Source organism: Clostridioides sp. ZZV15-6597 (assembly GCF_020657815.1).
Lineage (GTDB): Bacteria > Bacillota > Clostridia > Peptostreptococcales > Peptostreptococcaceae > Clostridioides.
Map to the genome: position 1 here is coordinate 1 of NZ_JAGWCT010000024.1, position 47,443 is coordinate 47,443.

A 47,443-nucleotide genomic window follows, 5' to 3' on the forward strand; every position below is an offset into this window, starting at 1 on the left:
TATTAATATAACTATAATAACAATACTGTAATTTATTGTATAATGTGTTTTTTTATAGCAATGATAACTTATGTATTTCTAAATGAATAAAGCAGTTTAATTTTTCATAACATAAATATTTATTTACTATTTATGTAAATATTTATATTATATATTGTATGAAGATATGAGCATAAAATATGATTTTTATAATATAAAACTTGACATAGTTTCAAGAATTTAAAAAATTGGATAAAAGGAGTTATACATAAATGAGTGTGAGAAATTTAGTAGATGAATTAGATGAAATTATATATGTTTCCTCCTTGGATACATATGAACTTTTATATACTAATAAAAATGGGAAAAGGGTGCTAGGACTTGATGATATTTCTCATAGAAAATGTTATGAAGCATTACAAGGGAGAGATTCTCCTTGTGAATTTTGTACTAACTCTTTTTTGAAAGATGATGAATATTACATATGGGAAAATACAAACACTGAAATAGATAGACATTTTATATTAAAAGATAAATTAATTAAGTGGGAAGGTAAAGCTGCACGACTGGAAATAGCTCTTGATATTACTGATAAGGAAAATATAAGTAAGTCGATAGAGGAAAAATTGGAAATAAAAGAATTACTAGTTGGGTGTATTAAACATCTTATAACAGAAACTAATTTTTCAAATGCTATAAATCTTGTATTAAGCAGTATTGGGAAATTTCATAAGGCTGATAGAGCATATATTTTTGAAGTGTCATCAGATGGTAAAAAGATAAATAATACATATGAATGGTGCAATCAAGGTGTTGAGGGACAAAAACAATTCCTTGAAGATATTGATATTGAAGCATTAAAAAATTGGTTTTCATTATTTTATGAAAAAGGTTTTATAATATTAGATAATATAGAAAGTATAAAAGAAACACAACCAATTGAGTATGAAATTTTAAAACCTCAAAATATTGAAAGTTTAATAGCATCTTCATTAAAGCAAGATGACAAAATTATTGGATTTATTGGAGTCGACAATCCACATAGAGCTGTTAAAGATACATCTCTTTTGACTTCTCTATCTTATTTTTTATTGACTGAAATGAAAAAGAGAGAGGTAGAAAATAAATTGAATCATATGAGTTATTATGACTTTTTGACTGGAGTTTACAATAGAAATAAATATATTAAATACATAGATAATTTTTACAGCAATAAAGCTAAATCTATAGGTGTTGTGTTTATAGATATAAATGGATTAAAAGATATTAATGATAACTTCGGACATGCTAGTGGCGACTCAGCTATTGTGTCAACCTGTGTAATTATAAAAAAATACTTTCATTCCTATAATATTTATCGTATTGGTGGAGATGAGTTTGTTGTATTATGTGAGGAAATTTCAAAACAACTATTTGAAGAAAAGGTTACTTGGTTAAGTGAAGAGTTTAAAGATACTAGGGTATATAGTGTAGCAATAGGAAGCATTTGGAGTGAAGATAGTATAAATATACATAGCTTGGCTAAAATTGCTGATGAGAGAATGTATCAAGATAAGCAAAGATATTATGAAAAAAATAAACTAAAGACCAATAAAGTAGAGGGGATAAACAATTTAACTGGTTCAGAAAAAAGAATTTTATCTACATATGAAAATTTAGAGACGGAAGAACCTTTTGACAGTATAACAAGTGATGGATATTCTAAAACTTATGAAAAACTAGTTTATAATACATATGATATTATCTTAGATATTTGCTTAGAGAAAAATTTAATTACTCCAATCCATCAATCAGAAAACAATATTTTTAAAATTTCTGTAAAAGAGAATATACAAAAAACATTTTTATATATTAGAAATTATATAGTTCATCCTGATGATAGAGCTATATTTTACTCTAATCTTTATTCAAAGTTTCTTGATGATTCAAAAAATAACAAGCAAGAGGACTTAAAGTTGAGTTTTGAATGTAGATGTTTAGGAGAGGATAAAAGGTACTATTGGACATCCATGTGTATCCTAAATGTTATCAGTAAAAATAAATTTGGTGAAAATCAGACACATATTTTGCTTTCTATTAAAAATATAGACCATATTATGCAAATACGTAAAAGACAAAGAGATATATTGACAGGGCTATATAATTACGAAGACTTTTGTCAACAAGCAAACTTATTACTTAAAAAACATCCTGATAAACATTATGTTGCTATAATGATGGATATAGATAAGTTCAAGGTAATTAATGATATTTATGGTATTCAAGAGGGAGATAGAGCATTAATATATATTGCAGAATTGATTAAAAAAAATATTACTTCTAAGGGAATCTGTTGTCGTATGTATGCAGATGTGTTTTGCATTTTTTATGAGTGCTATCAGGATAAAGATGTAGATAAATTAATTTATAAAATTACAAAAAATTTAAGTACAAAGCAATTTGAGTATATGTTAATACCATGCTTTGGAATTTATAGGATTCTGGATAATAATATATCAGTTACAAATGCCTGTGAAATGGCAGGATATGCACATAAAAATGTAAAGAAGCAGAGCATAAATCATCATATGTTTTATGATGAAGCTATGAGAAATGATGCAATTGAAGAAAAACAGATGGAAAGAGAAATGGAATATGCATTGGAAAATGGACAGTTTCATGTATACTTACAACCTAAATATAATCTTGAAATAAATAAAATTGTAGGAGCAGAGGCTTTAGTTAGATGGATACATCCAGAAAAAGGTATAATACCTCCAAATAAATTTATATCACTATTTGAGAAGAATGGATTTATCATTAAACTAGATATGTATATATGGGAGCAAGTATGTGCTTTAATAAGAAAATGGATAAACTTAGGTCAGAAGCCAGTACCTATTTCCGTAAATGTATCAAGATTACACTTGTATAATCCTCAATTTAGATATATTGTTTTAGGTCTAATAAATAGATATAATATACCAAAATCATTTTTGGAATTAGAACTTACAGAAAGCTTATTTATTAAAAATATAAAGTTATTTGCTAAGATAATAGCAGAGCTTAGAACAGATGGTATTATTTTAAATATGGATGATTTTGGTTCAGCATATTCTTCATTAAATATGTTAAAAAATATAAATATTGACACATTAAAGATAGATTGTGGATTTTTTAATGAAAAAGAAATTACAGAAAGAGAAAAAATTGTTTTAAAGCATACTATAGCCATGGCTAAGGACTTAAAAATGGATGTAGTTGCAGAAGGTGTAGAAACAAAAGAGCAAGCAGAGTTTTTGGCTAGTTTAAATTGCGTGGTAATTCAAGGATATTACTATTGTAAGCCTATTCCAAGTAGGGATTTTGAAAGTTTACTTTATAATCATCAAGATAGTAAACTAATAACTACTTAAAATAATATGCTTCATTTAAATATAATATATTCTGTGATAGGTTGTCTAAATTAAATGTAAGATAGTCTGTATATATTCAATCAATTAATAATTCAGGATTGAATATATATAGGATTTATAGTATTTAAAATTTATTTTTCAGACATTTTTATCCTAAACGCTTGTATAGAGATTCTTTACCATAAATATAGAATGTGAGATAATAAATTAAATAAAAAATAAAAAGCAATGACATTATAATTTTTTTAGTAAGTACAATATTGATGGATTAGGAGCGAAGTTTATGATAGTGGGTATTATAGGTCCTTCAGACTCTGGCTTTAAGATAAAGGAAGACTTAAAACAGATAGACAGCAATTTAGAAACTAAAATATATGTAAGAGAAAAAGTAGTAGATACAGTAGAAGTTATTTCGAAATGTGAAGATGAATGTGATGCCATTATATTTACAGGGTGTGGAGTCTATGAGTTTATAAAATCTAGATATGAAATAAGTAAACCACATTCATTTGTTCCAAGAAGTGGGACAAGTATAATGAAAGCATTTTGGGCAATAAAGAGTGCAAATATAAAGCTAGATAAATTTAGTATAGATGTAGTTGATAGATATGTTGTAGAAGATGCACTTAAAGAGTTTGATATTGAAGCTACAAGTATATTTTGTAGGCCATTTTCTGTAGAAGTAGGAGAATCTGAACTTGCAAAGTGGCATATACAATTGTTTGAAGAAAATAAGACTGAGATAATGATAACTGGTTTTGGAGCAGTGTACAATGAGTTAAAGGAAAGAGGTTATCCTGTATTTCGCCTACAAGCAACTATACAATTAATCAAAGAAAGTTATGAAAAAGTGAAGAGTGAATATGCTCTAAGTGAGGCTAGATTTTCTCAAATTGCAGTAGAAATATTGAGTTTAATAGATTATAAAGAGAAGATAGAAAACTATTATTCTGATATGATAAAAAAATCAGATATGGATAAGCTTGTAGTAAACTATGCAAGAAGTATTCAAGGTTCTTTATTTTCGTTTGGAAGAAATGATTATGTAGTATTTGTTCATAAAGGTGTAGCTGATAATGAGTACAATTATGATAAATTATTTAAGCTAAAAAGAGATATAAAAGACATGGGATTTTCTCTTAGTATAGGGATTGGTACTGGGGTAACTGCATATCAAGCTGAAAATAATGCACATAAAGCATTAAGACATTCAATAGATTCAAAAGAGATTGGTATATATTTAGTAGATGAAGATGAAAATATAAGAGGTCCTTTAGCCTCAGAAAATGAATTAAATTACTCCCTAGTATTGGCTGATGAAAAAGTAATAGAAATATCTAAAAAAACTGGGATGAGTTGCGAATCAGTAGCAAAAATCATAGCTATAAGTGAAAATAGAAAAAGCAAGATTTACGATTCAAAAGAATTGGCAGAATATCTAAATGTAAGTGAAAGAAGTGCAAGGCGTATACTGAATAAAATAGTAAGTGCAAATCTAGGTAGAATATGTGCTAAAGAAACTAGTATTGGTGGAGGAAGACCAAAGAATATTACTGAGATATTGTTTTAAAATATTATATAAGATTGTATCAAGTGTCATATAAAACACTAAAACCTATGTAAATCAACTTTTTAAGATAGTACTTATAGAGTCGAAAATACATAGGTTTTTAATTATGAGATTTAAAGAGTAATACTGTATAAAAGTATTTATATGAGTGATAGTACTCTAATTTATCATTAATTTTTTATAATTCATTATTTAACTTAATCATATGATAGACTGATTTAAAAGTAGAATCTAATATCTATAATCTAAACATATGATATGCTAATTTAGAAGAATATATAATAATTATAATTTAATCATATGATAAACTATTTTAGCAGTATCATATAATTCATCTATATTTACATATTCATTAACTGTGTGTACATCATACATCCCTAAACTTAATATAGCACAGTTATATCCAAGATTAGCTAGTATATTTGCATCACTACCACCACCAATTACCATTGGATTTGGAACAACACCAACTTGTCTTATTGCTTCCTCACTTAATTTAAAAACATGACTGTCTCTACTAAGTTCAAAACTTGGATAAGACATATTATGTTCAAAAGTGTAAGTAGTATTAAATTTAGATGCAGCATCTAAACAACATTTTTCCATATGATTAAGTTCATATTCTAAAGTTTCAGGGATATGAGACCTGATTTCAGCAGTTAATGTAACCTTATCAGTTACTATATTTGTAGCTCCACCACCTTCTATTTTACCTATGTTTGAAGTTGTCAGAGAATCTATTCTACCTATATGCATATTGCTTATTGCATGAGAGGCAACCAATATAGCATTTATACCTTTTTCAGGTTCTATGCCAGCATGTGCTTTTTTACCATAAAAAGAGATTTTTATAGATTCCTGTGCAGGAGCCTTATATGCTATAGAACCAATAGCTCCACCAGAATCTAAAATCACCATATCCTTGCAAGGTAAATTATCAGGGTTAAAGTTTTTAACACCATGCATACCAGCTTCTTCACAAATTGTAAAACATAGATATATATCTCTATGTGGTATTTTTTCTGTAATAACATGTTCTAGAGCTTCAAGGATAGCGGCTATACCAGCTTTGTCATCTGCACCAAGTGTGGTAGTCCCATCACTTCTAACTACGTTACCATCTAGTATTGGATTTACACCTAAGCAAGGTTGAACTTGGTCCATATGAGCACATAAACAAAGAGGTCTACTTCCTTCTTCGCCTTTTATATATGCGATGACATTTCCCGTATTACCACCATATTTTTCACCAGCATCATCTATAATAGCGTCTATATTTCTTTCTTTTAGATAGTTTACTATCCATTTTGACATTTCCAATTCTTGATTAGATGGACTGTCAATTTTAACCATATCCATAAAATTATTTATAAGTCTATTTTTACTTAGCATAACGCATTTCTCCTTTTAGAAAAAAATTAAATAAATTACATACTATAAGAAGGGAATATTCCAGGTCCTAATGGAATATTAAACACCATAAATAGTATCAATAGTATAGTCCATACTATCAAGAATGATATAGAGTATGGTAACATATTAGCTATTACAGTACCCATACCCGCATCCTTATCATACTTTCTTGTAAATGCTAGTATAATAGGGAAGTATGGGAATAATGGGCTAAGTGGATTTGTTATACAGTCACCTATACGATAAGCCATTTGTGTAAGTGCTGGATTGTATCCAACCATCATAAACATTGGTACGAATATTGGTGCAAGTATAGCCCACTTTGCAGATGCACTTCCTATAAATAAATTTATAAAGCACGATAATATAATAAATCCTATCAATAATAAAGGACCATTTATTCCTGCTGATTTCAAAAACTCTCCACCTTTTACAGCTAGTATTAAACCTAAATTACTGTTTGTAAATAATTGCAAAAACTGTGAAGCAGCAAATGCTAGTATTATATATCCGCCCATATCACTCATTGCACCAGCCATTATAGAGACAACATCTTTATCCTTTTTTATTTTACCTATAGTTTTTCCATATACAACACCAGGTATAAAAAAGGCTAAAGCTATTATAGGTACCATACCTTTCATAAGAGGAGCATTATTTGATAATAAATCTCCTGTTTCTGGGTCTGCTAAGAATGGTTTTTGACCAATTACACTAAGTGCTATTATAATTGCTGCATATATTAATATACTTATACCAGCTTTTTTAAGTCCTTTTTTTTCTACATCGCTAAGACTACCATCAACATCTAACTCTGCATTTCCCTCGTATTTACCAAATCTAGGAGCTACAATTTTTTCTGTTACCCAAGTTGCCAATAATATTAATACAAAAGTTGATGCTATCATAAAAAATAAGTTCATTGTTGCATTAGCTTCAAATCCAGAATCAATCATCTGAGCTGCTGGTACTGTAAAGCTTGCAGCAAGTATATCGTTAACACTTATCATGATGTTTGCTGCAAATCCTAGACAGACTGCGGCATATCCAGAAAATAAACCTATAAGTGGATGTCTTCCAACACCAAGATATACAAGAGCAGCCAATGGTGGGAATAGTATTGTACCTGCATCTGATGCAATATTTGCAAGCATACCTATAGTCATTACAACAAGAGTTACTTTTGTTTCAGGAATTTTGCTTACTGATGCCTTTATTGTTGCTGTCATAAGTCCAGTTTTATCACAAACACCAGCACCTATCATAGTAACTAAAACTAGCCCTAAAGGTGCAAAGCCTTGAAAATTACTAACAATATTTCCTAATAAAATCTGAAGTTGTTCTACAGTTAATAAATTTACAGCAGTTATAGTCTCACCAGTACCAGGATGAACTACTGATATACCCATAGAACCGATTATGCTAGATAGTATAAGTAAAAGTACACATAATCCTAAAAATATTGTAACTGGGTCTGGTAGTTTGTTACCAACAATTTCTATTCTGTTTAATGTTCTGTCAAAAAAGTTCTTCTTTTTAACTACGTTATCATTCATAATATCCTCCCTATGTTTTTAAAATATAATATTGAAAATGAGTATTGTGGTCAAATTTATGATGTAAATTATGACTGTCAATTTAAGACGTGTCCACAATGTGTCCTAAAAAAAGTATAAAATAAACTTTTTCCTATGTCAATGTAATTTTCTGAATTTTCTGGATGAGTGGTGTTAATTAAATATGCTTTAAGTAGATTGATGCCGAATTATATCTAAGTTATCTACATTATATATACGCTTTAAAATTAATTTTAAAACAAAATTTTATAAAAATCTAGTGGAATATTAAGTTAGTAAAAGAATAAATTAATAAAATACAAAACTTTATAACAGCTAAAGTGGAGTATTTGGGTTAGAATTAAAAAATAATATGTAAGAGGATAAATTGTCATAAGAATATATGAAAAATATAAAAGATTAAAGAATGGTAGAGAAATAGTAAAATACACAAGTTTATATTATGATGAATATAACCTATGTAGGAGCTCTTTTTTAATGACTTTTGTATATGAGAATGCTATAATATATTCGATAATAAGTAAAGAGATATTAAAATAAAATTAAAAATATTAAGCTATTTATATGTTTTTGTAAACTAGATAGTAATATTATTATATTTTTATAAAAAATATATTGGAAATATAATCAATTTATATAATTGGAAATTATTGGATTGATTTTAATATAGAAATGAAAAAATATGAGTAATAGTACTATATTATAGTTAAATCACTTTTTAAATTAATAAATAATGTGAGAGTTTATTTATAAGTGTATTAACAGTAGTTGAACTGTAGAAGCATTAAATAATTTGTGAATGAGAGTGTGTAATGTACAAGGGGGGTATGATGTTAGAAACAATATTAAAGAATTTTAAAGCAAAGAAGATGAATTTGTATAAATCTGAAATTAGATTGAGAAATTACCGAAGTTTCTGTGGTTTATCATTATTAGGACTCACTATTTCAGCTATGGTGTTTGTATTTGGATTGATTTTATCAGAAGTTGTTACTTTTAATATAGAGTTTTTTATTATACTTGGATACTTTTTTATTCTTTATATTATTTCTAAATTTTACTTAAAAAAACATTCTCAGTATATAACACTTATCTTTTATTTGGCATTAACTCCAGCCATGATAATGGGTATTTTGATGGGAACTTTTCTAGATAAAACAGAACCATCAATCACGATTATGGTCTTTATATGTGTACTTCCTTTATTCATATTGGATAAACCGTGGAGAATTATTCTCTACATAACAGGAACTGCTATAATCTATGGTATTTGTTGCTTTATAGCAAAGGATATAAATATGTTTATGGCGGATTTAGTTGATTTAGTTATTTTTTATTTTTTATCTGTAGGTGTCAACTTTTTTATTCTAAATGACCGTATCGAAAGTGTAGAAAACTACATTAAATATAGAGCTAAATCAGAAATTGATTTATTGACAGGTATATATAATCGAGGTGCTGGTGTTGAAATGATTGAACAGCTTATGGAGGAAAAAAAGTATGGAGCCTTTATTCTTATCGATATAGATGATTTTAAATATATCAATGATTCTTATGGTCATATTGTAGGTGACCGTTATTTACAAGCTGTAGCTGATAATATAAAGAATATTTTTTATGATAGTGTAGTTTTAAGATTAGGCGGTGATGAATTTGCCATCTACGCTAAGGATTTAAATAATGAGGAGAAGTGTAGAATGCACTTTGAGAAATTATTTGATGCGTTAAATAATATGGAAGATTTATCACAGAATAATTATGTATTTCATATTAGTTTAGGATGTTCAATCTGTGATAAAAATATTACTAATTTTGAAGATTTATATAGTAAGGCAGATGAAGCTCTTTATGCAGCAAAGGAAGCAGGAAAAGGGTGTTATCGAATAAACTGATTTAATATTTTATCAGAATTTCTATCTATATCGAGTAGAAGTGAAATTGAATCAGAGGTATGTCCTGGTGTATCTATGATTTTTCCACATAGTTCTGCTTCAATTTCTTTACGATTATCATCAGATATAAGAAAACATCTCTTTTCAAATTCCTGTTTTAGTGGGGGAAACAAGTTTCTATTTTATTAAAAAACATACCACACTTACAATTATACTTCAAGATAACTTTATAAATTTTACGATTAGTATCTATTTGCAAAAAAACAAGACAATAATTATATGCTATAAAAAAATGAAATACAAGAAAAGATGGTATAGCCTCTATGACATATACCACCTTTTATATTATATAAATCAATCTTTAACGGACCTATAAAGTTTTGTCGTGTTTTTCTAAGAATGTTAAGTATTCTTCTTTAGTCATAACTGGAGTAAAGGCATCCAGTATACCTTTAGTCTCCTTAGCATTATCAAAAAGAAGGTCTACAACTGTAAGTGCCATAGCCTTAGCAGGAACTATGTAAGCTAAGTCTTCATCAACTATTTCAAAATCTCTCGTATGAAGAGCACCTTTTACACCACCAATCATAGGGTGAAGGGTAGGCATTATATGAGATACATCTCCAAAATCAAATGAACCAGTGAAATCTCCACCATCGATAATCTTTCCTTTTAAACCTAAATCTTCAAGGTTATTTTTAAATAGGTTATCAAGGTTTTTGTATCTTAATATTGGTAGATACCCAGGAATTTCAGTTATCTCAACATCAGCTCCAACCGCCATTCCACCAGCCATTAATGCTTTATTTATTCTTTTATTAGCATCTATCATGCCATTTATAGTTCTAGCCCTTACATATGATTCCATATGAACATCAGCAGGAACAACATTTACTATATCTCCACCCTTTGTGATGATAGGATGAAATCTAACTCTTTCAGATTCTTTAAAAGTCTCTCTAAGTGCATTTACATTATTTATAGCAAGCATTGCTGCATTTAAAGCATTTATTCCATCATGTGGAGCAGAACCAGCATGAGATTCTTTTCCTATAAATTTAACTTTTTTTCCAACAAATCCATTACTTTCAGGGCCAACTAGAGCCTTATCCTCTCCTAAATCTGAAGAGTGAAACATCATAGATATATCTATATCATCAAAATAACCTCTTTTTATTAGTTCTTGTTTTCCACCAAAGTAAGTTATTTTTCCTTCTTTTTTCAATTGTTCTCTGTATTCTAATTCAATAAATTCTTCAGCAGGAGTAGCCATAAAAGATATTTTACCATCTAAATGTTCCAAAACTCCACTTTTTACTAAACCAACAGCGGCACCTAACATTCCAGCTATTTGTATATTATGTCCACAAGTATGAGATGCACCTATTTCATTAGAATCTTTATGTTCTTTGCATGATATACCATCTAATTCTCCAAGTATAGATATATGAGGACCTTCTTTACCAGAATTTGCATCTGCCTTACATCCTGTAACAGCTATATTTTTTTCGACAGATAAGTTTAGTTCTTGTTCAAAAAAGTTTGAAACAGCTTCTGTAGTTTTATACTCTTTATATCCATATTCTGGATTCTTGTAGATTCCATGACCTATTTCTAATATTTTTTCTTTGTTTTCATCTATAGTCTTTATTACTAGAGATTTTAATTGTTCTTTATTCATAATAAGTTCCTCCTATATTTTACCTTGAATACTTAAAACTATATGAGCTATACTTGCACATGCAAAGAATATAGTTGTAAAAACAACAAGTGATATTATAACTATTTTCCATGACATTTCCTTTAAAGCTTCTATTTTGTTTCCAACAGAAATTCCTGCAAAAGCTAGTAGAGGAGTAGTTATAGCCATAAAATTAATATTATTAGTGCTAGTTAAGAATACTTCAGATGTTGGACTATATGGCATACTAAGTAAAAGACCTATTATAGTTGCAAATCCAAAAGCAGGAAATATTGATTTAGGAAATAAATCCTTTATAATCATAGCAGCCATAGCAGCTAATATTAACATTACCATTCCAGGAAAAGCTGTTACTATAGATGTACCAACACTAATTCTTTGCCCTATAAGAATTATAACTCCAATAATAGACATAACCAATAATTGATATGAACTTTTCTTTAAATCTAAATTAGCAAACATTTATTAGCACTCTCCTTTTGTAGTTTTTGTTTCTTCAGCCTTTTTACTTTTTGAAAATTTAGGTTCTAAAATTTTGTACATAAAGTTAGTAAATGGTAAAGATACAAAGACCAAGAATATAATTCCTGTTATACTAGACATCATATTACTTGTTGCTGCATAGGCAAGTATTGTATCTGCCATTTCTGGAGGTACCATGGTAGAAAGTGAACCAGCAGCTGCGGTCATCATACTTCCACTACCAACACCACAAGCCATTCCTAAAGCATATGGATGAAGGCCACTATAAATTGACACTGAGCCTAACACACTAAAATATATAGTACCAAGAACTGTACCCATTAAATATGTACCAAGTACGCCACTACCTTCTGGAGAATTTATTCCATATTTTTCAGATATAACTCCTAAAGAAGGTTCACGGCTTATACTTGCAGTAGCTCCAATAGCTTCTCTTTTCATACCAAATATTAAAGCAAGTGGTAATGCGACTATTGGTGCAAGTATGTGACCAAATTCTTGAGCAAGAAATGCAGGCCCAGCTTGAATTATCTTATCGATGTTTGGACCAACAGTAGTCCCATATTTTATACCAAGCATTACTAGTGCAATTCCAACAACTTCACCAGCAATATTGATTTCTTTTTCTCCAATAACTTTTTTAAGTGCTTTAATTTTTTTTCCCAATAAATCAGGTGTTATTATAAGTCCGATTATAACTGCATAAAGCATTGGAAATAGTATTATAGAAGCTGAACCAATAGCTAAGGTTCTTTGTCCTATAAATTCACATATTACTACTAAGATTAAGCAAGTTAAAAAGACTTGAATAAAGTGTTTTTTATTAATTTCCATGATTGCCTCCCTAAAAAATAAATATTGTACTTATTTGAATTTGAAATAGAAAATACGTTTTCTTGAATATAATACGTTTTCCTAAATTACATAGAATTACATAATAAAACTAAATTAGATAGAATTATATAGTAAAATTGTTTTTCAAATAAGTTTCAGAAATGTCAATAACATGTCCTTAATTAAGAATAAATCAAAAATTTAACATTGTCAACGAAAAAATATCTAAAATATTACATAACTTCAAAATATTAGCATATAAATTTATTTATTAAAAATTTGCTTAAATATTGTAGGAATAAAATATAAAAAGCTTTAAAATAAATAATATAATAGTAAAATTAATAAATTATAAAGTTTAAAGCAATGGGAAAAATCAACTTAATAAATACATGAAAGCTCTATGGTTAATTTATAGAAAATAAAGATAAATATAATAATTTTAGTAGGTGATAATAGATGAAAATAAATAGATTAACAGAAATAATAGTAATACTATTAAATAAAAAATTAGTTACTGCTAAAGCGTTGGCTGAGAGGTTTGAAGTTTCTACAAGAACTATATATAGAGACATAGAAACTCTGTCTATGTCAGGTGTGCCAGTATATATGACTAAAGGCAAAGGAGGAGGAATATCTTTAATAGAAGAATATTCTATAGACAAAACTATATTGTCAAAGGAAGATAAGGAGAGTCTAATAATAGCACTTCAAACATTGCAAGCAACAAAGTATCCAGAAATAAATTCAGTAGTAGATAAAATTGGTTCAATATTTGGAGAAAGTAATTTTGCAAACTGGATTGAAATAGATTTTACTGAATGGGGAAGTAATTTTAATGAGGATGATAAATTTACAAAAATAAAAAATGCTATTTTAAGACGCAACACTATAAATTTTGATTATGTAAATAGTTTTTCAAGTCAGACAAATAGAACTGTTGAACCTATGAAGCTAATGTATAAAAGTAAGACTTGGTATTTGTATGGGTTTTGCAAATTAAAGGACGATTTTAGAATATTTAGAATCAGTAGAATGAAAAACTTAGTAGTAAAAGAAGACTTATTTTCAAGAAAGATGATTGAAGAGGCATGTTTAGATGACTCTAAAATAATTAAAGAACATATTGTAACTCTAAGGCTAAGATTTAAAGAAAAGATGCTCTATAGAGTTTTTGATGATTTTAACAATGATTTAATAACTAAAAATGAAGATAATACATATGATGTAATTGCAGAATTCCCAATTGGAGAGTGGATTTATGGATATATCTTATCTTTTGGAGATAGTGTTGAAGTACTTGAACCTAAATTCATTAGAGATAATGTAATAAATAGGTTGAGAGAGATGTTTAATATGTATTCCTTATAAGTTACTATTACTAAATTTAATTATATTAAAATATATGACATATAGATGTCGTATTTTATAAATTATAATTAAATCAAAGAAACATATAATCAAAAGCAATCAATAAAGCTAAAGTGAGGTATAAAGTATGGATTATGAAATAGTACATATAAGTGAAAAAATAGTAGTAGGTGTATCAAAAGAAACTACAAATAACAATGGGCAAGCAGTAAAAGACATAGGTGAATTATGGAAAAACTTTATGGGGAAAGGTATCTATAATGCTATAAAAGGTAAAAAAAATGATAAAACAATAGGTTTATATACAGACTATCAAGGTGATTTTACAAATCCATATAATTTTGTAGCATGTTGTGAAGTAAATAGTGAAGATGATAAGGATAACAATCTAAGTGAATTTAATGAAAAAGATATTTGTGGAGAATTTGTTATAAGTAAAGTTATACCAGGTGGTAAATATGCAAAATTCACTATAACAGGAGATATACAAAAGTCAGTGGGAGAATTCTGGTTTGAGTTTTGGAAAATGGATTTTGATAGAACTTATATAAGTGATTTTGAGGAATATCAAAATAATACATATGATATGAATAATCAAGAAGTTCATATTTACATTGGAATAAGATAAATTCATTGATAAATTTTAATAGATAAAACTTATTATAGGGATAAATAAGTTGATAATCATGACGGAGTGTATTATACACTCCCAATTTTTATTTTACAATTTATATTTAAAAATGATAAATTTATTACCATCCTTTTTTATATGTTTTAGCTTTATTTTTCTTGATGGGCTTCAATTTATTTACATGATTTCCAGTAAACATTATTAAAAATGCTGAAATTATTAGCATAAATAATATTACAAAAAAACAGTATGAAGTATTATACAAAGCAGATGGAGTATTATATTGAATAATCCCTAATCCAGCAGTTGTTGGATATAAATTTACTAAGAGTTCATGGCTAGAGGCGAAAGTTCCAATATATCCATAAAAAAATGTGAATATAACTCCAGCAAGAAAAATATTTTGTGAATGACTTGTTAGTATAATAACTGGCATAACTGCTATATAAAGGCAAAAATTCATAATAATAATTTGAATCATAGCTTTTATAGCAAGTGAGAATGTCATACCTGGAAAATTAGCAATAGTATTAACAACTATTACAAATAAAAAGCTTGTCAGACTTAAAAGTACTGTAAGTAGAGCAATAGTAAGTAATTTACCTATAAGTACTTCACGAAAAGTAATAGGAATTACCAAAATATTTTTAAGGGTATCATCAGTCTGTTCACGTGTAATAATATAACCAGCAATCAATGTAATAGTTGCAGGAAAAATCATAGTGCAATTAATCATTATTACAGAATTTACAAAGTATTCGAAGTCCCATAATACACTATCATTTGCTGTCGAAGTAAACCATGTTAAGAGAACAGATAGAGATATCATAACAATGCCTGACCATATAATAGAATATCGTTTTAATTTAAGCATTTCAGCCTTGATAATTTTTCCAATCATTTTTATTTCACTCTCCTGTTATAAATGCTAGCAATTAAAAAGGTAGATATTGCTGCAATCAATAAAATAGATGTAAATGTTTGTGTAAATGATGGTAGCAAAGCTTCTATTTCTGGAGACATTGGAGATACAATAAGTTTATCTGTTAACTCTCCTGAAGACCAAAGTAAAAATGAAGTAATAGGCATACATTGTAAAAATGTAGTCATACCAGATGACAAATTTGCTCCCAATATAAACAACATTGATAAATTAAATATGGAGTAGAAAAAGCAAATTAACACTGAAAAAATATATTGTAGACGCAATACAGAAAATAATTCCGAATATAAACAATATAGCCAATTTTGTAAGAACAAGCTTAGTAGCTGATATAGGAATTGTTTTTAAATTTTTAAAAGTATCATTATCTCTTTCTATAAAAAATAGCAAGACTGAGATAATTCCCAAAATACAAGGTAGTAAAAAAGACATTCCATAACCTAAAATCATACTGTAAATATTGTCATAAGCTGACCTCAAATACATTTCACTTGTATTTTCAGACATTTGATTCATAATTATAATAGTAATTGGAATTGGAAATAAAAAAGCACTAATAATTGTAAATACAATAAACTTTTTACGTTTTAATTTCCAAAATTCACACTTTATTAATTTAAGCAATTCCAGCACCTCCAGTTACCTTTTTGAAATAATCTTCTAGTGTATCTTCGCAAGTATGAGCTTCTGATACATAGGCACCACTTTCCATAAAAGCTCTTGTTATTTTAGACACAGGTATGGTAGTTTCATATAAACGAATACTATTATTATCTTCAACTCTAAAATTATTTGTTTTGAAATCTTGTTCCAAAACTCGAGAAGCTTGTGCTGTATCTGTTACAATAAAATGAATATACTTTCTATTTTTTTGTTCTAATTCCTCTAAACTTTCTTCTTCCAAAAGTATACCATTATCTATAATGCCTATATCATCTGCTAGTAGAGCAATTTCAGAAAGAATATGGCTTGAAATTAAAATAGTTTTTCCTCTTTCTGTACAAAGGTCACGGATAAATGTTCTTACTTCTGATATACCTATAGGGTCAAGTCCGTTGATTGGTTCATCTAAAATTAATATTTCTGGGTCGTGCATTACCGCCAAAGCAATTGCAAGACGCTGTTTCATACCAAGAGAATATTTTGAAAATAGCTTTTTATCACGATAAGGTAATCCAACTAATTCTAATGTATGTTTGATTGCATTTCTGTTTGGTATACCTCTAAGTTCAGCAAAAAGTTTTAAATTTTCTGTACCTGTTAAATTTGGATAAAATCCAGGTGACTCTATAAGGCTACCAATACGTGGCAAGATTTTTTTACTGTTAGTGTAGATATTTTTACCAAAGATATGTACTTCTCCAGATGTTGGTTTTGTAAGACCTAAAAGCATTTTCATTACTGTGGTTTTTCCAGCACCATTTCTTCCAAGTAAGCCATAAATTCTACCTTTTCTTATATGCATATTTAAATTAGAGACACTTTTTTGATCCCCATATTGTTTTGTTAAGTTGGTTGTTTTGATTATAAAATCATTCATGTTATAAAAAACTCCCATTTGCATTATCAAATTTATATTGTATTTATTTATACATTTGATTATAACATTTGAACCTAGAGTTAACCTAGAATTGTAAATAAATCTGGATTTATAAATAAAAAAGCCCATACATCTGTAAGGACTTTGTAGAATACTTTATTTGAATAATGGAAACCACATACAAAATGAAGTCTTTTTATTTGGTTCACTTTGTACCATGATATTTCCTCCCATCTTCTGAACAAGGTGCTTAACTATAGAAAGTCCAAGACCACTACCTTTTTGAGATCGTGATTTATCACATTTGTAAAGACGGTCAAAAATATATGGAAGGTCCTGTTTTGAAATACCTTTACCGTTGTCATTAACTGTAACTGTTACATTTAAGTCTTGCAATACAATACTAATTTCGATATAACTTGCACTACTATGATAAATAACATTTTGAATTAAGTTATTTAATATTCTAGAATAAGCTTCAATATCAACACAAATAAAAGTTTGTTTTTCAGGAATATCAATATCATAATTCATATTATAATCTTCAAATATAGGTATCCAGTCTTTTAGAATATCACGAGTTAATTCTGATAGTTCAACTTTTTCAATAATAAAGATTTCGTCATTTGAATTAAGTTTAAACCATTCAAATATTTTGTCTATATATTCCTTCATATCATGTGATTTTGTTCTAGCTATTTCAATGTATTGTTCACGTTCTTCTCCAAGTACAAAGCCTTTTTGCGAAGCATCTAAGTATCCAATTAGAGTAGTTAGGGGGGTACGTACATCAATGAGATAGACTAGTCATTAGTTCCTTATTAGCCTGATTTGCTTTTTTTAGAAAAATAATTTGTTCACAGTAATTATGAACAATTTCATTAATCTTATAGCAGATAGAAGTCGTTATATCATTTGGAGAGGCAAGAATCTTATGATTATTATTGCCTTGAGAAATATCATCTAGAATCTCTACCACATTATTTAATCGATGTTTTATATTTAGAAGTTTTATAAATAGTAATATGGCAATAAATGTAGATATAATTGCAATTATTGAAACAACATCAGGATATAATTCAGTATTTATATTTTTCATAATTACACCTCACGATTAAAACGATAACCCATACCTTTTACCGTTTGAATATAACTTGGATTATCAGCATCAAAGTCAATCTTTTTTCTTAGTCGGCTTATATACCCCATGAGATTTGCATCATCATAAGCATACTGTTCTTTCCACACTTCTTCATAAATTTGTTTTTTTGTAAGTATTCTCCCTTGATTTTCTGCTAGGTACCTAAGTACTTCAAATTCTTTTATTGGAAGTTCTATTTGTTTTCCACTAACAGTCACAACACAATTATCTAAGTCAATAGATAATCCCTTAAAGGAAAGTATAGATGATTTTTCAGTATGAGAATGATTTAGAGTGGTATATCTGCGAATCAAGGATAAAACTCTAGCAATAAATTCATCAATGTTAAATGGTTTAGTCAAGTAATCATCAGCGCCAGAACGTAAACCATGAATCTTATCACTATTTTCAGTCTTAGAAGTCAGCATCAATACTGGGACAGAACTGATTTTACGTATTTTTTTAAGAATTTCAAATCCATCTAATTCTGGCATCATAACATCTAATACAATTAATTGAAAGTTATCATTTAAAACTGCATTTAAACCATCTTTACCACAATGGCAAGTATAAGCATGTATACTCTCTCTACTTACACATTTTTTGAGTAGCTCACAAAGTTCTATATCATCATCTATAATCAATATTTTGTTCATAACCTAAATCCTCCTTTAGTGATACATAAGATTCTATTAATTATAAATAGACTATAAATTTAAATTCAATTTGAATAATAATATATATATATTATACAAATATTTTTAATTTATTATATTTCTACATAGTTAAATAAGCAAGTGATTATATTTAAAATAAACAAGTAAACTTTAGCTTTAATACTTTTAAATAATATTATAATATATACTTAATAAAATATAAAAAAACTTTTTCAAAAATATAAAAATTATATTATATAAAATTGCAATAAGTATTAAAAATATAATTTTTTTTAACATATAATTGATTTTTTGACAACTGTTTATGTTTTTATGTGATTATGTTTTTAATAACTCGTCAAAATGCCAAACATATATTACAATAGAGATATAAGTTTTTTAATTGACAAACTGTATTAATAAAGTTGAATATAATATAGCATGAATATTTACTTTTGTTTATAAATGAAATGTATTTATTATGTAGGGAAAGTAAGTCGGTAAGTATAGACAATGACTGAAAAATAATAGCATTTATTGTTACAAGTATGGAGGAGTTAGTTTTATGGGAAATAAAATTTTAATAGTAGATGATGCTATTTTTATGAGAATGATGATTAAAGAAGCTCTGAGTAAAAGTGGGTACGATAATTTAGTAGAAGCAAGTGATGGAGAAGAAGCTTATAATATGTTTAAAGATGAAATGCCTGATTTGACACTACTTGATATTACAATGCCTAAAAAAGATGGTCTAGAGGTATTAAAGGAAATAAAAATGTTGGATTCAAATGCTAAAGTGGTGATGTGTTCTGCAATAGGGCAAGAAAATATGATTGTGGAAGCTGTAAAGCTTGGAGCACTAGATTTTATAGTAAAGCCATTTAAAACAGAAACATTGATTAAAGTTGTAAATAATGCCTTAAAATAAAGGCTGTAAATACACCTTTATATAGTAAAAATACATAAATGTAACAATAGAGGGAGGGGTTTATATTATAAATTATTCACAACTTGATGATGTCCATATAGATGCTCTTAGAGAAATTGGTAATATAGGCTCTGGGAATGCAATTACTGCACTTGCATCCATGATAAATAGTAAGATAGAAGTATTAATACCTATGGTCAAGATACTTGAATATAATGAAGCTACAAATTTACTTGGAGGTCCAGAAAACAAGGTTGTATGCATTTTACTTGATATGAAGGGCGATATTAATGGGATGTTTATGTTTTTGTTGGATGAATCAATCACTCAACTTATGCTTAACTCTCTTTTTAATAAAGATGAAGCTTTTTTAGACGAAATTACAGGTATTGAAATTTCTGCAATCAAAGAAATAGGCAATATTATGGCAAGTTCTTATGTAAATGCTATTGCATCTATGCTAAATATGAACATAAGTATTTCAGTTCCAGATATGTGTATTGATATGGTTGGAGCTGTGTTAAATGTCCCTATGATAAGATTTTCTGATGTTGGGGACAAAATTTTATTTATAGAAAATAAATTTAAAAATAGCGATAATTATTTTATTAGCCACATATTGATGATTCCAGAAATGGACTCGCTTAAAGAAATATTAGTAAGATTGGGATTAGCAGTATGAGTAGAGAGATAATAGTAAATATTGCAGATATGAAAATAGTGTATAAACCAAATGTTTTGGTTACTTATGCACTTGGCTCTTGTGTAGGAGTATGCTTGATAGATAAAATAGCGGGAATTGGTGGAATGTTACATGTTATGTTGCCATATAGTAAAGATGCTATTCACATTGAAAATAAATATAAATTTGCTGACACAGGAATAAATGAACTTATTAAGTCTATGGAGCATATAGGTGCAAATAGGACATATATAAAAGCAAAAATAGCTGGAGGAGCCCAGATGTTTTTAGGAAATAGTAATTCATCAATTGCAAGCATAGGCTATAGGAATGTTGAAGCAGTAAAAAAAACTCTTTTAAGCTTAAATATTCCTATAATAGCAGAAGATACAGGAATGAATTATGGAAGAACAATACGCTTTTATACTGAGACAGGCGATTTAATTGTAGACTCAATAAATAAAGGAAAAAAGAAAATATAGCTATATTTTTATGTAGAATATGTTTAAGGGGGAGGTATTAAATGAGATTTCCAGATGACCCATATTTAGGTTATGAGTTAGTCGATGAGGGGATTAAGTACATAAAATTTAAAGTAGATGGACAGAACTTTGGGATTGAACTTGAAAAAGTCATAGAGATTGTTGGGAATCAGGAAATCATATTTATTCCAGAACTCCCAACCTATTCAAAAGGAATAATAAATTTGAGGGGAAAAATTATCCCAATAATAGATATGCATTTAAGACTGAGGAAAAATAATTTAAATACTACTGATTATGTATATATAGTAATAGTTGAGCTGGAAAGTTTAGTAGTTGGATTTGTAGTTGATAAAGTTGAGGAGATAATAGGTTTAGAAGAAAATCAAATATCACCTCCACCAAGAGTTACTCTTGAATATTCAGATTATTTTGTAAGCGGTATTGGAGAGATAGACAATCAAATAATTGCCTTGTTAGATTTGGAGAAGCTTTTGACAGATGAAGAAGAACTTTTAATAGATGAATTGCTTTGTAAATACAATTGCACTATCATGTAACACATATATATAATTATAGTGGCATTGTAATTATATTATAATGGGAACATTTGGAACTATAGTGGTATAATTATTAAGTATAAGAATTTTAAATTATAAGAATTTGAATATATTATGTTTAAGAGAGGTTTGGATATGGAAAATAAGCAACAAGGAACAATTTTAGTCGTTGATGATAGTGTTCTAATGTGCGATTTAATAGATAAAACACTTACAAAAGATAATTTTAAAGTCATAAAAGCATTTAATGCAATAGAAGCAAAAGAGTGTATTAAAGATTGTACACCAGATATTATTCTGCTTGATATAATTTTACCAGACAACTCTGGATTTGAATTGTGTAGAGAAATGAAATCTAATATTCGTACAGAAGACATACCTATAGTTTTTATAACTTCAAAAAATACAGACACAGATATAGTAAAGGGTTTTGGAGTAGGAGCGATAGACTATATGGTAAAACCTTTTAGTATGACAGAACTAAAAGCTCGTGTTATGGCTCACATTGAAGTTAAAAAATCTAAAGATAAATTAAGAAAAATAAATAATGAGCTGGAATCTTCTCTTGAAAAATTAAATAGATTAGTTGTAAGAGATTATCTTACAGGTCTTTATAATAGACGTCATATAATTAATCAGCTTATGGAACAAAGAAAAATTAATAGATATAGTCATGAAACAGTGTCTCTTATTCTTGGAGATATTGACGATTTTAAAGTTATTAATGATACTTATGGTCATGAAGCAGGAGATTTTGTGCTAACAGTAATCTCAAGTATAATTAAAAAGAATTGTAGACAAATTGATACTGTATCAAGATGGGGTGGAGAAGAATTTTTGATAATGCTCACTAATACTTCAATAGAAGGAGCAAAAATACTTTCAGAGAGAATTCGCAAAGAAATAAAGGAATTTGAATTTAACTATAAAGGAAATGAAATAAAATGTACTATTACATTAGGAGTAGTAGAGGTAAACTCAACTATATCATTAGAAGAAAATATATCCCTAGCAGATAAGGCAATGTACGAGGGTAAAAATCTAGGAAAAGATTGCAGTGTAGTAAGTACAATGAATGGACTACAGAAGATATAGATTGATATCTTGATAAACTTACTTTATAAAGGAGTATAGATATGAAAAGAGAAGTAAAGCTTTCCAAATTGGCAATAGTATTGCTAATTGTTATAGTACTAGCCGTTATGGCAGGAATTTTTTCTTCAATTTCATCTTATAGAGCATTTGAGAAAGTGGAAAAAAGTATCAATGACATGAACAATTTGAGAAATCAAAGTCAGTATATAAAAGACACAACTGGAGAAGTTTGTGACATGTTAAGAAGATACGTTTTTACAGGTGAAAAAAAGAATAAGGATGTCTATGAAAAAGAGCTATATGGAAAAACAAGAGAATCCGCTTTAAATAAACTTGAAAAAATTGGTCTTACAAAGACTGAGTCAAATAAAATTTTGGAAGCTAAAGAGATATCTGATTCTTTGGTACCAAAAGAACAAAGTGCTATAAATGCAGTTGAAAGTAATGACAAGAGCTTAGCTCAAAGCATAATTTTTAGTAGGGAATATGTAGAATCTCAAGAAAAAATGGATTCTTTAATAGATGAATTTCAAGAGGATGTAGTTACTCGTTCAAATGCTGAAATTGTGGAAGTCAAAAAAGAATTACAAAGTTTGATACTAAGAACGATATTTATACTCACACTATTAATCATATTAACAATGATAGAATATACAGTAATAAAACTAAAGATAGTAATTCCTATTAATAAAGTAGAAAAACACTTTTCAAGAATTGCATCTGGGGATTTAAGAACAAGCATAGATGTTGAAGAAAGTAAATCTGAAATAGGAATGTTAGTAAGTTCTGTTAAAAAGATGCAAGATATGTTGTTAAATTATATAGACCTTATAGATAGTACATTGACTAGTATCGCAAAAGGGGATTTAAGAATAGACATAGAACAAGAATTTATAGGAGATTTTAAATCAATCAAAACATCATTAGAAAGTATAATAAATTCTTTTAATGATGATTTCTATGAAATAAATCTATCAGCTGAGCAAGTTGCAAGTGCATCAGAACAAGTATCAGCAGGTGCACAAGCTCTTTCACAGGGTGCTACTGAACAAGCTAGTTCAGTAGAAGAATTAGCCTCTACAATTAATGAAATATCTGATGGAATTAAGCAATGTGCAGATAGTGCTAGTCTTGCATGTGAAGTATCTGACCAATCAGCACTACAAGTTGGTTTTGGAAGTAGATGTATGGATGATATGATGACATCAATGGGGGAAATAAGTGAAAAATCAAATGAAATATCAAAGATAATCAAAACTATAGATGAGATAGCTTTTCAAACTAATATTCTTGCATTAAACGCAGCTGTTGAAGCAGCAAGAGCAGGTCAATATGGTAGAGGATTTGCAGTTGTTGCAGATGAAGTTAGGTCTTTGGCAGGAAAAAGTGCTAAAGCAGCTCAAAATACAGCAATTCTTATAGAAGAAGCTATTAAAACAGTGGAAAATGGTGTCAAAATTGCAGAAGAAACTGCAAAAGCATTAGACTTAGTTGTAAATGGTGTAGAAAAAACTACTAATTATATTAATGGAATTTCTTCATCTGTACATAGTCAAGAGATAGCAATTACACAGATTTTATCTGGAATAGAGCAAATTTCAATAGTAGTTCAAATGAACTCTGCAACAGCAGAGGAAAGTGCTGCAGCTTCAGAAGAAATGTCTGCTCAAGCGCAAATTTTAAAAGAATTAGTAGAAAAATTTCATCTAAAAGAAAGTGAGATAAGAAAATCATCGTGGATTTAGATTATAGAATATTATATATAATGAAAAATAGAAATTTATTTGTCGACTGTAGGTGATAAATATGAATTATATTGAACCAAGTATGAGACCAATGTTAGATATGTTTATCTTTGAGACAAGTCTATTACTCGAGCAATTAGATGAAATTATGATTCAGACAGAAAAAGAAAGAGTATTTAGCAACAGTAATATTAATGAAACTTTTAGAATTATGCATACAATAAAAGGCTCAGCTTCTATGATGGGTCTAGACAATATGTCTGCTTTAGCACACAGTGTAGAAGACCTATTTTATATTATACGTGAAAGAAAAATAGAGATTATAGATAATGATTTATTGTTTGATTTAGTTTTTCAAGCATTAGATTTTATAAAATCTGATGTTGGGAAACTACAATCAGGAGATTGTATAACTTCTGATTGCTCTAGCTTTATAAAAGATATTGAAGATTATGTAAGTACTCTAGAACTATCAAGTTCTACAAATTTACAAGATAAGTTGAACTTAGAAGACACATACGAAAAAGAAATAACTAATTTAAATTTTTCATATAAAGAAGGCTCAGACATAGTTAAAATAGTTTTTGAACAAGATTGTATGATGGAAAATGTAAGAGCCTTTATGCTTACATTTGAATTGCAAGATTACTGTGAATTTCTAGCATTTTATCCTGAGGATGTAGAAAAAAATACGGATACAGCAGAATATATTAAAAAATATGGATTTTATATACAATTTATCGCTAAAGATGATAAGAACATAATTTATAAAACAATAAAAGATAATCTATATGTAAAAGAGTATTTAAATGTTGATAAAGATGATATATATACAAGTGAAAAACAGGATAATATGTTGGCTAAAAAGCCAAAAACTAATTTAGAGATAAATTCCAAAGATGAAAATAATTTTGTAAAAGAAAAAAGTGTATTACAAGAAAATGTTTTAAATGAGGAAATTGACTTAGAGAAAGATGGTTTAATTGAAGAAAATGAGCATCTGCCAATAAGTAAACAAAATATTATGACTGTAAATTTAGAAAAACTAGATTTACTTCAAAATATAGTTGGAGAAATTGTAATCATGGAATCAATGGTTGTAAATAGTGTAGATTCTAAAGGTGTTGATATAGATAATTTCAATAAAGCAACAAGACAATTACATAAGCTTACAGATGAATTGCAGGATATAGTAATGTCAATGCGTATGGTTAAAATTGCAGGTGTATTTCAAAAAATGCATAGAATTGTACGAGATATGAATAAAAAATTAGAAAAAAATGTTGAACTAATAACTATAGGAAATGAAACAGAAGTAGATAAAAATGTAATGGATAATTTAGCAGAACCATTTATGCATATTATAAGAAATGCTATGGACCATGCAATAGAGCCTGCTGATGAACGTATATCTAAAGGTAAAAAAGAAATAGGAACTATAATTTTATCTGCTGAAAATTTAGGTGGAGAAGCTGTCATAAGTATTTCAGATGATGGGAGAGGTCTCATGAAAGATAAGATTTTGGAAAAAGCTAAAGAACAAGGTCTTCTTAAACATCAAATTAATGAATATACTGATGATGAAATTAATTCTTTAATTATGACTCCAGGATTTTCTACAAAGGAATCTATAACTGAATTTTCTGGTAGAGGAGTAGGGATGGATATTGTTCGTAAAAGTATTGAAAAAGTCGGCGGTTCAATTGGTGTAAAAAGTACAAAAGATGAAGGAACAACATTTACTATAAAAATACCACTGACACTTTCTATAGTAGAAGGTATGGAGTTCAAAGTTGGAAACTCGATGTTTACTTTGCCAATATCATCAATAAGAAGTACATTTAAACTTGCAGATTTAAGCCAAGTAATTAAAGATGGAAGTGGGACAGAATTAATTACAATATATGGAGCATGTATTCCTATTATAAGATTACATAAAATATATGATATTCATACAGATATAACTGAATTAGTAAATGGGAATATGATAATCATAGAAAATGAGCATAAAGCAGTATGTATTTTTGTGGATGAAATAATAGGAACTCAACAGGTTGTAGTAAAGCCATTTCCAGTTTATTTTAACAGGTTTAATATGAAAAACAATGGCTTTTCAGGATGCACAATACTTGGTGATGGAAGTATAAGTCTGATTATAGATGCAGATAACATTATGGAAATATATTAGGGGATTTAAAGTATGTCTACAGATGAGATTATAAAACAAGTATTAACATTTTATGTTAATGATGTTATTTATGGAATAGAATTAGAAAATGTAATTGAGACTATAAGGTTTCAACCAATAACATATGTACCACGTCTTCCAAATTATATAAATGGAGTTATTAATTTGAGAGGAAGAATTATACCAGTTATTGATATGCATATTAGATACAATCTTCCTGAAGTTGATTATAATGAGAGAACATGTATAATAATTATAAAAATTGATGAGTATCAAGTTGGAATTATTGTAGATAAAGTTGTTGATGTTGTTCTTATAGATAACTTAAACTTACTAGAGACAACTATTTCTAACAACGTAAATATAAATAAAGTTATAAAAGAGATTGTAAAAGTTGGAGATAATTCTATACTAATTTTAGATATTCGAAAGTTTCTAATTGGCAGCATGTAATTAGATTTGACAAATTAGCAGGAGGAAGTTTTTGTATGATAAAACTTACTGATGAAGAATTTAAAATTCTTGTAAACTATATAAAAAAAGAGTATGGAATTGATTTAAGCAAAAAAAGGGTATTAATTGAAGGACGACTATATAATACAATGCGAGAGAGAAAGTTTAGTTCTTTTAGTCAATATATGAACCTATTATTTAGAGATAAGACAGGAAATGAAGCTATAAACTTAATAAATAGGTTGAGCACAAATCATACATTTTTTATGAGAGAACATCAGCATTTTGAGTATATGTATAATAATGTACTTCCTTTTTGGGAAGAAAATAATAAACTCAGAAACTTAAATATATGGAGTGCAGGTTGCTCCAGCGGAGAAGAAGCATATTCAATAGCTATGATTTTAGATGATTATTTTGGAAGTAAGAAAGATTTGTGGAATATTAAAATTATAGCCACAGATATTTCAATGAATTCACTTGAAAAAGCTAAAAGAGCTATATACACAGAAGCAAATGTTGATAATGTTCCAAAATTATGGAAGAAGAAATACTTCATAGATAATAAAGATGGTACATTTAAAGTTTGTGATAAGATTAGAAAAAGTGTATTTTTTAAACCATTCAATTTAATTGAAGATTTCTCACATCAACTTTTTGATTTGATTTTTTGTAGAAATGTTATGATTTATTTCGATTTAAAAACAAAAGAAGAGCTTATAAATAAATTTTATGATGTAACTAAAAAAGATGGATTTTTATTTGTAGGTCATGCAGAGATAGTAAATAGAAGAAATACAGAATACAACTATGTAAAACCTGCTGTTTATAAAAAATAGAATAATATTTTGGGTATATGATTTTGTGGGGGCGGTAATGTGGAAAATATTAATAACATGGTCATTGCTATAGGCGCATCTATAGGTGGTACAGAAGCAATACTTGAGATTATAAAAGACTTACCAAAATCTACACCAGGGGTTGTTGTGGCTCAACATATGCCAGCTATATTTACTGAGATGTATGCACAACGACTTGATAAGCAGTGTATTATGAATGTAAGAGAAGCTAAAAATAATGATAGAGTAGAGCAAGGAAATGTACTTATTGCACCTGGTGGATATCAAATGAAATTACATTTAGATAAAGATGGGTATTATGTAACTTGTGAAGAAGGTAAAAGAATAAGTGGACATTGTCCATCTGTAGATGTTTTATTTGATTCAGTAGCACAAGTAGCAGGTAAAAACTCAATAGGGATAATACTTACAGGAATGGGTTCAGATGGAGCAACTGGACTTTTGAAAATGAGAGAAAAAGGTTCATTTACAATTGGACAAGATAAAAACTCTTGCATTGTATACGGAATGCCAATGGTAGCGTTTGATAGAGGTTCTGTTGTAATCCAATTACCACTTGATAAAATTTCAAGTTGTCTGATAAGTCATCTTAATATTTGAAAAGCAAAAGATTAATTTTTATAAATAAAAATTAATCTTTTATTAAAATATATGGATAAAAAACCCTAGAAACTCCAAATATAATAAGAGAGATTTATATTTAGGAGGAAAATGATAAGATGAAATTTTTTAAAGTAAATACGAAAGCTAGAGTTTTAAGATATGTGTTTGTTTTATCCTTGACTATAATAGCTGTTTTAGCAATTAAACATGACTATAGATATAATAATTTAGGGAAAGATGCTTTACTTAATCTAAATAAAGATAAAGAAGCTGTAAGCGTTATGAGCAATCAATCATTGCCAAAAGATACTACAAATAGTAAACAAACTTTATCAGTAAGTACAATAGGAAGTAAAACAATAGTTAAAAATGATGAATATATAGAAAGCACTATAAATATGCCTATAATAACAAATTCAAATAAGATTGTTGAAAGGTCTACAAATGATAGAATAAAAAATGATATATTTGAATTTTATAACAAATCGTATAAAGAGGCAAAACAATACCTTAAAGATAATCCTGATGAAGAAAATAAATTTGTTGCAAATGTAGACTTTGAACTTAAAAAGAATACTGATTCTGCTCTTAGTATAAAGGTAAGATATTATACTTATAGTGGTGGAGCACATGGATATTATCAAGATATAGCTTATAATGTAGATATGAGAACAGGTAAGTTTTTAGAATTAATGGACTTATTTAAAGATAATGCTAAATATAAAGAAGTTATAGATGAGGAAATTAAACAACAAATAACTGATTTGGAAAAGAAAGATAAAGAAAATGTAGGAATATATAATTTTAAGGGTATAAAAGAAAATCAAAATTTTTATTTGCAAGATGATAACTTAGTTATATATTTTGATTTATATGATATAACTCCATATGCAGCGGGAATACCAGAATTTTCAATAAATAAAAAACTAATAAGCTATATGTTAAAATCGGAGTATGTAGATTTGTTTAATATGAAATAGGATTGTTTAATATGAAATATATTTATTTAATATGAAATAGAATTTGTATTAAAATGTTATGTTATAATATCTAGCATAGAAACTTATTAAAATTGGGGGTATGTAAAATGCTACTTTTAAAAAAAGACGACATAAAAAAAGTATTTACTATGAGAGATGCAATTGAGGCTGATAAAGAAGCTTTTAAAATTTATTGTGAAGGAAAAAGTGTAACTCCTTTGAGAACTAATATACCAGTTCCAAGTCAGGATGCTAGTATGTTATTTATGCCAGGATATGTAGAAGACTTAGGGTGCGCAGGAATAAAAATTGTATCTGTATTCCCTAAAAATGCTCAAAAAGGCAAACCAGTAATTCCAGCAACAGTATTATTATTAGATGGGGAGACTGGAGAAGTATGTGCTGCTTTAGATGGTACTTATATAACTCAGGTTCGTACTGGTGCAGCATCTGGTGCAGCTATAGATGTTTTGGCTAAAAAAGATTCTAAGATAGGGGCTTTAATAGGCTTAGGAGGACAAGGCGAGTCACAACTTGAAGCTATGTTAGAAGCTAGAAATTTAGATGAAGTAAGAGTTTTTAGTAGAAATAAAGAAAGTAGAGAAAAATTTGCAGAAGAGATGAACTTAAAGCTAAGCAAATATAATACTAAAATAGTTGCAGCTGAGTCATCTGATGAAGCTATAGATAATGCTGATGTAATAGTTTTAGCAACTACATCAAAAAAACCAGTATTTGATGGGAATTTAGTGAAAAAGGGAGCATTAGTAAGTGCTGTAGGTTCATACTTACCAGATATGCAAGAGATGTGCCCAACTTGTTTAATTAGAGCATCTAAAATATTTTTTGAATCAACAGATGCAGTTTTATCAGAATCAGGAGATATATTGATTCCTTTAGAAGAAGGTAAAATAAGTAAAGCTGATTTTAGTGGTGATTTAGGAAATGTTATAAACGGAACTATTTCTGGAAGAGAAAATGATGATGAAATAATTGTGTTTAAAAGTGTCGGAATAGGTGTACAAGATGTCGTAACAGCAAAAAGAATATATGATAAAGCAAAAGATAGAGGGATTGGAACAGACTGGCAATGGTAAAATTTTCAAAATAAACTTATAATTAGACAAAATTATGCTATAATATTAATAAATAAATTTTTTTATTCAATTAACTGAGGGAGGATATTTGTATGAAAATGGTAAAAAAATTAATCTTATCTTCTATTATGGCTTTAGTTTTAGTTCTAACTATAGGCTGTTCTAATGCAGAAGAAAAAGTAAAGTCGAATTTTGAAGCTAATTTAGCAGCACTAGAAATGTATAAATACGATGAAAAAGGTATTTCTGATGCCTTAACAGAAGCTGAATATAAACAAATTCAAACTTATAATAACACAGATAAAGTTTCAATGCTTGCTCAATTAACACCTCTTTATGGAAAAGAGAATGCTGAAAAGATATATGACACAATTGTTAAATTAATACAAGGTGTTGAAAAGACAGTAACAGTAGATTCTTCTAGTAAGGATAAGATAACTTTAAAAGTTGTAAGTAAAGCATTGGATACTAGTAAAGTAATGTCTGAGGCAAATGATTTAGTAAAATCATATGTAACTGATAAAAATAATTACAACAAAGCAGAAAAAGAAGTTCAAGACGATATGGCAAAAATGATTATCGACCTTTACAACAAAAAGCCAACTAAGGATGTTACAACTTCAATTACATATACCAAAAAAGATGGTAAATGGCAACCACCTAGCAATATACAAAAATTATGTGAAGGAATATATACAATTTAATTTATTTTAAAGACACTAAAACTATCTTTTAAACATATAATAAACTGTTTGGAAGATAGTTTATTTTATTATTTATTGAACACTACCTTTCAAATTTATTTGATATACTTGGCAGTTTTGACTATATAAAACTTTCAATACAATTATGCTATATCTTGATAAAACATGGTGAATAATTGTGTGTTATATAGTCGAAAATATGATATATTAATATTATATTATATTATATGATAAAAGTTTATTTATATGCTTTTAGGGAGATTTTTTATATAAAATGAAAGGGGTGTTTTTTATGTTATCAAGGCAAGAATTAAAAAGAGTATCAAAAGCTCAGTTATCTGGAAACTGGGGAATATGTGCAATTAATATGGCAATATATATTGCGTTGATATTAGTTATATCATTTATAGGATTGCCTTTTGAGCCTTTAACTACTATCATAGTAGCTATAATAGGTTTTTTAGTTGCAGCAGGATTTACATGCATGTTTTTAAAGATTACTAAAGATAAAAAAGTCAAGATGGGAGATATCTTCGTAAATGGAAGAATTTATTTAAGAAGTTTTGGACTTTATATATTAGAATCAATTGCTGTTTATATTTATTCTTTTATAATCACAATTATAGGAGCATTTTTATCATTTGGAGTTTTACTTACTAGTGGAGCAATTGAATATCTATCAAGTAATAACGTTGGAGTAGGAACTGTAATTTCTACTGCTATAACTCTAGTTATTATAGTAATGGTGTTGATGTTGCCAGTTTATATATTGCTATTATACATTTCTCAAGCTGCTTTTTTAATATGTGAAGACAAAGATAATCTGGGTGTATTTAAAGCAATGGGTGCTAGTTTAGATATGATGAAGGGCAATGTACTTAAACTATTTATATTAAATCTTAGCTTTATAGGATGGTATATATTGACTATATTCACTTTAGGAATAGGTTTGTTATGGTTAATTCCATATATAGGAGTTACTAATTGTAATTTCTATAGAGAATTATTAAAAGATAATCCAGATGTAGAAGATATATTGCTAGATAAGGAAAAATCTTATTCTATGTATTAAGATAGTTTTATAGTTAAATAAAATAAAGCTTTATTTAGATATTAAAGTATAAGAATGACAAGACTGTCTTTTACAAGAACTATTTCTTTAAAAGACAGTTTTTGTTGTTAAAAAAATAAATGGTTGACATCACATAGACTACTGTGATAGTTTTTAATTATAATATTGACTATTGTGATAACCATATTTGAGGAGCGATTTTATATGGAAATAAAATTATTTGATTCAGAACTTAAAGTGATGGAAGTTCTATGGGAGATAGGAGAAAGTAAGGCAGGGGAATTAGTAAAAGTTTTAAAGGAAGAGACAGGATGGAATAGAAACACTACGTATACAGTTATAAAAAAATTAGTATCAAAAGGTGCAATAGAAAGAATTGAACCAAACTTTGTTTGTAAACCTTTAATAAGCAAAGAAGAAGTTCAAAAGCATGAAACAGAAAGCTTAATTAATAAAATGTTTGGAGGGTCTTCAGAAAAATTTCTTTCAGCTTTTATTAATAAAGAAAATCTCTCAAGTGATGAGATTACAAAACTTAAACAGATTGTTGAGAAATTAAAGTGAGGTAAGATTAATGTTCACTAAATTATTAGAAATGAGTGTTACTTCTGGAGTTTTAATTTTAATTGTTATTTTTATAAGAGCATGTTTGTTTAAAAAATTGCCTAAAAAGGTATTTGTATTATTATGGCTAGTTGTTCTGTTTAAACTTTTAGTACCAGTAAGTTTAAACTCTAGTTTTAGTATTTATAGCATTATTGAGTCAAATTTTGATGCCCAATTGGGAAATACGTCAGCCGTAAATTATTCAATTAAGAAAAATAATAATTTTATAAGCAAGAAAAATTTTGGAGATTCTAAGGCTTTATTTAATCTTGAGAATTTTACAGCATTGGAAATCTCAAGTATTTTAACGTTTGGAATTTCTATTATTTTTATTATGTTTTTATGCTTTAAGTATATCAGGACGATTAATCTTTTTAAAACTTCGATACATATAAAAAATCATGAATTTATTAAAAAGTGGGCATATGATAATAGGCGTCTTAGAAAATTTTTTGTTTGTATATCTGAATTTACTAAAACACCACTTACGACTGGTATTTTAAAACCAAATATCATTTTGCCAAAACAAATGGACTATAGCAATAACCAAACTCTAAACTTTGTCTTAACTCATGAATTGGTTCATATTAATAGGTTTGACAATATATTGAAGTTGTTTATGCTTGTAGCTCTTGCTGTACATTGGTTTAATCCTTTGGTTTGGGCGATGCTTTTTCTATTGAATAAAGATATAGAATTTAGTTGTGATGAAAAAGTAATGAGTATAGTTGGTGAAGAATATAGAGCTGATTATGCAACTGCGCTTATAAGTTTGGCAGAGGAACATAATACATTTCCAATGACACTTTATAATGGATTTGGAAAGACAAAGATAGAAGAAAGAATAGTCAATGTTATGAAGTTTAAAAAATCAACCTATATTACTTTTTTAGTTTCAGCTGTGTTAATTTGTGGAACTAGTGTTGTTTTCGCAACTGGGAATAAAGAAATTGATGAAGTTGAATCTTTTAATCTAATAGAAAATGAGGAAGGTAATAAAAATGACTTTTCAATAGGAGGTCAATCATTAAACATAGAAGCTAAAAAAAGTGATTCAGATATTTCAGTGACATTATCACAAAAAAGTAATGGAAGACTTGCGTTAAGTGCATCAGAATTATATAAAAAGCAGGAAATTAGTTCAGAGGTTAAGAGTGAAGAAGTTGATTCTAATATATCAAAGTATTCAATTGTAAAAAGAGATTCTGTTTATAATGATATATCTATAATGAAAAGTACGAAGATTTCAGAAGCTACAAAGACTTCAGAAACTAATAAAATACAATATAAAGCTTCTAAAAGTAACTAGATATATTATAAATAAAGATGAGTTGATAATTAGTGATACTATCTTAAAATAATTAAATTTATTTTGAGATAGTATTTTTTATTAAAAAATTTTATAGAAATACTTGACATAATGATGACTATTGTGATAGTCTAAAAGTGTAGTTAATAACTATTGCAATAGTCACTATGAACTACACTACCCAAATAAATCTCTAAGAAAGGAATGTGAGTTATGAAAATAAAAAAATCCCTTATAAGTGCAATAATGGTATCTGCTATGGTACTAGGAGGAACAGGAGCAGTATTTGCAAGTGGAAATGACGATGTATCTAATATTGAGTTATCTAAGTTTAAATCTCTAGTAGAATCAGGGGTAACTGAGCCTGCTGACTTAGAAAAATATGGAGTTGAGTATTATACTTATGAAGAGTATGCTAAGCATATTGAAGAGTTAAAAGCATATGCTAAAGACCATTCAGCAGTTAAAGATGTAAGTTCAAAAGACCTTGAAGATACAATTAAGACTATGGAAAAAGATTTAGAAAAGATAAAAACTGAAGGCTTAAAGATTATGAAACCTATCGTAATAGATAATGAAGATGGGACTCAATTGGCAGTTTCTTTATCTAGAGCTGCTATAGCTGAATAATTAATATTAAGTTTTTTAGTGATAAGTATCAAAAGTAGTTAAAAAACTAAATAAGCGTAATTAAACATAGCAAACAAGAATAAAAAAAGCAATAAATAAACAATAACAAAAGACTTAAAGTCTACATGAAGATAGAGAAGTAAAAAATAAACAAATTAAATAATATAAAAGTAAATCTAGTCAAAGTAAAAGTATTAAACCCAGTTTGTAATGTTAACATTTTTTATATGTATTAATAAATGTTAACATTACTTTTTTTATTTAGAATAGGGATTTTTACTAAAAAACTTTATAGAAATACTTGACATAAAAGTGACTATTGTGATAGTCTAAAAGTGTAGTTAATAACTATTGCAATAGTCATTGGAAGCTACACTACCCAAATAAATCTCTAAGAAAGGAAGATGAGTTATGAAGATAAAAAAATCCCTTATAAGTACAATGATGGCCTCTGCTATAGTATTAGGAGGAACAGGAGCAGTATTTGCAGATGGAAGTAGTGATGTATCTAATATTACATTAGAGAAGTTTGATTCTCTAATAAAATCAGGAATAACTGAGCCTGCTGACTTAGAAAAATATGGAGTTGAGTATTACACTTATGAAGAGTATACTAAGCGTATTGAAGAGTTAAAAGCATATGCTAAAGACACTACACAAGTTAAAGATGTAAGTTCACAAGACCTTGAAAATACAATTAAGAGTATGGAAAAAGATTTAGAAAAGATAAAAAGTGAAGGTTTAAAGATTATGAAACCTATTAGAATAGATAATGGAAATGGATTGATAAGTTTCTGTGGTCGTTAAATAATTAAATGATACAAAAGTAAATTTAGTCAAAGTAAGAAGTATTAATTCAGCTTGTAATGTTAACTTTTTTTAATGTATGTTAAGAAATGTTAACATTACTTTTTTTTGTTTGGAATAATATTGGAAATATTGTGAAAATTCTAAAGAAAGTTAAATGCTAGTTATTAAATTCATTAAAATTTAAAGAAAATATCCAAATGGGTATTTTAAAAGCGGGTTTAAAAAAACCAAGATTATTGGCATGAAAATTGCTTAGTAAATAAAATAAGAACAATATTATAAATTTATGGATTCATATTATTATTTACTATCAATATTTAAACTTTATTGATAATAAATTATATAGTTGATAGCTTCTAAAATGTATCACTAACAAATACACTAAGTTATCAAAAAGGTATTATTTCTAAGGAGGGGAAAGGCATGAAACAATTGCTTACAGGAAATGAGGCAGTAGCACGTGGTGCTTATGAAGCAGGCATATCTTATGCAGCTGCTTATCCAGGAACACCAAGTACTGAAATATTGGAAAATATAGCACTATATAAAGATGACATAATTGCAGAGTGGGCACCAAATGAGAAAGTAGCAGTAGAGTCAGCAATAGGAGCGTCTATTGCAGGAGGTAGGGCTATCGCAGCTATGAAGCATGTTGGAGTAAATGTTGCTGCAGACCCAATATTTACATATGCATATATGGGAGTAAATGGTGCAATGATTATTATATCTGGAGATGACCCTGGAATGCACTCATCACAAAATGAACAAGATAATAGACATTATGCTAAATTTGCAAAGATAGCTATGATAGAACCAAGTAACAGTCAAGAATGCAAGGATATGATAAAGGCTGCTGTTGAGATAAGTGAAAAATATGATACAACAGTTTTATTTAGAATGGTGACGAGAATATGTCATAGTAAAGGAATTGTCGAGTTAGGAGAAAAAGAAGAAACAGTTGTAAAAAAATATGAAAGAAATCTTTCTAAGTTTGATGCTATTCCAGCAACTTCAAGAGCATTGAGAATTAAACTTGAAGATAGATTAAAAAAGCTTGAAGAGTTTTCTAATGAAACTGACTTAAACTTTATAGAATGGAATGATAAGAAAATAGGCGTGATAACTTCAGGAGCTTCCTATGAGTATGCTAAAGATGTGTTTGGAGATACTGTATCATATTTAAAATTAGGATTTACATATCCTCTTCCAACAAAGAAGATAAGAGATTTTGCAGAACAAGTAGAAACTGTTTGTGTAATTGAAGAATTAGAACCTTATATAGAAGAACATCTTAAAGAAAATAACATACCATGTATTGGAAAAGAAAAGATACCTAATATAGGTGAGTTAAATCCAGATATTATAGCGCAATCAATTTTAGGAGAAAAAAGAAAATTAATAGAATATAGCCAAGAAAAAATAGTTGGTAGGCCTCCAACATTATGTGCAGGATGTCCACACAGAGGATTTTTCTATGAACTAGGAAAGGTTAAAAATGTACTTATAAGTGGAGATATAGGATGTTATGGTTTAGGAGGAGCAGAGCCTTTAAATGCTAAAGATACTTGTATATGTATGGGAGGAGGGCCAGGTGTAGCTCATGGAGCGCAAAAGATATTTACTAAAAATAATATTAACATGAGAACTATATCTACAATAGGAGATTCAACATTCTTCCATACAGGAATAAATGGTCTAATAGATATAATCTACAACAAAAGTAATACTGTAACATGTATTCTTGATAATAGAATTACTGGAATGACTGGTCATCAAGAAAATCCTGGAACTGGATTTTCATTACAAGGTGATGTTACTGAAATGATGGACATTGAGACTATAGTAAAAGCTTTGGGTTGTAAAAACGTAAAAGTAGTTAATCCTAACATGTTGAATGAAGTTAAAGAAGCGTTAAATTGGGCTTTGTCAATTGATGAACCTTCAGTAATAATCACTAGATGGCCATGTGCATTAAAAAAATTTACAGAAGATGATAAGCAAAGATTTGACCTTACACCATCAATTTGTAGCGTAGATGATGAGAAGTGTATTGGATGTAAGAAATGTCTTACAACGGGATGTCCTGCTTTGAGATTTGATAAATCTAAAAAGAAATCAAGTATAAATCAAGCTCAATGTGTAGGTTGTAAAGTATGTGCACAAGTATGTCCAGTAAATGCTATAAAAAAGGTTGGTGAAAAATAATGAAAAAGGTTAAAAATGTATTGTTATCAGGAGTAGGAGGTCAAGGTACTGTTTTAGCAAGTAAAATACTTTCTGCAGGGCTTATAGATGCTGGATATGATGTTAAGATGTCAGAAGTTCATGGTATGGCTCAAAGGGGTGGAAGCGTAACAACACAAGTTAGATATGGAGAAAAAGTACATTCTCCTATACTTGGAAAAGGAGATGTTGATGTATTAGTTTCATTTGAGACTATGGAGGCTTTAAGATATCTTGATTTCCTTAAACCTGATGGTAAATTAGTAGTAAATGATTATGAAATGCCTTCAGCACCAATTTTAACAGGAAGAGTGGATTATCCTGAAAATATAATAGACGATATTAAAGAAAAAGTGGATGTAACAGTGATAAAGGCAGTTGATATTGCCAGAGGTCTTGGAAATGAGAAGGTGATGAATGTAGTACTTTTAGGAGCATTGATTAAGGCTTTACAGCTAGAAAATGACATAGATTGGGAAAAGATAGTGTCACAACAGGTTAAGCCTAAGTTTATAGAAATTAATATAAAAGCTTTAAGAGAAGGAATGAATGTTTAGAAAATAAAAATTACAGATAAAAAACTATATAAAGAGTTAGAAAAAATAATTATATATAATATACAAAGGGTTAGGAATGAATACCTAAATAAGCAATATTTAATAAATATATTTATATAGAGATAACAATAAAATAAATACTTGAAAGGAAGGAGAGCTATTTAGATTATTAAATAGTATTTATAATATGAAAAAAGGCGATTTTATATGGAGTGGAGTTCTTATTTGTTTTATTGCTATTTTAGTGATACCAAGTAGTAGAGCGGTATTTATGGAAGCAACAGGTGCACATCCATATATTGGAGGTTTTTTCAAGTTTGCTGTGTTAGCAACAATGGGAGACTTACTTGGTGCTAGAATTTTGCATAAAGACTGGAAAATACCAGTAGGAATTTTTTACAGAGCTGTAGTTTGGGGAATTATAGGTGTAATTACAACATATGCTATGTCAATTTACTCAGCAGGTGTAAGGCAAGCACAAGTAGATGGTATGCTTCCATTTGAAGGAATAGCTTTTGCAAATGCTCTATTTAAGAGTGCAACTATGAATATATTAATGTCACCAACTGTATTTTTATTCCATAAGGTTATGGATTGTCTTATAGATAAAAAATACGAAGTTGGAAAGGGCGTTAAGGTAGCTCTTAAAGATGTAGTAAATGTTGTAGACTGGAATGCCTATCTTGGTTTTAGTGTTTTGAAAACTATACCATTTTTCTGGATACCATGTCATACAATTGTATTCTTATTCCCTGCTGAATATAGAGTAATTGCCTCTGCTTTTGCATCTATAGCTCTAGGATTAATTTTAGCATTAGCCAATAAATCTAAAGCTGTAAATTAATATTATTAATAAAGTTAGAATTGTTAAGTTAAAATTATTGATTGCTGTTTTTAAGAAGCTTAAAATCCCCCATTTAAGAGTTTTAAAGTTCTAAAATAATAAGTTATAACTACAAAAAATGGCTGTTGGGACTATTATGATTATAGGTTAAAAAAACTTATAACATATATTAGTTTATAACAGCCATTTTTTATGTTAAGTTAATAGGTTAGTTAAAATCTAAATTAGAGGATTTAAAGAAGCTATTCTAGTTGTAGCTACATAAACCCTAGATATTTCATACCATGTCTTAAAGTCAACTACTCCAGTTTGAGGTAAACCAAAAATTCCTTGGAATATTTTAACAGAGTTTTCTGTATCTGTTCCATATATGCCATCCTCTCTCACTTTTGGTATAGCGGGATAAGAATTAGATATAGCATTTAACTGGTTTTGTATAGTTCTAACATATTGTCCAGAAGAACCAACTTGTAGTGTAGTTCCTGGAAATGATACTGGTACACCACTAACTACAGGAGCTTTTTCAAATATTATTTCATCTCCGTAGAAATATCTTAGGATTGCCTCATAATCGTATCCTTGGTCACCTAGGTCTTTACTACCCCATTGAGTCATTTGATCAGGACATTGAGATTTTTGACCATCACAATATTGAGCTAATAATGGCTGTCTTGATGTAGGAGGTCTTTTTATAAATGTATTAAATATAGCATCTACAGCCACATTAATTGGTTCAAATAGGTTTCTATTATTTATAAATTTATGGTCATATGCTGTTGATGAGGTAATTGTAAAATTATATCCTTTGTTTCTGTACCATTCAGTAAAGACTCTATTTAAAGTAAATGATATTATAGCTATTACATTTGCGTAGATTGTCTGCTCAGGCCAAGTTGAATATATTTCAGATGAAGCTATGTTTTTAATGTACTCTTTAAATGGAATCCAATAATTCGCGGCTGATGTATTTTCTGGCAAACCATCATGAACTACTATAAATTCAGGTACTACAGGGTTATCTAATACAACGAAACCAGTAGGCGGTGGCAATGGTTTTAAGTTACTTTCTGGAATTTTAGGAGGATAAGTACCATATAAAGTATGTTCTCCTATATCAAAAATCAACTCACTTTGTCTTGAGAAGGAACGCTTACTTCTTGTTCTAGGAAACATGGGAACTCCTTGTCTCGCTTCAATTGTAGCTAGTAATTGTGTCCCTTCTATGACAACTGTTTCATATCCATCTGCTATAGCTTCTACTATATACTGGCTATAAGGCCTAACATCAGATGGTTGTAGAGAGTAATCTACATCTGGTGCTGGTAATACTAATCCAGTCACTTGGCCAGATTCATTACTTACTAGGTTTTGGTATAAAGTGGATGAGCTTTGGCTACCATTAGACATTGAATATATGTTTACTGTTGCATTTTGAATGGGTCTATTGTTAGTAGCATCAATTATACTTACTGTTAAGAAACCATCTTGCATCAAATCACCCTTTCTTTAAATGAATTTAGTTCCCTTATATTTCAAGATATGAATATAGCTTGAGATTTGTTAAATAATATAGATATAAATTTAAATTTTTTTGAGTGTTTTTAACTTATTTAATGGTAAAGAGTTTGATATATAAATTTGAATGTAGAAAAATTTAAAATAAAAGCTTAGAGAAAATAGAAATATAGAAAAAAATAAATTAAAAGTAAGTGTATATTTAAAACACAAATAAACTAAAAATAAGTAGTAATTATAAAACATAAATGAATTAAAAACTTTGAAAGGAAAATTACCTATGAAGCTGGATTTATTTTTATTGGCAGTAGTACCTATATTAATAGGTATGTTTTGGATAAGATCTAAAGATAAATATTGTAGAGAACCGTTAATCCATTTAATTAAATTTTTTATGATAGGTGCTTTTTTAAGTGTTATAATTATTCTTTTAGAAAATCTATTAATGAAATTTAATGTATTTGAAGGATATTCAGAATTATTATATGTATCATTTATAGTTGCAGGTCTTGTGGAAGAAGGTGTAAAAGCTTTAATACTAATCCCTTCATTGATTAAAGAAAAGCATTTTACTGAAAAACTAGATGGTATTATTTATTCTGTATTTTTATCTTTAGGATTTGCAACAATTGAAAATATAGTTTATATTTTCTCTGAAAGTAGAAATTTAGCACTACAGGTTGGTATTAATAGAGCAGTTATCTCCATTCCAGCACATGTAATGTTTGCTATTACTATGGGATATTATATTTCTAAGTATAAGTTTGAGGGGAATGAAAGTAAGAAACGTGAATACTTATTTATGGCTGTATTAATTCCGATTTTATTACATGGAGTTTTTGATTTTATATTGATGATAGAATATAGATGGGCTATTATATTATTTATAGTTTATGTAATAATTTTGTGGAAGATAAATCTCGATAAACTTGAAAAATATATGAATAACTCTAAAAAAGTGTTTTTTGGAAACTTAAAGAAAAAGAAAAGAAAATAAATGACGAACAAGCAAAGCAGATAAAAAGGGGGATTATAAATTTGGCAAATTTACCAAAAGAATTTTTAGAAGATATTAGAGAAATACTACAAGATGAATATGATGATTTTATAAAAAGTTATGATGAAGAAAAGACTACTGGTCTTAGAATAAATACATTAAAAATTGACAAAGAAAAATTGTTGAATTTAGATTTATTTGATTTATATCAGATACTATGGGCAGATGAAGGTTTTTATTATGATGATAAAATTAATAGACCTGGTAGAAATCCATTACATGAGTCTGGAGCATATTATTTGCAAGAGCCTTCTGCAATGAGTGTAATACCAAAAGCAGATATTAAAGAAGGAGATAAGGTACTTGATATGTGTGCTGCACCTGGTGGTAAGTCTACATATATATTATCTAAATTAAACAACACAGGTTTATTGGTTTCTAATGAGATTAATGCGAGTAGAATTAAAGCTCTAGGAGAAAACTTAGAACGATTTGGGGCAAGAAATTGTATTATAACAAATACTGATTCTAATAGCTTAAGAAAGACATTTAATGGGTATTTTGATAAGGTGATTATAGATGCACCTTGTTCTGGTCAAGGAATGTTTAGAAAAGATGAAGTGGCCATCTTAGATTGGAGTCATGCAAAAGTACTTGAATGCCAATCTATTCAAAAAGAGATTATAAGAGATGGATATAAAATGTTAAAGAAAGATGGTATTTTAATTTACTCAACATGTACTTTTTCAAAAGAGGAAAATGAACATGTTATAAATGAGTTTATCAGTGAACATCCACATGCAGAACTTGTTGAGATGGAAAGGCTATGGCCTCATAAAATAAAGGGAGAAGGTCATTTTGTAGCCAAGATAAAAAAATTAGAAGAAGAAGAAAGTAATGTAAAAGAATTAAAAATAAAAAATTTAGATAAAGAAATAAAGGATTATAGGGAGTTTGAAAAGAAATTTTTAAAGACTGATTTTTATAGCAATAAAAAAAATAAATTTTATTTAAGAGGGGAAAACTTGTACCTACTTCCTGAAATATATCCAGATACAAAAAAACTAAAAGTATTGAGATACGGTTTGCATTTAGGGGTTTTAAAGAAGAATAGATTTGAGCCTTCTCATGCATTATCTCATTACTTAAAAGTTGAAGATGTAAAAAACGTTGAAAACTTTAGTGTACAAAGCGAATCAATTCTTAAATATTTAAAAGGGGATGTTATAAATTCTAATGAAAGTAGAGGGTGGGTTTTGGTCTCGGTTGAAGATATACCTTTAGGTTGGGGAAAAGAATCTGCTGGAGTAATTAAGAATCATTACCCTAAAGGTCTTAGAAAAGTATTTTAAACTATTAGAAAAAAGAAGTATAATATTTATATTGTAAGTTTATGGTAGATTAGTTTTGCTGTAGATTGACTTAATATTGAACACAGAGGAGACGATTTTAGTGGGTGAAGCAGTTAAAAAAGAAGTTGTAGAATGGATAAAAGTGATTGTCATAGCTCTTGTTTTGGCATTTGCAATAACGCGTTTTATAGTGCCAACAATAGTTAAAGGAGAATCAATGTATCCTACACTTGTAGAACGCGATTATTTGATAGTCAATAGAATTGCGTACAAAGTAGGAGAGCCAAAATACAAAGATATAATAGTATTCAAAACCGACTTAACAGAAGAAAATGGAAAGAAAAAGGATTTAGTAAAAAGAGTTATCGGGGTTCCTGGTGACCATGTAAAGATAAAAGACTCCAAGGTATATGTAAATGATAAATTGTTAGATGAGGCTTCCTATATACATAATAATCGTACTGATGGAGATATTGATATCGTAGTTCCAGAAGGAAAATTATTTGCGATGGGAGACAATAGAGAAAGAAGTTTAGATAGTAGATACGATGAGGTTGGATTGGTCGACGAGCACACCGTTTTAGGAAAAGTTCTAGTCAGATTGTATCCATTTTCTAAGATAGGGACTATTGACTAAACATTATAAATATAAAATTTGGAGCAATCGCTGATTAACTGAAATCACCAGACCATACACAATAGTTGTCTATATAAAAAAGACAACACCTTATTTAGTAGACTTATCTAAAAGATAGTGTTTAAAAGTAGCATTATCAATAAAGATAATATAACTATAAAGGAGAATTTGTGAATGAATGAAACTATTAAAGAAGAGATTGTAGAGTGGATAAAAATAATTATTACTGCACTTTTTTTGGCATTTATTATAACTCGCTTTATAAAACCAACATTAGTAAATGGAGAATCAATGTACCCAACACTTAAACCACACGATTACTTAGTGGCAAATAGAATGACATATAAATTATCAGAACCAAAATGTGGAGATATAATGATATTTAAGACTGATTTGTTGCAAGATAATGGAAGAAAAAAAGAGCTAGTAAAAAGGGTTATAGGTGTACCAGGGGACCATTTAAAAATTAAAGATTCTAAGGTTTATATAAATGGTAAGTTATTAAATGAAGTTTCATATATACATGATAATTATACTGAAGGCGATATTGATATGGTGATTCCTCAAGGTAAAGTATTTGCTATGGGAGATAATAGAGAAGTAAGTTTAGATAGTAGGTATAAAGAAGTGGGATTAGTGGATGAACAGAATATTAAAGGAAAAGTTATTGTAAGAGTGTTTCCTTTTACACAAATAGGTATTTTTGAGTAGGTGATTTGTATGGCAGTTGGTGTGGCATCTTTATTGTTTAATATTGAAGATGCTTTAAAGCTTTGTGAAGGTACAAAGGAAATAACTCATTTGGAAATTGGTATTGATAATATATCTGAATGTAGTGAGTTATGTAAATATAAGCAGAGAATTTCTAAACTAGGGTTGTCTATAGGAATACACTTACCTATGGAATTAAACACTTGTGAAAATATAGAATATATACGAGATTCGTGGATAAGTTTTATTGAGACGATAGAATTAGAGCTAAAAGGATTTGATATAAGGTACTTTAATCTTCATTTGGGTTATATTATGACAAATAGACTTAAAAAGAATAGGGACAAGTATTTAGATAATAGTGTAGATTTTTTAAATAAGATAAATACAGATTCATATATTTGTATAGAGAATACTTATTCAAAAGGTGGGGATTTTTCAAATATTGGAAATATATCCTATGATTTTGAATATATATTTAAGAGGATTAAAAATTCTAAGATTTGTTTTTGTTACGATACTGGACACTGTTTAATTGATGAGGATGATTATTTAAATAACTTGAAAGATAAGATAAAATTGATACACTTAAGTGATAATGATGGTATCAATGATATACATGTTGGTATAGGAAGAGGTATTTTATCTGAAGAGAGTGTTAAAGAGGTTTTAAAATTAGATGCAGAATATTTAGTATTAGAAATAAATTATGAAGACATTGAAGATACTATAAGTAAATTGAATCATATTGTAGGAGAGGGTTAAATACCTCTCTTTATCTTGTTGATATGCCTCGTTGATTAAAATGTATATTCATCAAAAGGAAGGAGATGTTGAAGTGAAGAAAATAAATTTAAAAATAGACGGAAGAAATAAGGAGTATTCATTAGACGAAAATTCTTTGGGAATTAGACTAGGAGATATAGCAAAAGAGTTTTGCGATGAACATAAAGGATATATAACACTTGCAGTTGTAGATAATAAACTGAAAGAGCTAAATTGTAGAGTGAATAAGGATTGTGAGATAGAGTTTTTAGATACTACAAATGAAGATGGAGAAAGAGTTTACTTTAGAGTCATGTCATTTGTGTTTGTGATGGCTTGCAGAGAGATATTTTGGGACAGCAGAGTTACAATAGAACATTCACTATCTGGTGGACTATATTGTGAAGTTCATATAGAGAGAAAACTTAAAGAAGTTGATATTGAAAATATAAAAAATAAAATGCAAGAGATAATAAATAATGACTACATTATAGAAAAAATAGAAGTTACGAGGGATGAAGCTATTTCTATATTTGAAAATAATGAGATGTATGAAAAAGCAGAGCTTTTGAAATACAAGGAATATGATAGCGCTAAAGTATATAAATGTAGAAACTATATAGACCATTTTTATGGATATATGTTGCCATCAACTGGTTATATAAAATCGTTTGATATCATACTTTACAATGGAGGTATTATAATTTTAGGTCCTAGTGAAGAAGATAAGACTCTTCCTATGAAATTTATACCTCAACCTAAGCTATCAAATGTATATTATGAAGCAGAAGAATGGTCAAGACTCATGGGAATTGATAAGGTAGTATCACTTAACAGAATAATAGAAAATAATGAATATGGAGATATAATAAGAACATTTGAAGCATTACATGAAAAGAAACTATCTCAAATAGCAGATATGATAAAAGATAACAATAAGAGAGTAGTTTTAATAGCAGCTCCATCCTCATCTGGAAAAACAAGCTTTGCTCATAGACTATCAATACATCTTAGAGTAAATAACTTAAATCCGATTTCAATATCTTTAGATGATTATTTTATAGATAGAGAACATACTCCTTTAGATGAATATGGAAACTATGATTTTGAGTCAATTTATGCTATAGATTTAGAGAGATTCAACTTAGATTTAAATAAACTTTTAGCAGGTGAAGAAATTGAGGATATAAGGTTTAACTTTAAAGCTGGAGCAAGGGAGTATACTGGCAAAAAGATAAAGATAGACTCAAATCAACCAATTATATTAGAAGGTATACATGGGCTAAATCCTATTTTAACAGCATCTATACCAGATGAAGATAAATTTAAGATATACATAAGTGCCCTTACTCAAATAAATTTAGATGACCATAATAGAATTCCTACTGCTGATTTGAGAATGATAAGAAGAATTGTTAGAGATTATAATTTTAGAGGATATAGTGCTGATAATACTATTTTGCAATGGGCATCAGTTAGAAGAGGAGAAAAGAAAAACATATTCCCTTATCAAGATGAAGCAGATGCTATATTTAATTCCGCTTGTGTGTATGAATTAGCGGTTTTAAAGCGATTTGCTAAGCCTCTATTGGAAGAAATAGATGAAGATAATCCTGCTTATATTGAAGCTACTAGACTATTAAAGTTTTTACAGTACTTTGTTGAACTAGATGATATTTCTGATATACCAGGAACTTCAATCCTTAGGGAATTTATTGGAGGAAGTAAAATAGTTGATTAACATGTATTATTGATTATTTTATTGTACTCATATTGAACTAAATATTTTTTTAGAGATACTGAATAATCTATGGTTTGTATTTTAAATAATATTGATGGAGTATTAAAGTGAAAATTCTATTTAGTTATCAAAAATTCTTTGTTTTGTGAGAATTAGTATAGATAATAAAT

43 protein-coding genes and 1 pseudogene are annotated in these 47,443 nt (G+C 28.3%); 33 read left to right on the forward strand and 11 right to left on the reverse strand.

What is annotated here, in order from left to right:
- Nucleotides 1-251 precede the first annotated feature (251 nt).
- A complete protein-coding gene (locus tag KGF52_RS07625) occupies nt 252-3,374 on the forward strand; it encodes a bifunctional diguanylate cyclase/phosphodiesterase (RefSeq protein ID WP_227839681.1) in 3,123 nt (1,040 codons plus the stop codon).
- Nucleotides 3,375-3,657: 283 nt separating this feature from the next.
- A complete protein-coding gene (locus tag KGF52_RS07630) occupies nt 3,658-4,944 on the forward strand; it encodes a transcriptional regulator (RefSeq protein ID WP_227839682.1) in 1,287 nt (428 codons plus the stop codon).
- A 285-nt stretch (nt 4,945-5,229) separates the two neighbouring features.
- On the opposite strand, the gene KGF52_RS07635 is transcribed toward KGF52_RS07630, so the two are convergent.
- Both KGF52_RS07635 and KGF52_RS07640 read right to left on the reverse strand, forming a co-directional pair.
- Nucleotides 5,230-6,336, reverse strand: a complete 1,107-nt coding sequence (locus tag KGF52_RS07635) for a M20/M25/M40 family metallo-hydrolase (protein ID WP_227839683.1) — start codon at nt 6,334-6,336, stop codon at nt 5,230-5,232.
- Between the two features lie 35 nt (nt 6,337-6,371).
- Nucleotides 6,372-7,913 (reverse strand): AbgT family transporter, encoded by a 1,542-nt coding sequence (locus tag KGF52_RS07640; RefSeq protein ID WP_227839684.1) that lies wholly within the window; start codon nt 7,911-7,913, stop codon nt 6,372-6,374.
- Between the two features lie 851 nt (nt 7,914-8,764).
- Here KGF52_RS07640 and KGF52_RS07645 point away from each other — a divergent pair.
- Nucleotides 8,765-9,826 carry a GGDEF domain-containing protein gene (locus KGF52_RS07645; protein WP_227839685.1) on the forward strand — a complete coding sequence of 354 codons (1,062 nt, stop codon included), beginning with the start codon at nt 8,765-8,767 and terminating at the stop codon, nt 9,824-9,826.
- A gap of 370 nt (nt 9,827-10,196) precedes the next feature.
- Here KGF52_RS07645 and KGF52_RS07650 read toward each other — a convergent pair whose 3' ends face one another.
- The 3 genes from KGF52_RS07650 to KGF52_RS07660 are packed head-to-tail and all read right to left on the reverse strand — an operon-like array spanning nt 10,197 to nt 12,845.
- Nucleotides 10,197-11,507: a M20 family metallopeptidase gene (locus tag KGF52_RS07650; protein ID WP_227839686.1), complete on the reverse strand. Its 1,311-nt coding sequence runs from the start codon at nt 11,505-11,507 to the stop codon at nt 10,197-10,199.
- A gap of 12 nt (nt 11,508-11,519) precedes the next feature.
- Nucleotides 11,520-11,990 carry a hypothetical protein gene (locus KGF52_RS07655; protein ID WP_227830001.1) on the reverse strand — a complete coding sequence of 157 codons (471 nt, stop codon included), beginning with the start codon at nt 11,988-11,990 and terminating at the stop codon, nt 11,520-11,522.
- Nucleotides 11,991-11,993: 3 nt separating this feature from the next.
- Nucleotides 11,994-12,845 (reverse strand): DUF3100 domain-containing protein, encoded by an 852-nt coding sequence (locus tag KGF52_RS07660; protein ID WP_227839687.1) that lies wholly within the window; start codon nt 12,843-12,845, stop codon nt 11,994-11,996.
- Nucleotides 12,846-13,304: 459 nt separating this feature from the next.
- Between KGF52_RS07660 and KGF52_RS07665 the strand changes: the two genes are divergently transcribed.
- Both KGF52_RS07665 and KGF52_RS07670 read left to right on the forward strand, forming a co-directional pair.
- Nucleotides 13,305-14,216 carry a helix-turn-helix transcriptional regulator gene (locus KGF52_RS07665; RefSeq protein ID WP_227839688.1) on the forward strand — a complete coding sequence of 304 codons (912 nt, stop codon included), beginning with the start codon at nt 13,305-13,307 and terminating at the stop codon, nt 14,214-14,216.
- 127 nt (nt 14,217-14,343) lie between these two features.
- Complete coding sequence (locus KGF52_RS07670) at nt 14,344-14,844, forward strand: GyrI-like domain-containing protein (protein WP_227839689.1); 501 nt, start codon at nt 14,344-14,346, stop codon at nt 14,842-14,844.
- Between the two features lie 124 nt (nt 14,845-14,968).
- Here KGF52_RS07670 and KGF52_RS07675 read toward each other — a convergent pair whose 3' ends face one another.
- On the reverse strand, nt 14,969-15,748 hold the full coding sequence (locus KGF52_RS07675; protein WP_227839690.1) for an ABC transporter permease: 780 nt from the start codon (nt 15,746-15,748) through the stop codon (nt 14,969-14,971).
- A 24-nt stretch (nt 15,749-15,772) separates the two neighbouring features.
- Here KGF52_RS07675 and KGF52_RS07680 point away from each other — a divergent pair, with 24 nt between their 5' ends.
- Nucleotides 15,773-16,015 carry a hypothetical protein gene (locus tag KGF52_RS07680; RefSeq protein WP_227839691.1) on the forward strand — a complete coding sequence of 81 codons (243 nt, stop codon included), beginning with the start codon at nt 15,773-15,775 and terminating at the stop codon, nt 16,013-16,015.
- Here KGF52_RS07680 and KGF52_RS07685 read toward each other — a convergent pair.
- From KGF52_RS07685 to KGF52_RS07700, 4 genes and pseudogenes are all read right to left on the reverse strand, one after another.
- A complete protein-coding gene (locus tag KGF52_RS07685) occupies nt 16,001-16,414 on the reverse strand; it encodes an ABC transporter permease (RefSeq protein WP_227839692.1) in 414 nt (137 codons plus the stop codon). The genes KGF52_RS07680 and KGF52_RS07685 overlap by 15 nt on opposite strands.
- Nucleotides 16,407-17,330 carry an ABC transporter ATP-binding protein gene (locus KGF52_RS07690; protein ID WP_227839693.1) on the reverse strand — a complete coding sequence of 308 codons (924 nt, stop codon included), beginning with the start codon at nt 17,328-17,330 and terminating at the stop codon, nt 16,407-16,409. The genes KGF52_RS07685 and KGF52_RS07690 overlap by 8 nt, the downstream gene beginning before the upstream one ends.
- A gap of 156 nt (nt 17,331-17,486) precedes the next feature.
- Nucleotides 17,487-18,429 (reverse strand): annotated as a pseudogene (locus tag KGF52_RS07695) (sensor histidine kinase).
- A gap of 2 nt (nt 18,430-18,431) precedes the next feature.
- Entirely contained in the window at nt 18,432-19,127 is a 696-nt protein-coding gene (locus tag KGF52_RS07700) for a response regulator transcription factor (protein ID WP_227839694.1), read from the reverse strand.
- Between the two features lie 565 nt (nt 19,128-19,692).
- Between KGF52_RS07700 and KGF52_RS07705 the strand changes: the two genes are divergently transcribed.
- From KGF52_RS07705 to KGF52_RS07805, 21 genes are all read left to right on the forward strand, one after another.
- Nucleotides 19,693-20,055 (forward strand): response regulator, encoded by a 363-nt coding sequence (locus KGF52_RS07705; RefSeq protein ID WP_227839695.1) that lies wholly within the window; start codon nt 19,693-19,695, stop codon nt 20,053-20,055.
- Between the two features lie 97 nt (nt 20,056-20,152).
- The gene (locus tag KGF52_RS21605; RefSeq protein WP_227839715.1) at nt 20,153-20,737 is read left to right on the forward strand and encodes a chemotaxis protein CheC; all 585 of its coding nucleotides are present in this window, start codon (nt 20,153-20,155) and stop codon (nt 20,735-20,737) included.
- Nucleotides 20,734-21,219, forward strand: a complete 486-nt coding sequence (locus tag KGF52_RS07715) for a chemotaxis protein CheD (protein ID WP_227829996.1) — start codon at nt 20,734-20,736, stop codon at nt 21,217-21,219. The genes KGF52_RS21605 and KGF52_RS07715 overlap by 4 nt, the downstream gene beginning before the upstream one ends.
- A gap of 41 nt (nt 21,220-21,260) precedes the next feature.
- On the forward strand, nt 21,261-21,779 hold the full coding sequence (locus KGF52_RS07720) for a chemotaxis protein CheW (RefSeq protein WP_227839696.1): 519 nt from the start codon (nt 21,261-21,263) through the stop codon (nt 21,777-21,779).
- A 135-nt stretch (nt 21,780-21,914) separates the two neighbouring features.
- Nucleotides 21,915-22,874: a diguanylate cyclase gene (locus KGF52_RS07725; protein ID WP_227839697.1), complete on the forward strand. Its 960-nt coding sequence runs from the start codon at nt 21,915-21,917 to the stop codon at nt 22,872-22,874.
- A 41-nt stretch (nt 22,875-22,915) separates the two neighbouring features.
- Nucleotides 22,916-24,619 (forward strand): methyl-accepting chemotaxis protein, encoded by a 1,704-nt coding sequence (locus KGF52_RS07730; RefSeq protein WP_227839698.1) that lies wholly within the window; start codon nt 22,916-22,918, stop codon nt 24,617-24,619.
- A gap of 61 nt (nt 24,620-24,680) precedes the next feature.
- Entirely contained in the window at nt 24,681-26,807 is a 2,127-nt protein-coding gene (locus KGF52_RS07735) for a chemotaxis protein CheA (protein ID WP_227839699.1), read from the forward strand.
- A 12-nt stretch (nt 26,808-26,819) separates the two neighbouring features.
- Entirely contained in the window at nt 26,820-27,260 is a 441-nt protein-coding gene (locus tag KGF52_RS07740) for a chemotaxis protein CheW (protein ID WP_227839700.1), read from the forward strand.
- Between the two features lie 35 nt (nt 27,261-27,295).
- Nucleotides 27,296-28,099 carry a CheR family methyltransferase gene (locus KGF52_RS07745; RefSeq protein ID WP_227839701.1) on the forward strand — a complete coding sequence of 268 codons (804 nt, stop codon included), beginning with the start codon at nt 27,296-27,298 and terminating at the stop codon, nt 28,097-28,099.
- 39 nt (nt 28,100-28,138) lie between these two features.
- The gene (locus tag KGF52_RS07750; protein WP_227839702.1) at nt 28,139-28,720 is read left to right on the forward strand and encodes a CheB methylesterase domain-containing protein; all 582 of its coding nucleotides are present in this window, start codon (nt 28,139-28,141) and stop codon (nt 28,718-28,720) included.
- A gap of 119 nt (nt 28,721-28,839) precedes the next feature.
- Nucleotides 28,840-29,703 (forward strand): DUF3298 and DUF4163 domain-containing protein, encoded by an 864-nt coding sequence (locus KGF52_RS07755; protein ID WP_227839703.1) that lies wholly within the window; start codon nt 28,840-28,842, stop codon nt 29,701-29,703.
- Between the two features lie 107 nt (nt 29,704-29,810).
- Nucleotides 29,811-30,800, forward strand: coding sequence for an ornithine cyclodeaminase family protein (locus KGF52_RS07760; RefSeq protein ID WP_227839704.1), 990 nt, complete (start codon nt 29,811-29,813; stop codon nt 30,798-30,800).
- A 92-nt stretch (nt 30,801-30,892) separates the two neighbouring features.
- Nucleotides 30,893-31,504, forward strand: coding sequence for a hypothetical protein (locus KGF52_RS07765; RefSeq protein ID WP_227433627.1), 612 nt, complete (start codon nt 30,893-30,895; stop codon nt 31,502-31,504).
- Between the two features lie 292 nt (nt 31,505-31,796).
- Nucleotides 31,797-32,576, forward strand: coding sequence for a DUF975 family protein (locus KGF52_RS07770; RefSeq protein WP_227839705.1), 780 nt, complete (start codon nt 31,797-31,799; stop codon nt 32,574-32,576).
- A gap of 204 nt (nt 32,577-32,780) precedes the next feature.
- Entirely contained in the window at nt 32,781-33,140 is a 360-nt protein-coding gene (locus KGF52_RS07775) for a BlaI/MecI/CopY family transcriptional regulator (RefSeq protein ID WP_227839706.1), read from the forward strand.
- A gap of 10 nt (nt 33,141-33,150) precedes the next feature.
- Nucleotides 33,151-34,491 carry a M56 family metallopeptidase gene (locus tag KGF52_RS07780; RefSeq protein WP_227839707.1) on the forward strand — a complete coding sequence of 447 codons (1,341 nt, stop codon included), beginning with the start codon at nt 33,151-33,153 and terminating at the stop codon, nt 34,489-34,491.
- 213 nt (nt 34,492-34,704) lie between these two features.
- Nucleotides 34,705-35,121, forward strand: a complete 417-nt coding sequence (locus KGF52_RS07785) for a hypothetical protein (RefSeq protein WP_227839708.1) — start codon at nt 34,705-34,707, stop codon at nt 35,119-35,121.
- Nucleotides 35,122-35,532: 411 nt separating this feature from the next.
- Entirely contained in the window at nt 35,533-35,928 is a 396-nt protein-coding gene (locus tag KGF52_RS07790; protein ID WP_227839709.1) for a hypothetical protein, read from the forward strand.
- 426 nt (nt 35,929-36,354) lie between these two features.
- Nucleotides 36,355-38,136: an indolepyruvate ferredoxin oxidoreductase subunit alpha gene (iorA, locus tag KGF52_RS07795; RefSeq protein ID WP_227839710.1), complete on the forward strand. Its 1,782-nt coding sequence runs from the start codon at nt 36,355-36,357 to the stop codon at nt 38,134-38,136.
- Entirely contained in the window at nt 38,136-38,711 is a 576-nt protein-coding gene (locus tag KGF52_RS07800) for an indolepyruvate oxidoreductase subunit beta (RefSeq protein WP_227829979.1), read from the forward strand. The genes iorA and KGF52_RS07800 overlap by 1 nt, the downstream gene beginning before the upstream one ends.
- Nucleotides 38,712-38,898: 187 nt before the next feature.
- The gene (locus KGF52_RS07805) at nt 38,899-39,555 is read left to right on the forward strand and encodes a hypothetical protein (protein WP_227839711.1); all 657 of its coding nucleotides are present in this window, start codon (nt 38,899-38,901) and stop codon (nt 39,553-39,555) included.
- Nucleotides 39,556-39,774: 219 nt separating this feature from the next.
- On the opposite strand, the gene sleC is transcribed toward KGF52_RS07805, so the two are convergent.
- Complete coding sequence (gene sleC / locus KGF52_RS07810) at nt 39,775-41,046, reverse strand: spore cortex-lytic germination protein SleC (RefSeq protein ID WP_227839712.1); 1,272 nt, start codon at nt 41,044-41,046, stop codon at nt 39,775-39,777.
- 304 nt (nt 41,047-41,350) lie between these two features.
- On the opposite strand from sleC, the gene KGF52_RS07815 reads away from it, so the two are divergent.
- From KGF52_RS07815 to KGF52_RS07840, 6 genes are all read left to right on the forward strand, one after another.
- Nucleotides 41,351-42,067, forward strand: coding sequence for a PrsW family intramembrane metalloprotease (locus KGF52_RS07815; RefSeq protein WP_227829976.1), 717 nt, complete (start codon nt 41,351-41,353; stop codon nt 42,065-42,067).
- 41 nt (nt 42,068-42,108) lie between these two features.
- Nucleotides 42,109-43,419 carry an RsmB/NOP family class I SAM-dependent RNA methyltransferase gene (locus KGF52_RS07820; RefSeq protein ID WP_227839713.1) on the forward strand — a complete coding sequence of 437 codons (1,311 nt, stop codon included), beginning with the start codon at nt 42,109-42,111 and terminating at the stop codon, nt 43,417-43,419.
- Nucleotides 43,420-43,519: 100 nt separating this feature from the next.
- Entirely contained in the window at nt 43,520-44,056 is a 537-nt protein-coding gene (gene lepB / locus KGF52_RS07825; protein ID WP_227829974.1) for a signal peptidase I, read from the forward strand.
- Between the two features lie 174 nt (nt 44,057-44,230).
- Nucleotides 44,231-44,767 carry a signal peptidase I gene (gene lepB / locus KGF52_RS07830; RefSeq protein ID WP_227829973.1) on the forward strand — a complete coding sequence of 179 codons (537 nt, stop codon included), beginning with the start codon at nt 44,231-44,233 and terminating at the stop codon, nt 44,765-44,767.
- 9 nt (nt 44,768-44,776) lie between these two features.
- A complete protein-coding gene (locus KGF52_RS07835; RefSeq protein WP_227839714.1) occupies nt 44,777-45,532 on the forward strand; it encodes a TIM barrel protein in 756 nt (251 codons plus the stop codon).
- Between the two features lie 73 nt (nt 45,533-45,605).
- Nucleotides 45,606-47,273: a nucleoside kinase gene (locus KGF52_RS07840; RefSeq protein WP_227829971.1), complete on the forward strand. Its 1,668-nt coding sequence runs from the start codon at nt 45,606-45,608 to the stop codon at nt 47,271-47,273.
- Nucleotides 47,274-47,443 lie beyond the last annotated feature (170 nt).

Bases quoted from the DNA above. Each gene is read 5' to 3' on its own strand.
- KGF52_RS07625 (WP_227839681.1), top strand. From the start codon at position 252: ATGAGTGTGAGAAATTTAGTAGATGAATTAGATGAAATTATATATGTT.
- KGF52_RS07760 (WP_227839704.1), top strand. From the start codon at position 29,811: ATGCTACTTTTAAAAAAAGACGACATAAAAAAAGTATTTACTATGAGA.
- KGF52_RS07675 (WP_227839690.1), bottom strand. From the start codon at position 15,748: ATGATTGGAAAAATTATCAAGGCTGAAATGCTTAAATTAAAACGATAT.
- KGF52_RS07805 (WP_227839711.1), top strand. From the start codon at position 38,899: ATGAAAAAAGGCGATTTTATATGGAGTGGAGTTCTTATTTGTTTTATT.
- KGF52_RS07720 (WP_227839696.1), top strand. From the start codon at position 21,261: ATGAGATTTCCAGATGACCCATATTTAGGTTATGAGTTAGTCGATGAG.
- sleC (WP_227839712.1), bottom strand. From the start codon at position 41,046: ATGCAAGATGGTTTCTTAACAGTAAGTATAATTGATGCTACTAACAAT.
- KGF52_RS07835 (WP_227839714.1), top strand. From the start codon at position 44,777: ATGGCAGTTGGTGTGGCATCTTTATTGTTTAATATTGAAGATGCTTTA.
- KGF52_RS07780 (WP_227839707.1), top strand. From the start codon at position 33,151: ATGTTCACTAAATTATTAGAAATGAGTGTTACTTCTGGAGTTTTAATT.
- KGF52_RS07715 (WP_227829996.1), top strand. From the start codon at position 20,734: ATGAGTAGAGAGATAATAGTAAATATTGCAGATATGAAAATAGTGTAT.
- KGF52_RS07635 (WP_227839683.1), bottom strand. From the start codon at position 6,336: ATGCTAAGTAAAAATAGACTTATAAATAATTTTATGGATATGGTTAAA.
- KGF52_RS07700 (WP_227839694.1), bottom strand. From the start codon at position 19,127: ATGAACAAAATATTGATTATAGATGATGATATAGAACTTTGTGAGCTA.
- KGF52_RS07665 (WP_227839688.1), top strand. From the start codon at position 13,305: ATGAAAATAAATAGATTAACAGAAATAATAGTAATACTATTAAATAAA.
- KGF52_RS07645 (WP_227839685.1), top strand. From the start codon at position 8,765: ATGTTAGAAACAATATTAAAGAATTTTAAAGCAAAGAAGATGAATTTG.
- KGF52_RS07740 (WP_227839700.1), top strand. From the start codon at position 26,820: ATGTCTACAGATGAGATTATAAAACAAGTATTAACATTTTATGTTAAT.
- KGF52_RS07655 (WP_227830001.1), bottom strand. From the start codon at position 11,990: ATGTTTGCTAATTTAGATTTAAAGAAAAGTTCATATCAATTATTGGTT.
- KGF52_RS07815 (WP_227829976.1), top strand. From the start codon at position 41,351: ATGAAGCTGGATTTATTTTTATTGGCAGTAGTACCTATATTAATAGGT.
- KGF52_RS07650 (WP_227839686.1), bottom strand. From the start codon at position 11,507: ATGAATAAAGAACAATTAAAATCTCTAGTAATAAAGACTATAGATGAA.
- KGF52_RS07800 (WP_227829979.1), top strand. From the start codon at position 38,136: ATGAAAAAGGTTAAAAATGTATTGTTATCAGGAGTAGGAGGTCAAGGT.
- KGF52_RS07640 (WP_227839684.1), bottom strand. From the start codon at position 7,913: ATGAATGATAACGTAGTTAAAAAGAAGAACTTTTTTGACAGAACATTA.
- KGF52_RS07755 (WP_227839703.1), top strand. From the start codon at position 28,840: ATGAAATTTTTTAAAGTAAATACGAAAGCTAGAGTTTTAAGATATGTG.
- KGF52_RS07660 (WP_227839687.1), bottom strand. From the start codon at position 12,845: ATGGAAATTAATAAAAAACACTTTATTCAAGTCTTTTTAACTTGCTTA.
- iorA (WP_227839710.1), top strand. From the start codon at position 36,355: ATGAAACAATTGCTTACAGGAAATGAGGCAGTAGCACGTGGTGCTTAT.
- KGF52_RS07785 (WP_227839708.1), top strand. From the start codon at position 34,705: ATGAAAATAAAAAAATCCCTTATAAGTGCAATAATGGTATCTGCTATG.
- KGF52_RS07765 (WP_227433627.1), top strand. From the start codon at position 30,893: ATGAAAATGGTAAAAAAATTAATCTTATCTTCTATTATGGCTTTAGTT.
- KGF52_RS07630 (WP_227839682.1), top strand. From the start codon at position 3,658: ATGATAGTGGGTATTATAGGTCCTTCAGACTCTGGCTTTAAGATAAAG.
- KGF52_RS07770 (WP_227839705.1), top strand. From the start codon at position 31,797: ATGTTATCAAGGCAAGAATTAAAAAGAGTATCAAAAGCTCAGTTATCT.
- lepB (WP_227829973.1), top strand. From the start codon at position 44,231: ATGAATGAAACTATTAAAGAAGAGATTGTAGAGTGGATAAAAATAATT.
- KGF52_RS07790 (WP_227839709.1), top strand. From the start codon at position 35,533: ATGAAGATAAAAAAATCCCTTATAAGTACAATGATGGCCTCTGCTATA.
- KGF52_RS07680 (WP_227839691.1), top strand. From the start codon at position 15,773: ATGCTAGCAATTAAAAAGGTAGATATTGCTGCAATCAATAAAATAGAT.
- KGF52_RS07730 (WP_227839698.1), top strand. From the start codon at position 22,916: ATGAAAAGAGAAGTAAAGCTTTCCAAATTGGCAATAGTATTGCTAATT.
- KGF52_RS07745 (WP_227839701.1), top strand. From the start codon at position 27,296: ATGATAAAACTTACTGATGAAGAATTTAAAATTCTTGTAAACTATATA.
- KGF52_RS07670 (WP_227839689.1), top strand. From the start codon at position 14,344: ATGGATTATGAAATAGTACATATAAGTGAAAAAATAGTAGTAGGTGTA.
- KGF52_RS07775 (WP_227839706.1), top strand. From the start codon at position 32,781: ATGGAAATAAAATTATTTGATTCAGAACTTAAAGTGATGGAAGTTCTA.
- KGF52_RS07725 (WP_227839697.1), top strand. From the start codon at position 21,915: ATGGAAAATAAGCAACAAGGAACAATTTTAGTCGTTGATGATAGTGTT.
- KGF52_RS07705 (WP_227839695.1), top strand. From the start codon at position 19,693: ATGGGAAATAAAATTTTAATAGTAGATGATGCTATTTTTATGAGAATG.
- KGF52_RS07735 (WP_227839699.1), top strand. From the start codon at position 24,681: ATGAATTATATTGAACCAAGTATGAGACCAATGTTAGATATGTTTATC.
- KGF52_RS07690 (WP_227839693.1), bottom strand. From the start codon at position 17,330: ATGAATGATTTTATAATCAAAACAACCAACTTAACAAAACAATATGGG.